The sequence below is a fragment of the Amycolatopsis sp. NPDC051716 genome (assembly GCF_040681595.1).
Taxonomy (GTDB): Bacteria; Actinomycetota; Actinomycetes; order Mycobacteriales; family Pseudonocardiaceae; genus Amycolatopsis.
Genome location: NZ_JBFAZA010000006.1, coordinates 106,931 through 164,601, shown reverse-complemented (window position 1 = coordinate 164,601; position 57,671 = coordinate 106,931). Strand labels below are relative to the sequence as shown.

48 protein-coding genes (2 of these 48 running past the window's edge) are annotated in these 57,671 nt (G+C 71.6%); 26 read left to right on the top strand and 22 right to left on the bottom strand.

Annotated features, from left to right (window positions below):
* A protein-coding gene (locus AB0M30_RS10230; protein ID WP_364582214.1) for a VOC family protein crosses the window boundary here: on the top strand, nucleotides 1-523 show its 3' portion. The gene continues 209 nt to the left of window position 1, outside the view; only the last 523 of its 732 coding nucleotides appear in the window; the start codon falls outside the window, past its left edge; its stop codon occupies nucleotides 521-523.
* A gap of 211 nt (nucleotides 524-734) precedes the next feature.
* Nucleotides 735-1,796: a GNAT family N-acetyltransferase gene (locus AB0M30_RS10225; RefSeq protein WP_364582633.1), complete on the top strand. Its 1,062-nt coding sequence runs from the start codon at nucleotides 735-737 to the stop codon at nucleotides 1,794-1,796.
* A gap of 2 nt (nucleotides 1,797-1,798) precedes the next feature.
* Here the strand turns inward: AB0M30_RS10225 and def are convergent, their stop codons facing one another.
* From def to pdxA, 5 genes are all read right to left on the bottom strand, one after another.
* Nucleotides 1,799-2,299, bottom strand: a complete 501-nt coding sequence (def, locus tag AB0M30_RS10220; RefSeq protein ID WP_360184306.1) for a peptide deformylase — start codon at nucleotides 2,297-2,299, stop codon at nucleotides 1,799-1,801.
* A 788-nt stretch (nucleotides 2,300-3,087) separates the two neighbouring features.
* Complete coding sequence (locus AB0M30_RS10215) at nucleotides 3,088-7,758, bottom strand: DEAD/DEAH box helicase (RefSeq protein ID WP_364582211.1); 4,671 nt, start codon at nucleotides 7,756-7,758, stop codon at nucleotides 3,088-3,090.
* A complete protein-coding gene (locus AB0M30_RS10210; protein ID WP_364582209.1) occupies nucleotides 7,751-8,539 on the bottom strand; it encodes a DeoR/GlpR family DNA-binding transcription regulator in 789 nt (262 codons plus the stop codon). Before AB0M30_RS10210 ends, AB0M30_RS10215 begins: the two co-directional genes overlap by 8 nt.
* Entirely contained in the window at nucleotides 8,511-9,788 is a 1,278-nt protein-coding gene (locus AB0M30_RS10205; RefSeq protein WP_364582206.1) for an MFS transporter, read from the bottom strand. Before AB0M30_RS10205 ends, AB0M30_RS10210 begins: the two co-directional genes overlap by 29 nt.
* Nucleotides 9,785-10,813 (bottom strand): 4-hydroxythreonine-4-phosphate dehydrogenase PdxA, encoded by a 1,029-nt coding sequence (pdxA, locus tag AB0M30_RS10200; RefSeq protein ID WP_364582203.1) that lies wholly within the window; start codon nucleotides 10,811-10,813, stop codon nucleotides 9,785-9,787. Before pdxA ends, AB0M30_RS10205 begins: the two co-directional genes overlap by 4 nt.
* Nucleotides 10,814-11,111: 298 nt before the next feature.
* On the opposite strand from pdxA, the gene AB0M30_RS10195 reads away from it, so the two are divergent.
* From AB0M30_RS10195 to AB0M30_RS10175, 5 genes are all read left to right on the top strand, one after another.
* Entirely contained in the window at nucleotides 11,112-12,956 is a 1,845-nt protein-coding gene (locus AB0M30_RS10195; protein WP_364582201.1) for an Hsp70 family protein, read from the top strand.
* Nucleotides 12,957-13,001: 45 nt separating this feature from the next.
* The gene (locus tag AB0M30_RS10190) at nucleotides 13,002-13,196 is read left to right on the top strand and encodes a DUF3046 domain-containing protein (protein WP_364582198.1); all 195 of its coding nucleotides are present in this window, start codon (nucleotides 13,002-13,004) and stop codon (nucleotides 13,194-13,196) included.
* A 237-nt stretch (nucleotides 13,197-13,433) separates the two neighbouring features.
* Entirely contained in the window at nucleotides 13,434-14,477 is a 1,044-nt protein-coding gene (gene recA / locus AB0M30_RS10185; RefSeq protein ID WP_364582195.1) for a recombinase RecA, read from the top strand.
* Between the two features lie 253 nt (nucleotides 14,478-14,730).
* Nucleotides 14,731-15,258 carry a regulatory protein RecX gene (locus AB0M30_RS10180; protein ID WP_103339576.1) on the top strand — a complete coding sequence of 176 codons (528 nt, stop codon included), beginning with the start codon at nucleotides 14,731-14,733 and terminating at the stop codon, nucleotides 15,256-15,258.
* Nucleotides 15,258-15,473: a hypothetical protein gene (locus AB0M30_RS10175; RefSeq protein ID WP_364582193.1), complete on the top strand. Its 216-nt coding sequence runs from the start codon at nucleotides 15,258-15,260 to the stop codon at nucleotides 15,471-15,473. The genes AB0M30_RS10180 and AB0M30_RS10175 overlap by 1 nt, the downstream gene beginning before the upstream one ends.
* Before the next feature lie 12 nt (nucleotides 15,474-15,485).
* Here AB0M30_RS10175 and AB0M30_RS10170 read toward each other — a convergent pair whose 3' ends face one another.
* The 5 genes from AB0M30_RS10170 to edd all read right to left on the bottom strand — a co-directional run bounded on the left by AB0M30_RS10170 (nucleotide 15,486) and on the right by edd (nucleotide 21,426).
* Entirely contained in the window at nucleotides 15,486-16,739 is a 1,254-nt protein-coding gene (locus tag AB0M30_RS10170) for an MFS transporter (protein ID WP_364582190.1), read from the bottom strand.
* Nucleotides 16,740-16,759: 20 nt separating this feature from the next.
* On the bottom strand, nucleotides 16,760-17,563 hold the full coding sequence (locus tag AB0M30_RS10165) for a PEP/pyruvate-binding domain-containing protein (RefSeq protein ID WP_364582188.1): 804 nt from the start codon (nucleotides 17,561-17,563) through the stop codon (nucleotides 16,760-16,762).
* Nucleotides 17,476-18,726, bottom strand: coding sequence for a hypothetical protein (locus AB0M30_RS10160; protein ID WP_364582186.1), 1,251 nt, complete (start codon nucleotides 18,724-18,726; stop codon nucleotides 17,476-17,478). Before AB0M30_RS10160 ends, AB0M30_RS10165 begins: the two co-directional genes overlap by 88 nt.
* 214 nt (nucleotides 18,727-18,940) lie before the next feature.
* On the bottom strand, nucleotides 18,941-19,546 hold the full coding sequence (eda, locus tag AB0M30_RS10155; RefSeq protein ID WP_364582184.1) for a bifunctional 4-hydroxy-2-oxoglutarate aldolase/2-dehydro-3-deoxy-phosphogluconate aldolase: 606 nt from the start codon (nucleotides 19,544-19,546) through the stop codon (nucleotides 18,941-18,943).
* Nucleotides 19,543-21,426: a phosphogluconate dehydratase gene (gene edd / locus AB0M30_RS10150; RefSeq protein WP_364582181.1), complete on the bottom strand. Its 1,884-nt coding sequence runs from the start codon at nucleotides 21,424-21,426 to the stop codon at nucleotides 19,543-19,545. Before edd ends, eda begins: the two co-directional genes overlap by 4 nt.
* A gap of 247 nt (nucleotides 21,427-21,673) precedes the next feature.
* Between edd and AB0M30_RS10145 the strand changes: the two genes are divergently transcribed.
* The 6 genes from AB0M30_RS10145 to AB0M30_RS10120 all read left to right on the top strand — a co-directional run bounded on the left by AB0M30_RS10145 (nucleotide 21,674) and on the right by AB0M30_RS10120 (nucleotide 27,232).
* Nucleotides 21,674-21,961, top strand: a complete 288-nt coding sequence (locus AB0M30_RS10145; protein ID WP_196425237.1) for a hypothetical protein — start codon at nucleotides 21,674-21,676, stop codon at nucleotides 21,959-21,961.
* Nucleotides 21,958-22,782: a hypothetical protein gene (locus AB0M30_RS10140; protein WP_364582178.1), complete on the top strand. Its 825-nt coding sequence runs from the start codon at nucleotides 21,958-21,960 to the stop codon at nucleotides 22,780-22,782. The genes AB0M30_RS10145 and AB0M30_RS10140 overlap by 4 nt, the downstream gene beginning before the upstream one ends.
* A 66-nt stretch (nucleotides 22,783-22,848) precedes the next feature.
* Nucleotides 22,849-24,765, top strand: a complete 1,917-nt coding sequence (locus AB0M30_RS10135) for a fumarate reductase/succinate dehydrogenase flavoprotein subunit (protein ID WP_364582176.1) — start codon at nucleotides 22,849-22,851, stop codon at nucleotides 24,763-24,765.
* Nucleotides 24,762-25,514: a succinate dehydrogenase/fumarate reductase iron-sulfur subunit gene (locus tag AB0M30_RS10130; protein WP_360184347.1), complete on the top strand. Its 753-nt coding sequence runs from the start codon at nucleotides 24,762-24,764 to the stop codon at nucleotides 25,512-25,514. Before AB0M30_RS10135 ends, AB0M30_RS10130 begins: the two co-directional genes overlap by 4 nt.
* Nucleotides 25,515-25,595: 81 nt before the next feature.
* Nucleotides 25,596-26,120 (top strand): GNAT family N-acetyltransferase, encoded by a 525-nt coding sequence (locus AB0M30_RS10125; RefSeq protein ID WP_364582172.1) that lies wholly within the window; start codon nucleotides 25,596-25,598, stop codon nucleotides 26,118-26,120.
* Nucleotides 26,117-27,232, top strand: coding sequence for an amidohydrolase family protein (locus AB0M30_RS10120; protein ID WP_364582169.1), 1,116 nt, complete (start codon nucleotides 26,117-26,119; stop codon nucleotides 27,230-27,232). Before AB0M30_RS10125 ends, AB0M30_RS10120 begins: the two co-directional genes overlap by 4 nt.
* Here AB0M30_RS10120 and AB0M30_RS10115 read toward each other — a convergent pair.
* The gene (locus AB0M30_RS10115) at nucleotides 27,216-27,395 is read right to left on the bottom strand and encodes a DUF397 domain-containing protein (protein ID WP_364582167.1); all 180 of its coding nucleotides are present in this window, start codon (nucleotides 27,393-27,395) and stop codon (nucleotides 27,216-27,218) included. The two genes, AB0M30_RS10120 and AB0M30_RS10115, sit on opposite strands and share 17 nt — an antisense overlap.
* A gap of 6 nt (nucleotides 27,396-27,401) precedes the next feature.
* The gene (locus AB0M30_RS10110) at nucleotides 27,402-28,253 is read right to left on the bottom strand and encodes a helix-turn-helix transcriptional regulator (protein ID WP_364582165.1); all 852 of its coding nucleotides are present in this window, start codon (nucleotides 28,251-28,253) and stop codon (nucleotides 27,402-27,404) included.
* Nucleotides 28,254-28,462: 209 nt separating this feature from the next.
* Between AB0M30_RS10110 and AB0M30_RS10105 the strand changes: the two genes are divergently transcribed.
* Complete coding sequence (locus AB0M30_RS10105) at nucleotides 28,463-29,182, top strand: YoaK family protein (protein ID WP_364582163.1); 720 nt, start codon at nucleotides 28,463-28,465, stop codon at nucleotides 29,180-29,182.
* 160 nt (nucleotides 29,183-29,342) lie between these two features.
* Entirely contained in the window at nucleotides 29,343-29,642 is a 300-nt protein-coding gene (locus tag AB0M30_RS10100; protein ID WP_364582160.1) for a hypothetical protein, read from the top strand.
* Here the strand turns inward: AB0M30_RS10100 and AB0M30_RS10095 are convergent.
* The 5 genes from AB0M30_RS10095 to AB0M30_RS10075 form a co-directional block, all read right to left on the bottom strand.
* Entirely contained in the window at nucleotides 29,639-30,376 is a 738-nt protein-coding gene (locus AB0M30_RS10095) for an SDR family oxidoreductase (protein ID WP_364582158.1), read from the bottom strand. The two genes, AB0M30_RS10100 and AB0M30_RS10095, sit on opposite strands and share 4 nt — an antisense overlap.
* A 75-nt stretch (nucleotides 30,377-30,451) precedes the next feature.
* On the bottom strand, nucleotides 30,452-31,312 hold the full coding sequence (locus tag AB0M30_RS10090) for an amino acid ABC transporter permease (RefSeq protein WP_364582156.1): 861 nt from the start codon (nucleotides 31,310-31,312) through the stop codon (nucleotides 30,452-30,454).
* The gene (locus tag AB0M30_RS10085) at nucleotides 31,309-31,956 is read right to left on the bottom strand and encodes an amino acid ABC transporter permease (protein WP_364582153.1); all 648 of its coding nucleotides are present in this window, start codon (nucleotides 31,954-31,956) and stop codon (nucleotides 31,309-31,311) included. Before AB0M30_RS10085 ends, AB0M30_RS10090 begins: the two co-directional genes overlap by 4 nt.
* Before the next feature lie 86 nt (nucleotides 31,957-32,042).
* Complete coding sequence (locus AB0M30_RS10080) at nucleotides 32,043-32,969, bottom strand: glutamate ABC transporter substrate-binding protein (protein WP_364582150.1); 927 nt, start codon at nucleotides 32,967-32,969, stop codon at nucleotides 32,043-32,045.
* Nucleotides 32,970-33,024: 55 nt separating this feature from the next.
* Nucleotides 33,025-33,753 (bottom strand): amino acid ABC transporter ATP-binding protein, encoded by a 729-nt coding sequence (locus AB0M30_RS10075; RefSeq protein WP_199191382.1) that lies wholly within the window; start codon nucleotides 33,751-33,753, stop codon nucleotides 33,025-33,027.
* Nucleotides 33,754-34,030: 277 nt separating this feature from the next.
* On the opposite strand from AB0M30_RS10075, the gene AB0M30_RS10070 reads away from it, so the two are divergent.
* Nucleotides 34,031-34,705: a response regulator transcription factor gene (locus AB0M30_RS10070; protein ID WP_360184479.1), complete on the top strand. Its 675-nt coding sequence runs from the start codon at nucleotides 34,031-34,033 to the stop codon at nucleotides 34,703-34,705.
* Nucleotides 34,706-34,709: 4 nt separating this feature from the next.
* The gene (locus AB0M30_RS10065; protein WP_364582147.1) at nucleotides 34,710-36,107 is read left to right on the top strand and encodes a HAMP domain-containing sensor histidine kinase; all 1,398 of its coding nucleotides are present in this window, start codon (nucleotides 34,710-34,712) and stop codon (nucleotides 36,105-36,107) included.
* Here AB0M30_RS10065 and AB0M30_RS10060 read toward each other — a convergent pair.
* Entirely contained in the window at nucleotides 36,104-37,030 is a 927-nt protein-coding gene (locus tag AB0M30_RS10060) for a TAXI family TRAP transporter solute-binding subunit (RefSeq protein ID WP_364582145.1), read from the bottom strand. The genes AB0M30_RS10065 and AB0M30_RS10060 overlap by 4 nt on opposite strands.
* A 51-nt stretch (nucleotides 37,031-37,081) precedes the next feature.
* Nucleotides 37,082-37,435 carry a helix-turn-helix domain-containing protein gene (locus AB0M30_RS10055; protein WP_364582142.1) on the bottom strand — a complete coding sequence of 118 codons (354 nt, stop codon included), beginning with the start codon at nucleotides 37,433-37,435 and terminating at the stop codon, nucleotides 37,082-37,084.
* 92 nt (nucleotides 37,436-37,527) lie between these two features.
* Here AB0M30_RS10055 and AB0M30_RS10050 point away from each other — a divergent pair, with 92 nt between their 5' ends.
* Both AB0M30_RS10050 and AB0M30_RS10045 read left to right on the top strand, forming a co-directional pair.
* Nucleotides 37,528-38,022, top strand: a complete 495-nt coding sequence (locus AB0M30_RS10050; protein ID WP_364582140.1) for a hypothetical protein — start codon at nucleotides 37,528-37,530, stop codon at nucleotides 38,020-38,022.
* The gene (locus tag AB0M30_RS10045; protein WP_364582137.1) at nucleotides 38,019-39,080 is read left to right on the top strand and encodes an LLM class flavin-dependent oxidoreductase; all 1,062 of its coding nucleotides are present in this window, start codon (nucleotides 38,019-38,021) and stop codon (nucleotides 39,078-39,080) included. The genes AB0M30_RS10050 and AB0M30_RS10045 overlap by 4 nt, the downstream gene beginning before the upstream one ends.
* A 14-nt stretch (nucleotides 39,081-39,094) precedes the next feature.
* Here AB0M30_RS10045 and AB0M30_RS10040 read toward each other — a convergent pair whose 3' ends face one another.
* A complete protein-coding gene (locus tag AB0M30_RS10040; RefSeq protein WP_364582134.1) occupies nucleotides 39,095-41,047 on the bottom strand; it encodes a hypothetical protein in 1,953 nt (650 codons plus the stop codon).
* A 230-nt stretch (nucleotides 41,048-41,277) separates the two neighbouring features.
* On the opposite strand from AB0M30_RS10040, the gene AB0M30_RS10035 reads away from it, so the two are divergent.
* From AB0M30_RS10035 to AB0M30_RS10005, 7 genes are all read left to right on the top strand, one after another.
* Entirely contained in the window at nucleotides 41,278-42,378 is a 1,101-nt protein-coding gene (locus tag AB0M30_RS10035) for an ROK family protein (protein ID WP_364582132.1), read from the top strand.
* Nucleotides 42,379-42,543: 165 nt separating this feature from the next.
* Nucleotides 42,544-43,500 carry a sugar ABC transporter permease gene (locus AB0M30_RS10030; protein ID WP_364582129.1) on the top strand — a complete coding sequence of 319 codons (957 nt, stop codon included), beginning with the start codon at nucleotides 42,544-42,546 and terminating at the stop codon, nucleotides 43,498-43,500.
* A 25-nt stretch (nucleotides 43,501-43,525) separates the two neighbouring features.
* Nucleotides 43,526-44,365, top strand: coding sequence for a carbohydrate ABC transporter permease (locus tag AB0M30_RS10025; protein ID WP_364582127.1), 840 nt, complete (start codon nucleotides 43,526-43,528; stop codon nucleotides 44,363-44,365).
* Nucleotides 44,366-44,392: 27 nt separating this feature from the next.
* Nucleotides 44,393-45,706, top strand: a complete 1,314-nt coding sequence (locus tag AB0M30_RS10020) for an extracellular solute-binding protein (protein ID WP_364582125.1) — start codon at nucleotides 44,393-44,395, stop codon at nucleotides 45,704-45,706.
* Between the two features lie 7 nt (nucleotides 45,707-45,713).
* Nucleotides 45,714-49,871 carry a glycoside hydrolase family 38 C-terminal domain-containing protein gene (locus AB0M30_RS10015; RefSeq protein WP_364582122.1) on the top strand — a complete coding sequence of 1,386 codons (4,158 nt, stop codon included), beginning with the start codon at nucleotides 45,714-45,716 and terminating at the stop codon, nucleotides 49,869-49,871.
* Between the two features lie 144 nt (nucleotides 49,872-50,015).
* Nucleotides 50,016-51,863: a phosphatase PAP2 family protein gene (locus AB0M30_RS10010; protein ID WP_364582119.1), complete on the top strand. Its 1,848-nt coding sequence runs from the start codon at nucleotides 50,016-50,018 to the stop codon at nucleotides 51,861-51,863.
* A complete protein-coding gene (locus tag AB0M30_RS10005; protein WP_364582117.1) occupies nucleotides 51,860-53,185 on the top strand; it encodes a jacalin-like lectin in 1,326 nt (441 codons plus the stop codon). Before AB0M30_RS10010 ends, AB0M30_RS10005 begins: the two co-directional genes overlap by 4 nt.
* On the opposite strand, the gene AB0M30_RS10000 is transcribed toward AB0M30_RS10005, so the two are convergent.
* Nucleotides 53,170-53,886: a serine/threonine protein kinase gene (locus AB0M30_RS10000; RefSeq protein WP_364582115.1), complete on the bottom strand. Its 717-nt coding sequence runs from the start codon at nucleotides 53,884-53,886 to the stop codon at nucleotides 53,170-53,172. The genes AB0M30_RS10005 and AB0M30_RS10000 overlap by 16 nt on opposite strands.
* A 190-nt stretch (nucleotides 53,887-54,076) precedes the next feature.
* Nucleotides 54,077-57,671 carry the 3' portion of a family 43 glycosylhydrolase gene (locus tag AB0M30_RS09995; protein ID WP_364582113.1) on the bottom strand. The gene runs 455 nt beyond the window's last position, so 3,595 of the gene's 4,050 nt are visible here — the last part of the coding sequence; the start codon falls outside the window, past its right edge — the gene reads right to left on this strand; it ends in the stop codon at nucleotides 54,077-54,079.

The following is a 57,671-nucleotide window of genomic DNA, read 5'->3' as shown; positions in this document are numbered from 1 at the left end:
CCTGGCGAGCACGACACGGGCGCACCAGGCCGAGCTGGTGTCGCGCGCGCTGGACCTGGGCGGCCGCCGGGTCGACCTGGGACAGGGCGAGGTGCCGTGGGTGGTGCTCGCAGACCCGGAAGGCAACGAGTTCTGCGTCCTCGAACCCCGCGAGCGCTACGCGGACACCGGCGCGGTGGCGTCGATCCTGGTCGACGCGCACGACCCGGAGCTCCTGGCGGGCTTCTGGGCGCGGCTCACCGGCCGGCCGATCCAGGCCCGCGAAGGCGATGCCCTGGTGGGGCTGCGCGCGCCGTCCGGGCGGGGGCCGTGGCTGGAATTCCTGCGCAACGACGACGTCAAGCGGGTCAAGAACCGCGTGCACCTGGACATCGCGCCCCCGGCGGACGCCGGCCATGCCAAGGCGGTGGCGGAGGTCATCGCGGCCGGTGCGGCGCCGGCGGACCTGGGCGGTCCCGCGCTGCCGTGGCGGGTGCTGACCGACCCGGAAGGCAACGAGTTCTGCGTGCTGACCCCGCGCTGAGCTCGGCTCCTCGACCGGCCGGGCGCCGGATCGCCGGGGAGCGCACCTCGGCCGGCGGGACGCCCGGTCGCGTCGGCGACCGAGCCGCGGTCCGGCTGGGTGTTTCGGCCGCGTTGCCGGGGCGCGTCGAACGCTGATCTGCGCGAAACACCCACGTCCTGGAGCGGCAACAACCCCGGGGGACCGTGGAGGCATGGAGACTTCCCGAGCGTTGCCCCAGCCGGTCCGGACGGTCGCCGCCGAGGAGACGGCGGTGCCGTCGGCGTGGCGGGTGCGGATCCGGATGCACGACCACCCGGGCACCCTCGCCCGCATCGCCATCCGGCTCGCCGACCTCGAGTGCAACATCCTCGGCCTGTCCGTGCTGCCGGTGCCGGGCGGCGTGCTCGACGAGATCGTGCTGCGCCCCGCGACCGGCCTGCCCCGGCGGCACCTGGTCGACGCCATCCGCGCCGAGGGCTGCGAATGCACGGCGATCATCGACGCCGACGTCCACGAGCTGGTCGACCCGTCGGCGTCAACGCTGCTCACGGCCCGCCGCGCGGTCGACGACCCGGCCCGCCTCGCCGACGTGCTGAAGGACATCCTGGCCGCGGACGTCGTCACGCTCGTCCCTGCCGCCGAGGCGAACCCGGCGCGCACGGAGAGCGGGCACCGGGCCGTGTTCGCGCTGGCCGGCGGCAGCGCGCTGGTGGCGCGCCGCCAGTGGGCGCCGTTCGTGCAGCTGGAGCTGACCCGCGCCGAAGCGCTGGTGACCCTGCTCGCGGCGGCGGCCCGGAACGCGGCCGGCCCGGTGGTCCTCGACCGCCCGGACGGCGCGGCGATCGTCCTGCGCAAGGGCGTCCCCGGCGACGCCGACGCGGTGGCCGAACTGCACCGCCGCTGCTCGATGGCCACGCTGTTCCGGCGCTACCACACCGGAGTGCGCACGGTCCCGCGCCGCCGCCTGCACCGGCTGCTGGTGCCTCCGCGCGGCACGAGCGTGCTCGCCGTCTTCGGCCGCGAGGTGATCGGCCTGGCCCAGCTCATCCCGATGAATTCGGGCGGCGCCGAGATCTCCCTCCTGGTGGAGGACGACTGGCAGCGCCAGGGAATCGGCACGGCCCTCCTGGCGCGGCTCGCGGTGCTGGCGGAGGCCCAGGGCATCACGGAGCTGTCCGCGGACTGCTTGACGGGCGACGACATCCTCCCCCGCACGGCGGCCAGAGCCGGCCTGCGCACCGAACGCAGCATCGACGACGGCGCCCGGCTGAGGATGTTCCTGCCGGCCTGAGCTCAGCGCTTCCAGAACCAGTCTTTGTCGCGCGCTTCGCGCAGGGCGGACTTCTTGCGCTCGGCGGTGAGCCGGTCGAGGTAGAGGATGCCGTCGAGGTGATCGGTCTCGTGCTGCAGGCATTGGGCCAGCACGTCTTCGCCTTCGACCTCGATGGGTTCGTTGTGGACGTCGACGCCGCGGACCTTCGCGTGCTTCGCCCGCTTGGTGGGGAACCACAGCTCCGGCACCGACAGGCAGCCTTCGTTGATCTCGTGCGTTTCCTCGGACAGTTCGACGATTTCGGGGTTGACGACATACCCGGCCAGCCCGGCGACGTCATAGCTGAAGACGCGAAGCCCCACCCCGATCTGCGGCGCGGCCAGCCCCGCGCGCCCGGCGGGCTTGACGGAGTCGACCAGGTCCCGCACGAGCGCCTCGAGCTTCTCGTCGAACACGGTGACCGGGTCGCAGACGGACTTGAGGATCGGGTCCCCGAAATAGCGCAGTTCGCGCATCGCCATGAGCAGAACATCCTTCGTGCGTGTCGGACTGGCAGCTTAGCCAGCGAGGAAGACGGTCGCGCCGCAATCACCGACCGGGCTCGCCCGGAGACGGCCGAAGAGGACGCGGCGGCGAATCGGCGCTGGTGGGCGGAGGACCGGATACCGGGTGGCCGACGCCGGGCTGCCGGGGCTGCCGGGTTGGAGTGCTTGCAGCGGATCGGTTCCGGTGGCGAGGCGGAGGTGCGGGGGACCGCCCGGCCCGGCGACCCGAGCCCGCGGCTGGCGACCTGCCTGCGGCTGCGACCCGCCCCCGGCTGGCGACTCGGTCCCCGACTGCGACCCGACTCTGCGGTCGGTGCCCGGTTCCTCTGCCGGCGACCGGGCCCGCGGCTGGCTATCCGAGCCCGCGGCCGGCGGCCGGGCGTGCGGTTGGCGAGCGACTCGCGGCCGGCGACCGAGCCCGCGGCCGGCGGCCGGGCGTGCGGTTGGCGAGCGACTCGCGGCCGGCCCCCGAGCCCGCGGCCGGCGGCCGAGCTTGCGGTTGGCGGCCCGACTGCGGCTGGCGATCCGACTCTGCGGCCGCCGACCTGGTTCTCCGGTCGGCGCCCGAGCCTGCGGCCGCGACCCGGCCCCGCGGTCGGCGACCCTGCCCGCGGTCGGTGACCCAGCCTCGACCGGCGACCCCGGCGGTCGTGGGCTGGCGGCCGCGACTGGGCCGGCCGGCGAGCACGCCCGGCCCGCGACCGGCGACCGGATCCCGGCCGGAAGTCTTCGTGGCTCCCGGCCCTGGCTTGCCCTGCTGGGGCTCAGGCCCGTAGCCGCAGGCCGGAGGGGGTGGCTCGGAAGCCAGCCTCCTGTAGTACCTCCGACAGTTCCGAGGTCAGTGCCTGCTCGCCGTCCGCGCGTTGGACCGACAACTGGCCCAGCCAGCCCTCGCGGACCGCTGCCGACAGGGCCTGGGCTGCCTCCGACAATGGCTGGCGCTCCTCCGTGAAACTCAGCAGGGATCGGCCCCCTCTCTCCACGTATAGGGCCGGAACCCCGTCGACCAGGACCGCCAGTGCGCCGGCCTTGCGGGCGGGGCGGTGCTTCGTGTCGCCCGTTGCCGCCGGCCAGGGGAGGGCCGCGCCGTAGGGCTGGGCCGGGTCCGCCGCGGCCAGGACCACCGGCCGGCCCGGTGCCGGGCGGCCCGGGCCCGACAGGGCGCGCAAGCGGTCGACCGCGCCCTTCGCCGCGAACTGGGCCGCGCCGAGGCCCTCCACCACGTAACCGCGGATCACCTGGCCCGTGTCCTCCATGCCGCGCAGGACCTTGTAGATCCCGGAGAACCCGCCCGTGACGCGCTCGGTGTCGAGCGCGCCGCGGGTCAGGACGCCGTGGCGCTCCAGGAACGCCTCCGTCCTCGCGTGCGCCCGGCGGGTCGCGTCGGTTTCGCGGGGCGGGGTCAGGGCCCACCGGCCCGCGACCGTCGGCGGTCCGGATCGCGAGGGCATCTGTGGCCGCCCCGCCCGCAGCCGTGCGTACCGGCCGCGGGGGGCCTGGCGCCGGGGCTTGTGGGCGCCGTGCCCGGCGACCTGGGCCCGCAACGGCCCCAGCGTGTCGCCCGTGACCAAGCCCGCCCAGACCAGATCCCACAGCGCCGCCACGACTTCGGCGTCGCTCGGGGCCTTGTCCACCAGGACCGTCGCGCGGTCCACCAGCTGGCGGAAGAACAGCGCGCCACCCTCCAAAGTGGACACGATGGCGTCGTGCAGCGGGCCGGTCGGGATGTCCTCGACGACTTCGGGCAGCAGCAGGTCGGCCACGTCGGTCGGGGCCAGGGCGATCCAGCCGTCACCGCCGGAGAGCGCGCCGCAGCCCGCCCACGTGACCTCGCCCGCGGTCGTCAGCTCGTCCAGCAGCGCGGGGGAGTAGCCCGGCAGCCGCCCGGGCAGGATCAGCGACTCCACCGCGCTCGCCGGCAACGGCGCCCCGGCGAGCTGCTCCACCACCGACAGCACGTCGTCCGCCGTCGGGGCAGCGCGGACACGGCCGCCGAACCCGTGCCACGCGGGCAGGAACCGGCCCAGCGCCGCCGGTTCGACCGGCTCGACTTCGGCTCGCAGCTTCGCCAGCGACGCCCGCCGCAGCCGGCGCAGCACGGCCGAATCGCAGTACTCGACCCCGACGCCGTGGGTTTCCGGATGGCCGACCGGGCTCAGCTCGCCGCGCACCAGGCGGCCTTCCCCGGTCATCCGGTCGAGCACGCCGGTGACGACCGCGGTGCCGAGCCCGAACCGCGCGGCCGCGTCCGCCGCGGCGAACGGCCCGCGGCCGCGGGCGTAGCGCGACAACAGGTCCCCGAGCGGGTCCGCCACCGGTTCGGTGAACGCCTCGGGCACACCCACTGGCAGCGCGGTGCCCAGCGCGTCACGCACCCGGCCGGCGTCCTCGATCGCCAGGAACCGTTCCGAGCCGCCGATCCGCACCCGGATCGCCCGCCGCGCCGCTTCCAGCTCGGTGAGCCACTCCGCGTGGATCCCGCGCTCGGCGGCCTCTTCGACGGTCAGGTCGCCGAGGAACCGCAGCAGGTCGGCGGCGTCCTCGGCCGAGCGCGCGTGGCGCTCGGGATCGAGCCGCTGCAGCGACCGTTCCACCTCGGCGACGGCTTCGGGATCCAGCAGCTCCCGGATCGCCTCGGTGCCCAGGAGCTCGGCCAGCAGCCCCGAATCCAGCGACAGCGCCGCCGCCCGCCGCTCGGCCAGCGGCGCGTCGGTCTCGTACAGGAACATCCCGATGTAGCCGAAGAGGAGGCTGCGCGCGAACGGCGACGCGGCCGGCGTTTCGACCTCCACCAGCCGGACCTTGCGGGCCCGGACGTCGGCCATCAGCTCGCGCAGGCCGCTGACGTCGTAGACGTCCTGCAGGACCTCCCGCATCGCCTCCAGCACGACCGGGAACCGCTCGTACTTCGCCGCGACCGACAGCAGCTGCGACGCGCGCTGCCGTTGCTGCCACAGCGGAGTCCGGCGCCGCGGGTCCCGGCGGGGCAGCAGCAACGACCGGGCCGCGCACTCCCGGAACCGCGCCGCGAACACGGCCGAGCCGCCGACCTCGGCGACGATCAGCTGCTCGACCTCCTCGGGATCGAGCAGCACGTCGTCCGCGCCGATGGTCACCTCGCCGCCTTCGGCGTCGAGGGCGTCCGGCAGCCGCAGGACGATGCCGTCGTCGGAGTGCGCGACCTGCGCATCCACCCCGCGGTTTTCCCGCAGCCGCGCGGCGATCGCGAGGGCCCACGGCGCGTTCACCTGCGCGCCGAACGGCGAGTGCACGACGATCCGCCAGTCGCCGAGCTCGTCGCGGTAGCGCTCCAGCAGGATCGTCCGGTCGTTCGGGACGTGCCGGGTGGCCGCCTTCTGCTCGGTCAGGTAGGCGAGGAGGTTGTCGCACGCCCGCTCGTCCAGCCCGGCCGCCTGGGCCCGCTCGCGCGCCTTCACATCGTCTGAAGTGGACAGTTCGCGGACGAACTTCCCCAGCGCCCGGCCGAGTTCCAGCGGGCGGCCCGGCGCGTCACCCTTCCAGAACGGCATCCGCGCCGGCTCGCCCGGCGCCGGCACCACGATGACGCGGTCGTGCGTGATGTCGGTGATCCGCCACGACGACGTGCCGAGCAGGATGGTGTCGCCGACGCGCGACTCGTACACCATCTCTTCGTCGAACTCGCCGACGCGCGAACCGGGTTTGTCGTCCGCGCCCGGGGTCATGACGGTGAACAGGCCGCGGTCGGGGATGGTGCCGCCCGACGTGACGGCCAGCCGCTGCGAGCCGGGCCGCCCGCGCAGCTCGCCACCGATGCGGTCCCAGGTGATCCGCGCCCGCAGCTCGCCGAACTCTTCGCTCGGGTAGCGGCCCGCGAGCATGTCGAGCACCGCGTGCAGGGCGTCGTCCGGCAGCGCGGCGAACGGGGCCGCCCGCCGGACCAGCGACGCGAGGGCCGGCACCGTCCACGGTTCCAGCGCCACCATGGCGACGACGTGCTGCGCCAGGACGTCCAGCGGGTTGCGCGGGTAGCGGACCGCCTCGATCGCCCCGCTCGCCATCCGCTCCGCGACCACAGCGCAGGAGACGAGGTCGCCGCGGAACTTCGGGAACATCACCCCGGACGAGACCGCGCCGACCTGGTGCCCCGCCCGGCCGACCCGCTGCAGCCCGGACGCCACCGTCGGCGGCGCTTCGATCTGCACCACGAGGTCGACCGCCCCCATGTCGATGCCCAGCTCCAGCGACGACGTCGCCACCACGCACGGCAGCTGCCCCGACTTGAGCGCCTCTTCGACGTGGGTGCGCTGCTCCCGTGACATCGATCCGTGGTGGGCCCGGGCGATCACCGGCGCCGCGCCGGTGCTCACGCCGGACTGCCCGACGGCTTCCGCCGGGAACGCGTCGGCCGGGGTGAGCTCGGTCTGCTCGACGGCCAGCTCGTTGAGCCGGGCGGTGAGCCGCTCGGTGAGCCGGCGCGAGTTGGCGAAGACGATGGTCGAGCGGTGCGCGCGGATCAGGCTCAGCACCCGCTCCTCGACCGCCGGCCAGATCGACGGCCGCTGCACGGGGTTGCCGGCCATCTCCTCCAGCGTGCCCAGGCCGCCCGGGGCGATCTCCCCGGGCGGGAACGCCTCGGTCAGCGACTCCAGTGACTCCAGCGCGTCGAGCGGGCTCGGCGCCGGCCCGCTGCGCGGCGCGTCGAGGTTGCCCATGTCCTCCACCGGGACCTCGACGCGGACCTCGATGGTCTTCGCCAGCTTCGGCTGGACCACGCGCACCGGACGGCCGCCGGCCAGGAACGCGCTCACCTCGTCGATCGGGCGGACCGTCGCCGACAGGCCGATCCGCTGCGCCGGCTTCGGCAGCAGCGCGTCCAGCCGCTCCAGCGAGAGCGCGAGGTGCGCGCCGCGCTTGCCGCCGGCGACCGCGTGCACCTCGTCGACGATCACGGTCTCGACGCCGCGCAGCGACTCCCGCGCCGACGACGTGAGGATGAGGAACAGCGACTCCGGTGTGGTCACCAGCACGTCCGGCGGGGTCTTGCCGAACGCGCGGCGCTCGGCCGCGGTGGTGTCGCCCGTGCGCATGCCCACTTCGATCCCGGGCACCGGCAGCCCGAGCCGGCGGCTGGCCTGCGAGATGCCGGCGAGCGGGGCCCGCAGGTTTCGCTGGACGTCGACCGCCAGGGCCTTCAGTGGCGAGACGTAGAGGATCCGGCAGCGTTTCGTCGCTTCCGCCGGTGGCGGCTCCACCGAGAGCCTGTCCAGTGCCCAGAGGAACGCGGACAGGGTCTTGCCGGACCCGGTGGGCGCGACGACGAGGGCGTGCTCGCCCGCGTGCGCGGCCCGCCAGGCCCCTTCCTGCGCCGCGGTGGGCGCGGCGAAGGCCCCGGCGAACCAGTCGCGGGTCGCGGGGGAGAAGAGGTCGAGAACGTCAGCTGCCACGTCATTCATGATGCGCGGCACCACCGACAATTTCGGGAGCGCCGGCCAGGATCACGCTCTGGGCGAACTGGGGGAACATCACGTCCACCCGCGGCTCGTCGGTGATCAGCCGGTACTCGCGGTCCAGCGGCGTCCAGTAGGAAAAAGGGGCCTGGTCCAGCTGGGAGTGGTCGGCCAGCACGTAGGCTTCCGCGCCCGCGTGGAGCATCGCGTGCTTGACCACCGACTGTTCCAGTGACGGGCAGCACAGCCCGCGCCCGGCCACGACGCCGTCGGCACCCAGAAACACCCGGTCGGGTGAAATGTGTCGCAGCTGCGCCAGCACGCTCTCGCCGAGGATCGCCTCGTCGGAGTGCCGCAGCCGGCCGCCGAGGACGATGAGGTCGATCCCGGAGAAGCCCGCGAGCTCGCGGATCGCCGTGACGCCGTTCGTCACCACCGTCAGCCCTTCGCGGTGGGCGAGGTGGCGGGCGAGCCTGCCGGTGGTCGTGCCCGCGTCGAGGAGCACCACCTCGCCGTCCCGGACGAGCGCGGCGGCCTCCCGGGCGATGGCGTCCTTGGCCGCCGCGTGCTCCCGGTCCTTCTCGAGGGGACTGCGCTCGGTGTCGAGTGCGCCGCCGTAGGTGCGGACGACGTGCCCGGCGCCGGCGAGCGAGGCGAGGTCGCGGCGGATCGTCGACTCGGAGACGCCGAACTCTTCGGCCAGTTCCGCGATGCCGCCGGAGCCGTCGCGGACGGCCTCCAGGAGCATCGCGCGCCGGTCACGGGTGCCTGGTCGCGGCTGAGGCATGCGCCGAGCCTTCCACAGTCACGGGTTTCAGCCCGAAGAACGCCAGCCCGGCGGCCACGGCGAGGAACGTGGCCAAGACGACGAACCCGGTGGTCGTGGTGCCGGTGACGTCGGTCAGCCAGCCGACCAGGTAGGGACCGGCGAAGCCGCCGAGGTTGCCCAGCGCGTTGATCAGCCCCATCGCCACGGCGACCACTTCGATGCCGAGGACCCGGCTGGGGATCGCCCAGAACGGCCCGTACGGCATGTAGACGCCGGTCGCCACCACGCAGAGCAGCCCCAGCTGCACGGCCGCCGGCCAGTGCCCGAGGTTGCCCAGCAGCAGCCCGCCGATCGCCACGAGCAGCGGCACCGTGACCGCGAGCCGCCGGTTGCCGGTGCGGTCGGACCAGTGTGCGCACGCGACCATCCCGGCCAGCGCCAGCACGTACGGCACGGCCGAGAGGAAGCCGACGGCGGTGGCCGAGCCGCCGGTCATCGTCTTCACCACCGACGGCAGCCACAGGGAGAAGCCGTAGAAGCCGGTGATCCAGAAGAAGTAGATGCCGACCAGCAGCAGCACCTGGCGGTTCGCCAGGGCCTGCCGGTAACCCTGCTTGGCGAACGCCGGCTTCGCGTCTTCTTCGGCCCGCAACGTGGTTTCGAGGTACTCGCGTTCCGCCGCGGAGATCCACCGCGCCCGCGCCGGCCGGTCGGCCACCGCGAACCACCAGACGACCGCCCACACCAGCGGCGGCAGTCCCTGCAGGACGAACACCCAGCGCCAGGACATGTGGTCGAGCATGAACCCGGACAGCGGCGACATGAGGATCGCCGAGATCGGCAGGCACGTCATCCACAGCGCGTTCGCCCGCGCGCGTTCCGCCTGCGGGAACCAGGACGCCAGCAGGATCAGCACCGCGGGCCAGACCCCGCCCTCGAACAGCCCGAGCAGCAGCCGGGCCAGGTGCAGCTGGGTTTCGTTCCGCACCAGCCCGCAGAGCACCGCCGCGAACGCCCAGGCGATCATCAGGATCAGCACGGTCTTGCGGGCACTCCACTTCGCCGCCAGCACCGCCGCGGGGATCTGCAGCACCAGGTAGCCGACGAAGAAGATGCCGCTCGCCAGCCCTTTCGCGCCGGCCGACAACGGGAAGTCGTCGCCGATGTAGGGCAGGATCACCGCGACGTTCGTGCGGTCGAGGTAGGCCAGCATGTACATGACCACCGCGACCGGGATGACGTACGCCCAGCGCTTGCGGGGGATCACCGGCGGGTCGGAGGGTAGATGACCGGCAGCTTCCGCGCGTACGGCGCCAGGGTGGCCGCGGCCTTGAACGCCGCCCGCATGGTGCCGTGCGACGCCCGGCCGGTGCCGGCGATGTCGAACGCCGTGCCGTGGTCGACCGACGTGCGCAGGATCGGCAGGCCGACCGTCACCGACACGGTGCCGTCGAAGTCGTAGGTCTTCGACGCGATGTGCCCCTGGTCGTGGTAGAGCGAGAGCACCCCGTCGAACCGGCCCTGGATCCCTTGGTGGAACACGGAATCCGCGGGGATCGGGCCGACCACGTCGAGCCCGGCCACCCGCGCGGCGGCGACCGCCGGGGCGATCGCGATGATCTCCTCGTCGCCGAACTTGCCGTTCTCCCCGCCGTGCGGGTTGAGCGCCGCCACGGCCAGTCTCGGTTTCTCCGTGCCGAACACTTCCAGCGCGGTGTACGCCTCCCGGATCGCGTGCTCGATGTTCTCCCGGGTGATCTGGCTGATCGCCTCGCGCAGCGAAAGGTGCCGGGTGGCGAAGAAGATCTTCAGCCCGGAGACCCAGAACATCGTGTTGAACCGGGTCGACCCGGTCAGCTCGCCGAGCATCTCGGTGTGCCCGAGGTGCTGCGAGCCCGCCGCCCAGATGGCTTCCTTGTTGATCGGCGCGGTCACCACCGCGTCGACCTCGCCGGCCAGCGCGAGCCGGGTGGCGACCTCGATCGCCCCCACCGCGGCGGCGCCCGCGGTCGCGTTCACCTCGCCCCACGGCAGGTCTTCGGTGACCACGCCGAGGTTGAGCACGTCGATCACGCCGGTGGTGAAGCGCGCGTCGGCGACCGTGGCGATCGGGTTGATCTCCAGGTGCAGGCCCAGGTGCCGGACCAGGCGTTCCAGCACGATCGCGTCGCCCACCGCCACCCCGTGCGCCATCTGCAGGGCTTCGGGCTCGGCGAGGGTCTTCAGGGTGATCTCCGGGCCGATGCCCACGGGGTCGCCGAGGGTGACGGCGAGGATGGGGAGGTCGTTCACGGGTGGTTCCTTCCGGTGGCCAGGAGGTGGTTCAGGTGTTCCGGGCAGGGCGCCTTTCGAACCGCCTGCATGGCGTGTGGTGGCGAGGCGTGCCGGGTACCCACGTTCACCGGCACCGGACCCTCCCTTTTGCGCGATCTGAGCAATCGAGTTGACCGAACTGTGCAACTATCGTGCACCTTGATCGGCGCCCACGTCAAGGAGCAGTGACTTTCCCGGGTCCGCACGCACGGTGACCGCGCGCATGGCAGCATCACGCGGGCGCCGTCCGGGCGTGTTTTTCGCGAAGGGGAGTGCTGTGCGGATCCTGTCCGTGGACCTCGGGACGTCCAACACCGTCGCCGTGCTTTCGGCGCACGGGAGGCCGCCCCGGGTCGTCGAGGTGGACGGTTCGGCCAACATGCCCTCGGCGGTGTTCGCCACCGAAGAAGGCACGATCATGGTCGGCCGCGACGCCGAGCGCCGCGCCCGGCTCGACCCGACCCGCTTCGAGCCGAACCCCAAGCGCCGCATCGACGAGCAGACCCTGCTGCTCGGCACCGACGTCGTCCCGGTCACCGACGCGCTGGCCGCCATCCTGCGCCGCGTGCTCGAGGAGACCGCCCGCCAGCTCGGCGGCGAGCAGCCCGACGAGGTCCGGCTGACCCACCCCGCGCAGTGGGGGCAGCCGCGCCGCACCGTGCTGATGGCCGCCGCCCGGCTCGCCGGGATGGGCCCGAACATCCTGCTGGTGCCCGAGCCGGTCGCCGCCGCGGCGCACTTCGCGTCGTTCCCCGGCAAGTCGCTCGCGCCCGGCCAGGCCCTCGCCGTCTACGACCTCGGCGCGGGCACCTTCGACGTCGCGGTCGTCGGCGCCACGCAGAACGGGTTCACCGTGCTCGCCGAGGACGGCCTGCCCGACCTCGGCGGCCTCGACGTCGACCAGGCGCTGATGGTGCACGTCGGACGCGAGGTCTCGCACTCCGACCCGCAGCGCTGGCAGCGCCTGCTGCGCCCGGAGTCCACCGCCGACCGGCGCACCCGGCGCGCGCTGCAGGAGGACGTCAAGGCGGCCAAGGAGGCGCTGTCGCGGCACCCGCAGACCGAGGTGCCGATGCCCGAGCCGTTCAAGGACGTCCTCGTCACGCGCGGCGAGCTGGAAGGCCTGGTCCGCCCGGCGATGCTGCGCAGCGTCGAGCTGCTGTCGCGGACGCTGCGGTCGTCCGGGCTGACCCCGGACCGGCTGGCCGGCATCTACCTCGTCGGCGGGTCGAGCCGGCTGCCGCTGGTCGGCGCGATGATCGCGGAGAAGCTCGGTGTCGTGCCCGCCAGCCTCGACCAGCCGGAGACCGCCGTCGCGCTCGGCGCGCAGCACGTGGCCCGCGACGGATTGTCCGTGCGCACCCAGAACGTCGAAGGGGCGGTGGCCGCGGGTGCGCCGCCGCGCCGCCCGCAGTACGCGCCGCCGCCTCCGCCGCAGTACCCGGGTTACGCGCCGTCGAACTTCCCGCCGAGCGGCCCGCAGCCGGTGCCGTCGAACTTCCCGGCGTACTCGGCCGCGCCCGACAAGGCCGAGCCGAAGCCCGGCGGGAAGAAGAAGCTGCTGATCGGGATCGCGGCCGCGGTCGTCGTGGCGCTCGCGGTGGGCCTGACGGTGTTCCTCACGTCGTCGTCCTCGGTGACGACCTACACGGCGGACCAGTGCAAGACGCCGGGGCAGGCGGACGACAAGGGCTTCACGGGGTGCCTGCGCCAGCTCGCCGGGAAGATCGCCGACACCGGGGACTGCAAGCCGGGCATGGGCAACGGCCCGGCGGCGCCGGCGCAGAGCCTGGGGGCCGCCTCGACCTGCTCCGCGCCGGGCCGGGCGGGCACGCAGGTGACCTACGTCCACGGCGACAGCGCCGACGCGCTCAAGCAGTACACCGAGGGCCTGCTCGCCTCGGCGGGCGGCGACCGCACCGAGGCCGACTGGGGCGGCAACGGGCTCAAGGGGCACTACGCGTCGGCCGCGGGGAAGACGTCGGCGGTGCTCGTGTTCACGGTCTCGGACCGGCCGCTGGCCGGGTTCATCTACCAGCTGAACACGAGTGACCAGGCGGCCGCGACCACGCCCGGCACGCTGGCCGACTACTTCGAGGCGAGCGTCCAGCCGGGCCGGTAGACGGCGCGAACGGGCCGTTCGCGCCCGCCGGTTAGAGTGGGTCCGATGCGGATCACGGTTTTCCGGCGGCTGATGGCCGACGAGTTCGGCCCCGGGCGGGCTCAGGTGCTGGCCAGCGACCACATCCTGAGCGGGCTCGGCGGCCGCACCGTCGACCAGGCGCTGACCGCCGGAATTCCGGCCAAGGAGGTCTGGCGCGAGGTCTGCAACGCCTTCGACGTCCCGGCCGAAAGGCGCTGACCTGCGCGGATGCGCCCGGTCCTGACCCGGGCGGGCGAAAACCCTACCGCAAGGGTGTGTCGCTGCCGACCTCGAACAGGTGTTCGTCTATCGTGTTGTCCACATCGGGTCCAGCGATCCACAGATTGGGCGCCGCGCCTGGAATTGTCGGTCCCCGCCGCTAGCGTCGGACCGGACAGCTGAAGAACCGACACAGAGAGCCCTCGACGGGGCTCAGACCAGCGAGGTGGACTTTCCATGCCTGCAGCACCCGACAAGGACAAGGCGCTCGAGCTCGCGCTCGCGCAGATCGACAAGCAGTACGGCAAGGGCTCGGTCATGCGCCTGGGCGAGGACACCCGGCCGCCCATCGCCGTGATCCCCACCGGCTCGATCGCCCTCGACGTCGCACTCGGCATCGGCGGCCTGCCCCGGGGCCGGGTCGTCGAGGTCTACGGGCCGGAATCCTCCGGTAAGACCACGGTCGCCCTGCACGCGGTGGCGAACGCGCAGCGCAACGGCGGCATCGCGGCGTTCATCGACGCGGAGCACGCGCTGGACCCGGACTACGCCCAGAAGCTCGGCGTCGACACCGACGCGCTGCTCGTCTCCCAGCCGGACACCGGTGAGCAGGCCCTGGAGATCGCGGACATGCTGGTCCGCTCCGGCGCGCTCGACATCCTGGTCATCGACTCCGTGGCCGCGCTCGTGCCCCGCGCCGAGATCGAGGGCGAGATGGGTGACTCGCACGTCGGCCTCCAGGCCCGGCTGATGAGCCAGGCGCTGCGCAAGATGACCGGTGCGATGAACAACTCCGGCACCACCGCGATCTTCATCAACCAGCTGCGCGAGAAGATCGGCGTCATGTTCGGCTCCCCGGAGACCACCACCGGTGGCAAGGCGCTGAAGTTCTACGCGTCGGTCCGCCTGGACGTGCGCCGCATCGAGACGATGAAGGACGGCGGCGAGGCGGTCGGCAACCGCACCCGCGTCAAGGTCGTCAAGAACAAGATGGCCCCGCCCTTCAAGCAGGCCGAGTTCGACATCCTGTACGGCCACGGCATCTCCCGCGAAGGTTCGCTCATCGACATGGGGGTCGACCAGGGCATCCTGCGCAAGTCCGGTGCCTGGTACACCTACGAGGGCGACCAGCTCGGCCAGGGCAAGGAGAACGCGCGGAAGTTCATGCGCGACAACCCGGACATCGCCAACGAGATCGAGAAGCGGATCAAGGAGAAGCTCGGCATCGGCCCGCAGCTCGACGCGGCAGCCGAGGCCGTCCCGGCGCCGGTCGACTTCTAAGAGCCGGGGGAGAGGGCTGCGGGATTGGGTGAGGTGTGCTCGCGGAGTGCGCTCGCCCTGATCCCTCCGCCGTGTTCTCCGGGGGTCGAACCCCCGGACCCCCGCCAGGGGGCGAGCCCCCTGGACCCCCGCCGTGGTTGCCTTGGGTGGTGACCCGGACCTTGGCGTGGGGGTGACGTGCGGGCTGGGGCTGTGTGATCGGGTAGTGGTGTCGTGAGAACGAGGAGTGATCCAGGTGGCTAGGGCGCCCAAGGTGCCGCCGGCCGAGCTGCCTCCGGAGGAGCGGTACAAGAAGGCCAAGGAGATCTGCTTCGATCTTCTGGCCGTGCGTGCGCGCACTCAGGAGGAGCTCCGGCAAGCGTTGCGCCGCAAGGGGTTCGACGAGGAGACCAGCGAGACCCTGCTCGGCAAGCTCGACCGGGCGGGGCTGGTCAACGACGCGGAGTTCGCCGAGCTGTGGGTGAAGTCCCGGCACACCACCCAGGGCCTGTCCCGCACCGCGCTGGTGGCCGAGCTGCGGCGCAAGGGCGTCGACGGCGAGGTCGCCGCGCAAGCGGCCGGCGAGGTCGACCGCGAGTCCGAAGAGCAGATGGCCAGGGAACTGGTCCGCAAGCGCCTCGGCTCGCTCGGCAACGTCGACGAACAGACCGCCCTGCGGCGGCTGCTCGGCTTCCTCGCGCGCAAGGGCTACCCGCAAGGCCTCGCCTACACCGTGATCAGGGAGGAACTCCGCGAGTACGGCGCGGAGTCCACCCTGCTCGACGACGCCGTCATCGACTGATGGCTGACGGCTGGCCCGTCGAGCACTTCTCGCGGAGCAACCCGGCGGGCCCGGGCCAGGGGGACGTGGCGGCTCTGCTGCGCCGGGTCGCCGACACCCTCGACGAACTCGGCGACGTCCAGGTGCAGGACGTCGTCTTCGGCAGCGAAGTCACCGGGGGCGAAGACGACCTGCACATGACGGTGTACTTCCACCGGGAGCCGCGCCGGCGGTAAGGGGTCCGGACGTCACGCCGACACCGTCTCCCGCCGGGCGGGGCGGCGGCGGTCCGAGCGGTGCTTGCGGACCGCCAGCAGCAGCACCGCGAGCAACCCCATCGCGACGCACGTCACCACGGCCGTCAGCACCAGGAACTCGTTCAGCTGCCCGGCCGCCAGGTACGCGCCCAGCGCCACCGCGACCAGCGCGCACACCGCCCGGTCCACAATGGACTCCATGGACAGGAGCGTGGCCCGGTAGCGGGAATCCGGGATGGAGTCGTTCAGTAGCTGCTTCTGGACCGGGAACGCGATCCCCGTCGCCACCGCGAACACGCACAACAACACCACCGCCGGGAACGTGCCGACGAACACGATCACCCCGAGGCACACCGCCATCACGATCGTCAGCGTGAACACCGAACCCACCGGGCCGATCGCCCGGCGGAGCCGGTGGGGGCGGGCCGCGCCCAGTGCCTCGAAGACCGTCATCGCGGCCAGGACCGCGCCGAACCAGTTCACCGAGAGCGCCTTCGACTCCAGGATCGGCTGGAACAGGTTCACCTGGCAGATCCGCACCAGCGTGAACATCGCGACGCCCTGCACCATCAGCAGCACCAGCCACCGGGACGAACGCAGCGCCGACAGCGCGCCGCCGACTCCCGCGAGCAGCGACGCCGTTTTGCCGGTCACGCGGCGGCCACCGGGGATCGGCGGGAGCTTGCACGCGAAGACGAGCGCGATGCCCGCGTTGATCGCCGTCAGCCAATACGGAGAGGGGAGGCTCCAGGACATCAGCAGCCCGATCACCGGCCAGAACACGATCTTGCCGACCAGGCTGTACGCGCGGCCGACGCCCTCCACACGGAGGTAGTGCTCCCCGGCGCCGGAAGCGTGCAGGTACTCGTACAGGTACGCACTCTGCGCGCCGGACACCAGCAAGCGGGCCAGGGCGATCAGGATGAAGTGCACGAGGAAACCCGCGTACGAACCCGAGAGCACCGGCACCAGGTTCGCCGCCACCAGCACGCCGGCGCCCGCCGCCAGCGAGGTGCGGTAGTCGAAGCGGTCGGCGATCATCCCCGTCGGGATCTCGAGCAGGCCGAACACGATGTAGTAGATGCTCTGGATGCCGAAGATCTCGCCGTCGGAGAGCCCGGCGAGCTTCTGGTACGAGTAGAAGATCGGCACCCACAGCAGCAGGCCGAAGAAGAACTGGAACCCGTAGGTCAGCCGGACGGCGCGCTGAACGGCGGGTTGCGCGGGCAGGCGAAGGCCCAGCATGATCGTGTCTCCCGGGAAGGTCAGGCCGAATAGGGGCGCAGCTGCACGAGGTGGAGGTGCTCGCCGTCGGCGAGCCACTCGACGTCCACCGGTGAGTCGAAGGTGTAGTCGGGTGAGAAGTGGCCCTGCAGCAGGCGGCCGGCGATCGCCAGCCGCTGCAGCTGGTCGTGCGCCCGCGAGTCGAGGTCCGCGGGCGCGTCGCCCAGGGACAGCGTGCGGCCGCCGCCCTCGACCGTCGAATACAGGTACTGCATCGGCAGGGCAGAACCGTCGACGACGTCCGTCACGCGAGGCGACACGTTGACGTACACCGTGCGGAAGTCCGCGCGGTTCATCGGGTTCGTCGTCACCAGCACCCCGCCGAAGTCCGCCCCGACCTGCTCCTGGATCACGACGCCCATGTAGCACTCGTCGAGGGAGATCCCGGCCTGCTGCCGCAGCCGGACGCTGCGCACCGACACCAGCGACGCCCAGACCTCCTTGACACTGGCGAAGATCCGCTCGGCCGTGGTGACGTGGTTGTGCGACTCGTAGATCCCGGCGGCCGAGAACCCGGCGAGGTCCTCGGCGTTCGACGAACTGCGCACGACGAACGCGCGCACGCCGGCCAGCTGCGAAACCAGCGCGGAGTCGATTTCGCCGGCGAGCGCCCCCGGCAGGCGCGCGGACCGGATCAGGCCCTGCAGCTCGACGCACAGCGGCTCGATCTCGCGGGCGTCCAGCTCCAAGGCCATCTTCAGCTTCCCGATGGCCTGCTGGATCCGCGGCGACGACTCCAGGAACCGCCGTTGCAGCGAGAACGGCAGGGCGATGCCGCGCGGCACGCGGACGTGCTCGTCGAGCAGCCGGCGGGCCGCGGCCGAAAGGTCGGCGTCGGCGGGAACGTCCAGCAGGCGGGCCAGGTAGGGGAGCAGGTTGTCCCGCGGCGGCCGCGCACCTGGTAGAAGCCGAGCAGCCGCTGCGACCCGTGGGCCAGCACGTGGTGCAGCTCGCCGAGGTTGGCCGCTTTGGTGCCGTAGCGGTGGCGGTCGGACGCACGCAGCCGGGCGAGGTTCACGATCGGGCTGTGCTCGGCCTCCGGCTGCTCCAGGGTGACGCGCTGGGCGTACCAGGCCGGCGGCGCCGCGTCGGCCGGCTCGTCGACCTCCCGCAGGGACAGCGCCTGGGCGTCCACTGTGTACTCGACCCACTTCCCGTCGAGCCCGCGGCGTTCGATCTCGGCCAGCGCGCCGAGCTGGACGGCGTTCGGGATCTGCCAGCCGGTGGCGAGGACGTTGGTGTGCGACAACGGCGTCGTGTGCCGCGTGTTGACGATCCCCGCCAGCCGGGGGATGTCGTCGGGCACGCGGTCCATCACGATGATGTCGGTCCAGTCCAGCGTGGCGGCCCGGTACTCGGCCTCGGTGCGGAACGCGCGCACCCGCCCGGTGGCCGTGCCCGGGTTCAGCGCCACGAACGGCGCCGTGGAGAACAGTTCGTGTGCGAAGACGCGCGGCAGCTCGCTCGCCGGGATCTCCCGGACGATCCGCTCCTGCAGCTGGTTGGCCGGCTTGAACAGCAGCGGCAGCGAGGGGTCGGTGTACCGCGCGACGAAGGCGTGGAACTCGCGGATCAGCTCGGCCGGCATGGTGTCGACCTCGACCGTCTCCAGCGAAAGCATCTGCGGGTGCAGCGCGAGAATGCCGAGGAGGAACCGGCGATCCGGCGCGTGGTAGAAGGCCTCGTTGTACGAGTCGATCTCGGCGCGCACGCGTTCTTCTCCGACGCCGAGGATCTCTTCGCCGATATAGATCGCATGAAAGGAATGCCGCGCGTGATTCAGAAAGTGGATCTTCGCCTGCTCGCGGTCGACCACGACCTTGACGAAGGAATAGCCGCCGAGAGTGCCGCCGAGCTGGTGAAGTGCGGACACCGAAAGGCGTTCGCCGACGAGTGCGGCAACGGTCTCGGGGGCAGGACTGGGCGCGACCACGCTGGTCAGGGACACGGATTCTCCTCGCTGGAATAGCGAAGAGGAACGATAACAGGCGGGTAAATAACCCACCAGCGCGGCGGATGGGCCATTCAGCGGGACGGCGCCGGTTTCCATGACCGGCGCCACACCCGCTCGGAGCACCGTTCCAGCGCGTGGGAACGGTGCTCCCGGAATGCGGACGCGCATTCCGCCGTTCGAGTGCGGCACCGACGCGGAGTGATCTCCGCTACAGCGCGGCCGCGTCCGCGGCCAGCTTCTCGATCGTCGCGACGTCGAGCGAGGCCGTCAGCCACGAACCGCCGATGCAGCCGACGTTCGGCAGCGCCAGGTACGACGGCGCCGAGGCCACGGTGATCCCGCCGGTCGGGCAGAACTTCAGCGACGGCAACGGACCCGCGATCGACTTCAGGTACGCGACGCCGCCGGACGCCTCCGCGGGGAAGAACTTCAGCGCCGACAGGCCGCGTTCGGCCAGCCGCATCGCCTCGGACACCGTGCTCGCGCCGGGCAGGAACGGCAGCCCGGACTCGAAGCACGCATCGACGACGGCGTCCGTGCAGCCCGGCGTCACGAGGAACTGCGCGCCCGCGTCGGCCGCCTGCTTCGCCTGGTCCGGCGAGACGACGGTGCCCGCGCCGATGACGATGTCCGGCACCTCGGCGGCGACGCGCTCGATCGCCGACAACGCCGCCGGGGTGCGCAGGGTCAGCTCGATGACCCCGATCCCGCCGGCGAGCAGGGCCCGGGCCGTGGGCACCGCGTCGTCGGCGTCGTCGATCACCACGACGGGCATCACGGGGGACAGCTCGAGCAGGTCCTGACCGGTGGTCACTGACCGACCTCCTGGGTTGCGAAAGCGGGCGTTCCGAAGTGCTCCGGCGTGAGGCCGCCGAACACGGATGCGCCCTGGTCGGCGGGGCCGACGGCACGGCGCAACGCGGCGAACAGCTCTCGGCCGGTGCCGGTCCAGGATGCTTCGGACGGCGGCGAGTCCACAAGCTCACGCCGGGCGAGTTCTTCGTCACCGACCAGCACGTCGAGTGAGCCCGCGGAAGCGTCGAGCCGGATGACGTCGCCGTCCGCGACGCGGGCGATCAGGCCGCCCGCGGCCGCTTCCGGCGTCACCTGGATGGCGGCCGGGATCTTGCCCGACGCACCCGACATCCGGCCGTCGGTGAGCAGCGCCACCGCGTGCCCGCGGTCCATCAGCACGCCCAGCGCCGGGGTCAGGGCGTGCAGCTCCGGCATGCCGTTGGCCCGCGGGCCCTGCTGCCGGATCACCACGACGACGTCGCGGTTCAGCTCGCCGGCCTCGAACGCGGCCGTGAAGCCCTCCTGCGTGGTGAACACCCGCGCCGGTGCCTGCACCACGCGGTGCTCGGGCGCCACGGCGGACACCTTGACCACCGCGCGGCCGAGGTTGCCCTCGACCATCCGCAGCCCGCCGTCCGCGGCGAAGGGGCGCCACGCCGGGCGCAGCACCTCTTCGTCGAGGCTGCGGGTGGGCACGTCCCGCCAGACCAGCTCGCCGTCGGACAGGATCGGCTCGGCGCGGTAGCGGTGCAGCCCGAACCCGGCCACCGTGTGGACGTCTTCGTGCAGCAGCCCCGCGTCGAGCAGCGTGCCGACGAGGAACTGGATGCCGCCGGCGGCGTGGAAGTGGTTGATGTCGGCGCTGCCGTTCGGGTAGACCCGCGCCAGCAGCGGCACGACGGCCGAGAGGTCGGAGAAGTCGTCCCAGGTCAGCTGGATGCCCGCGGCCGCGGCGATCGCGACCAGGTGCATCGTGTGGTTGGTCGAGCCGCCCGTGGCGAGCAGCGCGATGACGCCGTTGACGAACGCCTTCTCGTCGAGGATCCGCGCGACCGGCGTGTACTCCTCGCCGCGCGAAATGGCGACGATCCGCCGGCCGGCCTCCTCGGTCAGCGCGCGGCGCAACTGAGAACCCGGCTGGACGAAGCTGGCGCCGGGCAGGTGGAGGCCCATCACCTCGACGACCATCTGGTTGGAGTTGGCGGTGCCGTAGAAGGTGCAGGTGCCGGCCGAGTGGTACGACGCCGCTTCGGCGTCGAGGAGGTCTTCGCGGGTCGCGAGGCCCTCGGCGTACAGCTGCCGGACGCGGGCCTTCTCCTTGTTCGGCAGCCCGGAGTTCATCGGGCCGGCGGGGACCAGCAGCGCCGGGAGGTGCCCGAACGACAGCGCACCGATCAGCAGGCCGGGCACGATCTTGTCGCACACCCCGAGCAGCAGCGCGGCGTCGAACATGTCGTGCGACAGCGCGATCGCCGTCGACATCGCGATGACCTCGCGGCTGAACAGCGACAGCTCCATGCCCGCGCGGCCCTGCGTGATGCCGTCGCACATGGCCGGGACGCCGCCGGCGAACTGGGCGACGCCGCCGGCGGAGCGCACGGACTTCTTCAGCCACGCCGGGTACTCCTGCATCGGCTGGTGCGCCGACAGCATGTCGTTGTAGGACGACACGATCGCGACACCGGGAGCGCGCGCGGCCCGCAGCGCTTCCTTGTCGACGCCGTCCATCGCGGCGAAACCGTGGGCGAGGTTGCTGCACGCGAGGCCGCGGCGGACCGGGCCTTCGGCGTACGAGGCGGCCGTGCGGTCGAGGTAGGCCGTGCGCGTGGCGGCGCTGCGTGCGGCGACACGGGCGGTGACTTCGGCGATGACGGGGTGCAACGATGGGGTCGGGCTCATGTCCGGCTCCGGATCACTGGGGTGGGGTGGTCCGCGGGACGGCAGCGCTGACGCCTCAGGGTCGTGACCCTGGCCACACTACCTCGGGAAAACGCCGAATCAAAATCGATTCAGAAGATCGACCCGCGTGACCCCGATCACCTCCGGAACCGTTAGTGTGCTAGTTGTCACACTGCACGACGCGTGGCAGTGCCTTCGAAGGTTGCCTTCGCCGGTTCCCTGCCAGCCCCACCACACGGGAGGCATGATGTCCACCTCCGAGATCGCCGAGCTGCGGCGAACCATCGGCCAGCTCCGGCAGTGCGTCGGCGCACTGCGCTCTCGCTACGGCGACGCGTCGGCCGTGCGCCGGCTCGCCAACGACGTCGAGCGCCTCGACATCGACACCGCGGACCTCGACGGCACGCCCCTCGCGGTGCCCGCGCAGGCGAAGGCCGCGGAGCGCGTCCCCGTCCCCGACACCCCCTACGACCCGGCGCTCTGGCACGGCGCCGATGACGAAGGCGTCGGCGGCTACAAGCGCGACCAGCGGTGAGCGCTCCCGCTGACAACGGCGTCGGCACCGGCGTCCGGGCCCCGAAGCGAGCACGGATCGCCGAGCGCACCCTCCGCACGGACCGGTGGTGGCTCCAGCCGCTGCTGACCGTGCTCGGACTGTCGGCGTTCATCATCTACGCGACGGTCCGGTCGTTCGTGCGCACCGCGTACTGGGTGCCCGACTACCACTACCTGACGCCGTTCTACTCGCCCTGCCTGTCCACCTCCTGCGTCGAGGGCTCGAGCCACTTCGGCCACTGGTTCGGCGACCTGCCCGGGTTCATCCCGCTCGGCTTCGTCGTGCTGCCGTTCCTGCTCGGGTTCCGCCTGACCTGCTACTACTACCGCAAGGCGTACTACCGGTCGGTGTGGTTCTCCCCGCCCGCCTGCGCCGTCGCGGAACCGCACGCCAAGTACACCGGCGAGACGCGGCTGCCGCTGATCATCCAGAACGTCCACCGCTACTTCTTCTACGTCGCGCTGGTCGTTTCGCTGATCAACACCTACGACGCGATCACGGCGTTCCACGGCAAGACCGGTGGGTTCGGTTTCGGGCTGGGCAACCTCGTCCTGCTCGCCAACGTGATCCTGCTCTGGGCCTACACGCTTTCCTGCCACTCGTGCCGGCACGTGACCGGTGGCCGGCTGAAGCACTTCTCCAAGCACCCGGTGCGCTACTGGATCTGGACGAAGGTCTCGAAGCTGAACACCCGCCACATGACGCTGGCCTGGACGACGCTCGGCACGCTGGTGCTGACCGACTTCTACGTCATGCTCGTGGCCAGCGGCGCGATCGCGGACCTGAGGTTCGTGAACTAGCTTTTTCCCACTCCCGACAGTGTCCTCCCGACGACGACGTCCCCAGCTCCGAGGTGGAATTCTTTTATGACCGAGGTCGAACGGCACAGCTACGACGTGGTGGTGATCGGTGCCGGTGGCGCCGGTCTGCGCGCCGTGATCGAAGCCCGCGAACGCGGCTTCCGCGTCGCGGTCGTGTGCAAGTCCCTGTTCGGCAAGGCGCACACGGTGATGGCCGAGGGCGGCTGCGCGGCCTCGATGGGCAACGCGAACTCGAACGACAACTGGCAGGTGCACTTCCGCGACACCATGCGCGGCGGGAAGTTCCTCAACAACTGGCGGATGGCCGAGCTGCACGCCAAGGAGGCACCGGACCGCGTCTGGGAGCTGGAGACCTACGGCGCGCTGTTCGACCGCACCGCCGACGGCCGGATCAGCCAGCGCAACTTCGGCGGGCACACGTACCCGCGGCTGGCGCACGTCGGTGACCGCACCGGGCTCGAGCTCATCCGCACGATGCAGCAGAAGATCGTCTCGCTGCAGCAGGAGGACTTCGCCGAGACCGGGGACTACGAAGCGAAGATCAAGGTCTTCGCCGAGTGCACGGTCACCGAGCTGCTCACCACCGAGGGGAAGATCGCCGGCGCGTTTGGCTACTGGCGCGAGAGCGGGCGGTTCATCCTCTTCGAGGCGCCCGCGGTCGTGCTCGCCACCGGCGGCATCGGCAAGTCGTTCAAGGTGACGTCGAACTCGTGGGAGTACACCGGTGACGGCCACGCGCTGGCCCTGCGAGCCGGCGCGAAGCTGATCAACATGGAGTTCGTCCAGTTCCACCCGACCGGGATGGTCTGGCCGCCGAGCGTCAAGGGCATCCTCGTCACCGAGGGCGTGCGCGGTGACGGCGGCGTGCTCAAGAACTCCGACGGCAAGCGGTTCATGTTCGAGTACGTGCCCGACGTGTTCAAGGGCCAGTACGCGGAAAGCGAAGAAGAAGCCGACCGCTGGTACGCCGACGCGGACAACAACCGGCGCACGCCGGACCTGCTGCCCCGCGACGAGGTGGCCCGCGCGATCAACTCCGAGGTCAAGGAGGGCCGCGGCTCCCCGCACGGCGGCGTCTTCCTCGACATCGCCAGCCGGCTGCCGGCCGAGGAGATCCGCAAGCGGCTGCCGTCGATGTACCACCAGTTCAAGGAGCTGGCGGACGTCGACATCACCGCGGAGCCGATGGAGGTCGGCCCGACCTGCCACTACGTCATGGGTGGCATCGAGGTCGACCCGGACACGGCCGCGGCGAGCGTGCCCGGCCTGTTCGCGGCCGGCGAGTGCTCGGGCGGCATGCACGGCTCCAACCGGCTCGGCGGCAACTCGCTGTCCGACCTGCTGGTGTTCGGCCGCCGCGCCGGGCTCGGCGCGGCCGAGTACGTGCACGGCCTCGACGGCAGGCCCGCCGTCGACGAGTCCGATGTGGACGCCGCGGCGAAGATGGCGCTCGCGCCGTTCGACCCGCCCGCGGGTGCCTCGGCGGAGAACCCGTACACCCTGCACACCGAGCTGCAGCAGTCGATGAACGACCTGGTCGGCATCATCCGCAAGGCGGGCGAGATCGAGCAGGCGCTGGTGAAGCTGGCCGAGCTGCGGCAGCGGATCCTGCGCGTCACCGTCGAAGGGCACCGGCAGTTCAACCCCGGCTGGCACCTGGCGATCGACCTGCGCAACATGCTGATGGTCAGCGAGTGCGTCGCCAAGGCGGCGCTGACGCGGACCGAAAGCCGCGGCGGGCACACGCGGGACGACTACCCGGGCCTCGACGCCGAGTGGCGAAACAAGCTCCTCGTGTGCTCGGCTTCCCCGGGCGAAAACCCGGTGGTGCCGGACATCGGCGTCGAGGTGAAGGAGCAGGTGCCGCTGCGGCAGGACCTGCTGGAGCTGTTCGAGTTCGGCGAACTCGGGAAGTACTACACCGACGGCGAGCTCGAGGCGCACCCTGGGAGCAAGGCATGACCTACAAGGCGAGTTTCCGCGTCTGGCGCGGCGACGACACCGGCGGCGAGCTGCAGGACTTCACCGTGGAGGTGAACGAGGGCGAGGTCGTCCTCGACATCATCCACCGGCTGCAGGCCACCCAGGCGTCGGACCTCGCCGTGCGGTGGAACTGCAAGGCGGGCAAGTGCGGCTCGTGCTCGGCGGAGATCAACGGCCGCCCGCGCCTGCTGTGCATGACGCGGATGTCGACGTTCACCGAGGACGAGGTGATCACGGTGACGCCGATGCGGACGTTCCCGGTGATCCGCGACCTCGTCACCGACGTGTCGTTCAACTACACGAAGGCGCGCGAGATCCCGTCGTTCACCCCGCCGGCGGACCTGAAACCGGGCGAGTACCGGATGCAGCAGGTGGACGTCGAGCGTTCGCAGGAGTTCCGCAAGTGCATCGAGTGCTTCCTGTGCCAGAACACCTGCCACGTGGTGCGTGACCACGAGGAGAACAAGGAAGCCTTCGCCGGGCCGCGGTACCTGATGCGCATCGCCGAGCTGGAGATGCACCCGCTGGACGTCGCGGACCGCCGGGACGCGGCCCAGGACGAGCACGGCCTCGGGTACTGCAACATCACGAAGTGCTGTTCCGAGGTGTGCCCGGAGGGCATCCACATCACGGACAACGCGCTGATCCCGATGAAGGAGCGCGTCGCGGACCGCAAGTACGACCCGATCGTGTGGCTGGGCAACAAGCTCTTCCGCCGGGACAAGTAGGGCTTTCTCCTCGACGCTCGCGAACCGCGCCTCAGGCCGGTTCGCGAGCGTCTTCTCGTCCGCGCGTGCCAAGGTGGGGGCATGGAGATCGAACTGCTGCCGCCGTCCGCCGCAGCCGCGGTGGTCGAGCGGGTGACCGGGTTGGTCAACCAGGTCTACGCCGAGTCCGAGAAGGGGCTCTGGCAGGGGAGCACCGACCGGACGTCCGTCGACGAGATCACCGGATACGTGACGGCCGGGGAGATCGCCGTGGCCTTGGTGGGCGGGGATGTCGCCGGGTCGGTGCGGATCCAGCGGCTCGACGAGGCGACCGGGGAGTTCGGCATGCTCGCCGCCGACCCGGCGCGGCGGGGGCTCGGCGTCGGGCGGGAGCTCGTGCGGTTCGCCGAGCGGGCGAGCCGGGAAGCCGGGTGCCGGGAGATGCAGCTCGAACTGCTCGTGCCGCGGGACTGGACGCATCCGTCGAAGCAGTTCCTGGCCGACTGGTACGGCCGGCTCGGCTACCGCGTGACGCACCGCGCCGACCTCGCCGAGGACTACCCGCACCTCGCGCCGTCGCTGGCCACGCCGTGCGACTTCCTGATCTATCGCAAGGACCTGCGGTGACGGTGCTCGCCGGGGCGCTCGTCTTCGATCCCGAAACCGGGGAGAGCGCCCGTGCGGACGTGCGGCTGGACGGCTCGCGCATCGCCGAGGTGGGGCTGGGCCTCGACGGCGAGCGCGTCGACTGCTCGGGCGGCCTGCTGATCCCCGGGCTCATCGACTGTCACGTGCACGTGGCTTTTCCCCGGCCCGAGCCGGTGCCGCGCAGTGCGCGGATCCTCGAAGCCGTGCCCGTGCTGCGCGGGTTGCTGGCGCGCGGGATCACCACCGTCCGGGACGCCTGGGGCGCCGATGCCGGGTTCAAGCACGCCCTGCGCGAAGGGTGGATCGCCGGGCCGGACCTGCTGGTCAGCCTGCGGCAGCTGTCGCCGACCGGCGGGCTCGGCGACAGCTGGGAGCCGCCCGCGGGCGCCGTCGACCACTACGGTGACCCGTCGCTGCCCGACCCGCTGTTCGACGGGCCGGACGCCGCCCGCGCGGCGGTTCGCCGGATGGTGCGCGCCGGCGCCGACTGGATCAAGGTCGGCGCCAGCGGGGCCATGCGGGCGGTGCGCGACGGTGTCGACGTCCGCCCGACCGACGACGAGCTCGCGGCACTGGTCGACGAGGCCCGCCGCGCCGGCCGGGACGTCCTCGCCCACGCGCACACGTCCGCCGCGGTCGTCTCGGCCGCCCGCGCGGGGGCGCGCAGCATCGAGCACGGCACCTTCCTCGACGACGACGCCGTGGCCGCCCTCGGGAACGCCTGGTACGTGCCGACGCTCTCGCCGATCAGCGACAGCGAGTTCGCCGAGACGCACCGCCGCTCGCTTCGGCTCGCGGTGGAAGCCGGTGTCCGCGTCGCCGCCGGTTCCGACCTCGCCCCGCGTCCCCATGTCGATTTGACGACCGAGCTGCGGCTGCTGGCCGCGGTGCTCGGCGAGGCGGCCGCGCTGAAGGCGGCCACCTCCGAGGCGGCTCGGCTGCTCCGGCTCGACGACGACCGCGGCCGGGTCGAGCCGGGGCTGCGCGCCGACCTGGTGCTGCTGGACGGCACGGATCTCGACGTGGCTGACCTGCCCGGGCGGACCCGGGCGGTCTGGCACGACGGGAAACGCGTCAGCGCAGAGAGCTGAGCAGGGCGTTCCACGCGGGGTGGGGGACCGTCAGGTGCCCGGCCGCGGGCGCCTTCGAGTCGCGGACCGCGGTGACCTGCGAAGTCAAGGCCACCTCCACGCACGTCTGGTGTTCCTGGCCTTCGCTGTGGCTGCTCTTGAACCAAGTCCGCTCGCGGGCCACCCTCGATCACTCCCTCCGGCGTTCGTACTCGTCCGAGAACCGGACGAGCCACTCCCGTGATTGTCCCTCGGAGAGAGCCACTTGTTCCAGCCGTGTGACGAGAAGGTAGAAGGCCTCCACGGCGATGCGGTCGTCCACGAACAATCCCGCGGTGTAGGTCTCTTCGTAGACCACCGGGGCGTGTTCGGGGAACTCCATGACCGTGAAGGTCGTGCTCAGCACGCGGAACGTGGGATCCGACTCCGGCACCACCCGGATGACGCAGTGCGGCAGGTTCGTGGTGAGCACGAGGTTCTGCAGCTGCTCGTGCATGAGCGCCGGATTCCCCACGACCGAGCGCAAAGCGCGCTCGTGCACGAAGAAGGTGCAGACCGGCGGGGCGGGGCGTTGCAGCAGCTGCTGCCGGTCCACCCGGGCCCGCGTGAGCATGCCGAGCCGGTCGGAGGTGTAGCGCCCGGTGAGTTCGAAACAGGTGTGGACGTACTCCTCCGTCTGCAGCATCCCGGGGATGGCGGCCGGGCTGTAGTAGATGATCGATCGCGCGAGGTTTTCCTGGATGATGAGGGACTTCATCGGGTCGACGAGCTTGTCGAAGTAGGGCCGCACCCAGTAGAGGTCGCCGGGCGGCTTGGTCAGTTCGAGGAGCCGCGCGCGTTCCGCGGCCGTGGTGCCGCAGTGGGCCAGGTAGATCGCCGCGTCGATCGGCGAGATGCTCCGGCCGTTCTCCCAGGCGGACACCTTCGACGCCGACCAGTCCGCGCGGCGGGCCAGCTCGCGCAGGGTCAGCCGTTTCAGCTCGCGCTGGCTCTTGAGTTCGCAGGCCATTTCCCGCGTGCGCACCGTGCTCTTTTCGGTCATGCCACGGACGGTAGAGGGAACCTCCGACAAAACGCCGCTCGCCGCGCGCGGATTCACCGCAAGGAGGTCGCTGTTCCGCCTGTGTGACAACGGAAGCAGCGCGCGAAGCGCTGTGAAGCCGCTTCGCGGGCGAAGCTGCTTCGCGCTTTCTTAAGCGATATACGAAATACTTATTTGGAATCTGCGGGCGGCCGGTGTTGAATGCAGTCATGGCTGAACCGAAACCACGGGACCTGGCCGTCCTGCTGCTGACGCTGACCGTCGTCACCGGCGTGGTCGACGCCGTCAGCTTCCTCGGACTGGGGCGGGTCTTCGTCGCCAACATGACCGGGAACGTCGTGTTCCTCGGCTTCGCGGCGGCGGGGGAGACGACGTTGTCGGTGCTCGCGTCGCTGACCGCCGTGCTCGCGTTCCTGGCCGGCGCGCTCGCCGGCGGGCGGCTGGCCCGGCGCGAAGACGACTACGACGCCCTGCGGCAGGCGACCGCGGCGCAGGCGGCGCTGATCGCGGTGGCCGTCGTGCTGTCGGCGACCCTGGGCAGTGCCACGCGGCTGGGCAGCGAACTGCTGATCGTCGTGCTCGGGCTGGCGATGGGCCTGCAGAACGCGGCCGTCCGCCGCATCGGCGCACCCGACCTGACGACGACGGTGCTGACGATGACGCTGACCGGGTTCGCGGCGGATTCGAAGGCGGCCGGCGGGCCGGGCTCGCACCCGCTGCGGAAGGTCGCCGCCGTGGGGGCGATGCTCGTGGGGGCCTTCGCGGGCGGGCTGCTGCAGCTGCACGTCGCGATGTGGGCCGCGCTGGCGGTGGCGCTCGCGCTGGTCCTGGGCGTGCTCACCGTGCTGCACCGCACGCGGCGGAACGGCGCCAAGGGGGATTCTCTGTCCACAAAGGATGTATCGGGAACCGAGGGAGAGCCGGGATGAGCGCCGGATTCGTGCGGCTGTACCGGCGGGACTGGTCACCCGGGCAGGTGCGCCGCCGGGTGGACTCGCTGGAGGCGGCCGGGATGGTGCTGGGCCAGGTCCGCACCGGCGGATCACGTCGCTCAGCGGCGAGTGGGAGACCTGCGGCGAGCAGATCGAAATGGACGCCGACGTCATCTGCACGCTGACGCGGCTCGGCGACGTGGTCGTCGAGTACTACAGCCTCGACGGCTTCGGCGGCCCGGTGTACCGGAAGGGACAGGACACGGTGATCCGCCCCCTGCCGGCCGAGTTCCGGGCGACCGGGCCGTCCGCGATCGGGCTGGTCGCCGACCGCTGGGGGCCATCGCAGGAGACCGACCTCGACGACATCGTGACCGGCGGCCCGACTCCGGCGAGGGGATCCTCGCGCTGGCCTCGTGACGGGCTGACTCATGGCAAAGCCAAGCGCCCCTGCTAACCGAGCGCTCGGCCGCCGTCGACCAGGAGGCGCTGGCCGGTGATGAAGCCCGCCTCCTCCGAGGCGAAGAAGCTCACCGCCGCGGCCACCTCCTCGGGGGTGCCCAGCCGTCCCACCGGGACCGATGCCCGGTACTCCTCGCGCTCGGCTCCCGGCACCTCCGCGTGCCGCTCCACCGGGATGAACCCGGGCGCCACCGTGTTGACCGTGATGCCGTCCGGGGCCAGTTCGCGTGCCCACGCCCGGGCCAGGCCGATCTGGGCGCTCTTCGCCGTCGCGTACGCCGAGCGGCCGGGTGGCGGGCGGTCCGCCACCTCCGAGTCGATGTGCACGATGCGGCCGTGGCGGCGGGCGCGCATCCCCGGCAGCACCGCGTGGCCCAGCAGCACCGGCGACCGCACGAAGAAGTCCAGCTGGGCCAGGTGATCCGGCCAGCCGGCCGACGACACCGGTGCCTCCGGCTGCGGGCCGGTCGCGTTGAGCACCAGCACCCCGATCGGGCCCAGCAACGCCGTGACGGCGTCGACCAGGTCGCCGGCCTGGCGGCGGTCGGTCACGTCCGCGGCGAACGCCGCCGCGCGGCCGCCCTCGGCGAGGATGGCCTCCGCGGCGGTCTTGAGGTCGGCCGTGTCGTGCCGGCCGTTGACCGCGACGGCGAACCCGTCGCGGGCCAGCCGGCGCGCGATCACCCGGCCGAGACCCCGGGAACTGCCGGTCACCAGTGCGACACCCATGCCGCCGACGCTAGGGGACACCCCGGGACACGACAAGGCCCCCGGGACACGTCCCGGGGGCCTCGAACGGGTGACTCAGGCCGAAGCGGCCACGAGGTTGTCGGTCGCCGCGGGCGGGGCCGCCACGACCTTCTTGTTGCGGCGGTTGCGCCGCTCCAGGTACGTCGCCAGCGCCGTCAGCAGCAGGCACATCACCACGTAGATGGCGGTCGCCACGATCGTCGACGGCACGATCGGCCGCCCGAACGTGCCCTGTGAACCGATGTAGCGGGCGTAGTACAGCAGCTCCTGGTAGGTGATGATGAAGCCGAGCGCGGTGTCCTTCAGCAGCACGACGAGCTGGCTGATGATCGTCGGCAGCATCGCCCGGACCGCCTGCGGCAGCAGGACCAGGAACATCACCTGGGTCTTGCGCATGCCCAGCGCGTACGCGGCTTCGCTCTGGCCCTTCGGCAGCGACTGGATGCCCGCGCGGAAGACCTCCGCGAGCACCGAGCCGTTGTACAGCGTCAGGCCGAGGACCACACCGAGGAACGGGCTCGTCGGCACGCCGACGGTCGGCAGGCCGAAGTAGAACACGAACATCAGGATCAGCGCGGGGATGGCGCGGAAGAACTCCACGACGAACCCGGCGATCCCCCGGATCCACGCGTGGTCGGACAGCCGGCCGGCCGCGAAGATCGCGCCGAAGATCAGCGCCAGCACGGCCGCGGCGGCGAACGCCTGGAGCGTCGACAGCACCGCGTTGGCCAGGTCGCGCTGCACCTGCGCGTACTGCAGCCACTCCCACTTGCGGGCGGTGAACTGGCCGCTGTCGTAGAAGCGCCACCCGATGTAGCCGAGGAACGCGAGCACCACGAGCGTGCCGACCACCGCGTAGGTGCGGTAGCGCAGCCGGGCCTTCGGACCGGGGACGTCGAACAGCACGTTACTCATCGGGCCACGCTCCAGCGCTTCTCCAGGCTGCGTTGGACGAACGACAGCACGGCGACCAGGATGATGAAGCCGAGGGCCACCCACAGGAGGCCGACCAGCTGGCTCTCACCGCGTTCGGAGAGGTACGCGCGGATCGCGCCGGCCTCGGCGACGGAGAAACCGGCGGCGATGGTGGTGTTCTTCAGCAGCGCGATCAGGGTGCTGATCAGCGGCGGGACGACCGACCGCAGCGCCTGCGGGAGCACGACCTGGCCGAGGATCTGGGTGAACGTCAGCCCCAGCGCGCGGCCCGCCTCGGCCTGGCCGACCGGCACGGTGTTGATGCCCGAGCGCACGACCTCGCAGATGAACGCCGAGGTGTACACGGTCAGGGCGACCACCGCGGCCGGGAAGTAGTCGAGCTTGACGATGTCGAGCAGCGGGTACGCGAACACGAAGAACGCGAACACCAGGGTGAGCGGCGTGTTCCGGGCGATCGTCACGTACGCCGTGCCGACGGCGCGGAAGACGGGGACCGGGCTCACCCGCAGCATCGCCAGGATCGTGCCCCAGACCAGCGCGCCGACGGCCGAGAGCAGGAACAGCTCGATCGTGGTGAGGAAGAACGGACCGAACAGGTCCAGGTTGTTGAGCAGGACGTCCATGGAGCCTTCCCCGCGTCCGTGGTCAAGGGGTGGATGGAGAAGGCCGGTGGACCGGGAAGCCCGATCCACCGGCCGTCACGCGTGCGTCAGTACTTCTCGAGGGTCGGCTTCTTGGCGGCCGAGCCCGACTTGCCGAGGGTGGCGTCGTAGATCTTCTGCCAGGTGCCGTCGTCCAGCGCCTTCTGCAGGATCTCGTTGACCTTGTCGCGAAGGACCTTGTCGTCCTTGTTCAGGCCGATGCCGTACTTCTCCGTGGAGAACGTCTGGCCGACGACCTTCAGGCTGTCCGGCTCCTGGGCCGCGTAGCCCTTGAGGATCGCGTCGTCGGTGGTGACCGCGTCGACGTCCTTCGACTGCAGCTTCTCGACGCACTGCGAGTACTTCTGGAACTCGACGATGTTGCCCGGCTCGGTCAGGTTCTCCGAGCGGATCTTCTGGATCGGGGTCGAGCCGGTGACCGAGCAGACCTTCTTGCCCTTGAGGGCGTCCTTGCCGGTGATCGAGCTGTCGTCCTTGCGCACCAGCAGGTCCTGGCCGGCGAGGAAGTACGGGCCGGCGAAGGAGACGAGCGCCTTGCGCTTGTCGGTGATCGAGTACGTGCCGACGTAGTAGTTCACGTCGCCGTTCGCGATCGTCTGCTCACGCGCGCCCGAGTCGACCGTGCGGAAGGTGATCTTCTCCGGGTCGAAGCCGAGGCCGGCCGAGACGAGCTTCGCGATCTCGATGTCGAAGCCGCCGAACTTGCCGGTCGTCGGGTCCTTCATGCCGAGGCCCGGCTGGTCGTCCTTGGCGCCGACGGTCAGCGCGCCGGCCGACTTCATCTTGGCGAACACCGGGGAGCCGGCCAGGTCGACGCCGGTCGCGACCGGGTAGCTCAGCGCCGCGGGGGCGTTCGTGCCGCTCTGGTCGCCCGAACCCGGCGTCGCCGGCGTGCCTTCCTTGCCGCAGGCGGTCAGCGTGGTCAGCGCCAGCCCACCGGCGAGCAGTCCCACCGCGAGGGTGCGGATCCTCATGTGAATCTCTCCTGTGTGTCGATCACCCGGGCGCCGACGGCGCCGCGGACCGTGCTCAGTGGGTAAGGATCTTGCCGAGGAAGTCCTTCGCGCGCTCGCTCTTGGGCGCGGTGAAGAACGATTCCGGCGTCGTGTCCTCGACGATCTCGCCGTCGGCCATGAAAATCACCCGATCGGCTGCCCGCCGGGCGAAGCCCATCTCGTGGGTGACGACGAGCATCGTCATGCCGTCCTTGGCCAGCCCCGTCATGACGTCGAGGACCTCCTGGACCATCTCCGGGTCCAGCGCCGAGGTCGGCTCGTCGAACAGCATGACCTTGGGCCGCATCGCCAGCGCCCGCGCGATGGCGACGCGCTGCTGCTGGCCACCCGAAAGCTGCGCCGGGTACTTGTCGGCCTGGTTGGCGATGCCGACCCGCTCCAGCAGCTCCATCGCCGTCTTGCGCGCTTCGGCCTGCGAGGTCTTGCGGACCTTCACCGGCGCGAGCATGACGTTCTCGACGATGGTCTTGTGCGCGAACAGGTTGAACGACTGGAACACCATGCCGACGTCGGCCCGCAGCGCGGCCAGGGCCTTGCCCTCGGCGGGCAGCGGGACGCCGTCGACGGCGATCTCGCCCGAGTTGATCGGCTCCAGCCGGTTGATCGCCCGGCACAGGGTCGACTTGCCCGAGCCCGACGGGCCGAGCACCACGACGACCTGGCCGCGAGGCACCTCGAGCGTGATTTCCCTGAGCACGTGCAGGTCGCCGAAGTACTTGTTCACGGCGGACGCCTTGATCATCGGCGCCGCCACCTCCGCGGTCATCTGGCCTCCCGGGTCGTTCGTGCAAATCGGGCATGGGTCACCACGCGATGGCGAGAACCTACCGTTGCTGCACCGGCTGGCAAGGCCGCTTGAGCAATACTTAGGGTTTCAAGTGAGTATCGATGTCCATTTTGGCGGGTGTCCACCGGAGTCACGGGGAGTGACCGTCCGGGTGGCCGGTGCGGGACCCGCCCGGACGTCCTAGAGTTCGCCCTACCGGCCGGTGGAGCAGGTCACCATGGGAGGCGGACGGGTGCGGGTGCTGCTGGTGGAGGACGACGACCGGGTCGCGGGTGCGCTCATCCCGGCGCTGACCCGCCGTGGCCTGGCGATCGCCCGGCTGGCCACCGGCGCCGGGGTGCTCGACCGGGTGCACGAGGTCGACGTCATCCTGCTCGACCTCGGCCTGCCGGACATCGACGGCGTGACGCTGTGCCGCCAGATCCGCGCGGTCAGCGACGTCGCGATCATCGTCGTCTCGGCGCGCGGCGAGGTCGACGACCGGATCCAGGGCCTGCGCGCGGGCGCCGACGACTACCTGGTCAAACCCTACGACGTCGAGGAGCTGCTCGCCCGGGTCGAGGCCGTGCGCCGCCGCCGCGGGGAGCACGGCGCCGCCGAGCCGGTGGTCATCCGGGTCGGGGACGTCACCGTCGACGTCTCGCGGCACGAGGTGCTGGTCGACGGCAAGGCGGTCGCGCTGTCCCGCAAGGAGTTCCAGGTGCTCGCGCTGGTGGCGGGCGCGCGCGGCGCGGTCTGCTCGCGCGAGCACGTGCTCACCGAGGTGTGGGGTCACCGCGGTCCCGCGGAGAGCCGTTCGCTGGACGTCCACGTCGCGACGCTGCGGACGAAGCTGGGCCGCCCGGCGCTCATCGAAACGGTCCGCGGGGTCGGGTACCGGCTCGGCGGCCAGGTCGCCCGGAGCTGAGGGCGTGCGCGTCCGGCTGCAGGGCATCGTGCTGACGCTGGTGGCGTTGCTGGTGTTCGGCCTGGGCATCCCGCTGGCCAGGAGCATCGCCGCCGGCGCGCAGCAGGACCTGTTCCTCGACCGGCTGACCGACACCGCCCGGTTCGCGTCGCTGGCCCAGCGGCCCCTGCTCGACAACAAGCCGGGGCTGATCAACCCCGACCTGGTCCGCTACAACGACGTGTACGGCGTCCAGGTGGCGGTCGTCGACCAGGACGGCAAGCTGTTCGCCTCGTCCCTGGGGCCGGACGCGGCGCGCATCGACCTCAAGTCCGAGCGGATCGGCGGGCCGATCAGCGAGGCGCTCGCGGGCCGCCGGTCGCAGCCGGCGGGCGTGCTGATGCCGTGGGATTCGACGCCGCTGGTGCTCGCCGAGCCGGTGCTGGCCGACGGCGAGGTGCACGGCGCGGTGCTCACCGTGTCCGAGACCGGCACCGAGCGGGCGGACGTGCTGTGGTGGTGGCTGCTGCTCGCCGCGGGCGGGATCCTCGCCTTCACGCTGGCGCTGGCCGTGGCGATCCCGGTGGTCCGCTGGATCCTGCGGCCGGTGCACCGGCTCGACGACGCGACCGGGGCGCTGGTGGCGTCGGTGGTGAGCGGCCGGGAGGCCGAGCCGGTGGGGGAGAGCGGCGGGCCGCCGGAGCTGCGGCAGCTCGGCCGGTCCTTCGACCGGATGGCGTCGAGCGTGTGGGGCGCGCTGGCGGCGCAGCGCGCGTTCGTCGCCGACGCGTCCCACCAGCTGCGCAACCCGCTGACGGCGTTGAAGATCCGCCTCGGCAACCTCGAAGGCCACGTCGTCGACGAGCCCGCGGCCGCGGACCTGGAGGCCGCGAGGGTCGACGCGAGCCGGCTGCACCAGATCCTGGACGGGCTGCTGACGATGGCCCGCGCCGAGGCGTCGACCGGCGAGCTGGACCCGGTGGTCCTGGACGAGGCCGTGGCGGACCGCGTCGCGGACTGGTCGGTGGTGGGCGAGGCCCGGGACGTCCGGCTGGTGGTGGCGACCTCCGGTGACGGTGCGCGGGTGTGCATGCCACCGCGGGGCGCGGAGACGATCTTGGACGCGCTGCTGGACAACGCGCTGAAGTTCACCGCGGCGGGCACGGAGATCCGGATCGCGGTGGTGCGGGAAGAGGACCGGGTGCGGTTGTCGGTGCGCGACCACGGGCCGGGGTTGCAGCCGGAGGAGCTCGATCGCGCGCTGGACCGGTTCTGGCGCAGCCCGGCGCACCAGAACGTGCCCGGGTCCGGGCTGGGACTGGCGATCGTGAGCGAGATCGTCGCGCACTCCGACGGGGAGCTGGAGCTGGACCTGCCCGAGGGCGGCGGGCTGCGGATCTCGATGGTGTTCCCGGTCGCCTAGGTTTTCTGCGCCCGGTAATACCGCAACGCGCCCGGGTGCAACGGGATCGGCTGGGTCTCGATGCCCGGGTGGACGTCGATCGACAGGGCCGCCGGGTTCGCGCTCGCCAGCTGGGGGCGGGCGTCGAACAGGCCGCGGACCAGGGCCTCCGCCACCTCGTCGGGCATGGACTTCGGGACCACGAGGAAGTTCGGCACCACCAGCGTCGTCACCGGGAGGAGCTGGCCGTACGTGCTCGCCGGGATCGTCGCGGTGCTGTAGACCGGGCTGAGCGCCTGCACCTTCGGCATCACGTCGGCGAGGTCGAGCAGGCGCAGCCGGCTTCGGTTGTCCGGGTCCGCCAGTTTCGGCGTGGGCAGGCCGCCGGACCAGAAGAACGCGTCCACTTCGTGATTCAGCAGCGCGGAGACGGACTCGTCGAGGCCGCGGGGGGTCGTGCTGACCGAGTCCCGCAGCCCGACCGCGATGAGCAGCGACTTGGCGATGAACTCGACGCCGGACTGCGGTGAGCCGATCGCGATCCGGTGGCCGCTCAGCTGGGACACCGACCGGATGTCCGAGTCGGCCCGGACGACGATGTGCAGGTAGTCGTCGTGAACCCGGGCGAGCGCGGCGAAACCGGGATGGGCCTGGTAGCGGTCCGCGGCGACATCGGCCGCGACGAACGCGACGTCGGCCTGGCCGGCGAGCACCTTCACGACGTTGTCGGGCGAGCCCTGGGTCTGCAGCACCTGCGGCCGGTCGATGCCCAGATCGGCCTGCCAGGCGGAGGCGAGCGGCTGGGCGAGCTTGTAGTAGACGCCGCTGGAGTTGCCCGCGGCGATCCGCAGCTTGAGGTTCCCGAAGCCGGCGGTGCAGGCGGTGAGCACGAGCAGGAGGGCGGCCGCGATCGCGAGTCCGCGCATTCGCCGGCTGCTGGTCACGGCCTGATCGTGCCAGACTCCGCGGCTTCCGGTCAGCTCAGCCGCCGATGCTCAGCCGAGTTCTCCCGCCTGGTGCGCCGCCCAGTCGGCGCTCCACGCCTTGACCGCGTCCAGCACCGGCCCCAGCCGCGAGCCGATGCCCGTGAGCGCGTACCGGACCTCGACCGGCCGGGCGACCGTGACCACCCGCTCCACGACGCCGGCCAGCTCGAGTTCCTTGAGCCGCTGGGAAAGCATCGCGTCGGTGATCCGGGGGATGCGTTCGCGCAGCTCGGTGAACCGCAACGCGCCCGAGCGCAGCTGGTCCAGGATCACGCCGGTCCACCGGCGGCCGATCAGCTCGATGGCCGTGTGGAAGTCGGGGCGCTCGTTCGCGGGCGCCGGCTCTTCGGGTTTCGCCTCCATGTCGCCGATCACCGTAGCCCGCTCTGGCTTTCGTTGCCTACTATGTTTTCCATAGGGTACTTTGAAATGTGAAGCGACCAGGGAGGAACCCCATGACATCCGATCCGACCGGAACCGGCGCCCCCGTCCCGCACGAGCGCCTGCGCGAGCTGGACTTCTTCGTGGGCGGCTGGGACGCGCCCGGTGTCTTCCACGAAACCCCGTTCGGCCCGCGCAAGCCGATCCGGATGCGGATCGACGGCGCCCGGGAGCAGCGCGGCTTCTGGATCACGCTGGGCACGGCCGAACTGCCGACCCCGGAGAACCCGGCCCCGCTGAGTGCCCGATACATGTGGGGCTACGACCCGGCCGCCGGCGAATTCGTAGCCGACTGGTACGACAGCAACGGCGGGCGCGCGGTCCAGCGCTCCGCGGGCTGGGTGGGCGAGGAGTTGCGGTTCCTGGGAACCATCACGATGAACGGCGCCACCGTGCCCCTGCGCGACACGTTCACGCGCCGGGGCCCCGACGCGTACCACCACGTGGGCGAAATCCACCTCGGCGAGGGCTGGCTCCCGGTCGACGAAGAAGAAGCGGTCCGAGTGTGAGCCGGCCGGTCGACATCGGGGTCGCGTCGCTGGCCGACGTCCAGCCGGTCACCGTGGACGGCACCCGCCGCACGCACTCGGGCCGGGTCGAACAGATCGTGTCGCTCGCCGTGCTGGCCGACGAGCTCGGGCTGGATCACTTCGGGCTGGGCGAGCACCACAACCCCGGCTTCGCGGTGTCTTCCCCGGCTGTCGTGCTGGCCGCGATCGCGTCGAGGACGAGCCGGGTGCGGCTGACCAGTTCCGTCACCACCCTGAGCGCCCTCGATCCGGTCCGGGTCTACCAGGACTTCGCCACGCTCGACGTGCTGAGCGCGGGCCGCGCCGAGATCACCGCGGGCCGCAGCGCCTACCCCGAACCGTTCCGGCTCTTCGGCGTGCCCCTCCGCGACTACGACGACGCGTTCGAGGAGAAACTCGGGCTGCTGCTGAAGATCCGGGCACGACCGGCCGTCACCTGGGCGGGCCGGTTCCGTCCTCCGCTCGATGACGCGACGATCCTGCCGAGGGCCGTGCAGGAACCCTTGCCGGTGTGGCTGGGCGTCGGGGGCACCCCGGCCAGTGCGGCCCGCGCCGGAAGACTGGGCCTGCCGATGATCCTCGGATACATCGGCGGGACACCCGCGCACCTGCGCCGGCTGGCGGACGTCTACCGCGAGGCCGGCGAGCGGTCCGGGCACGCGGACGACCTGCGGCTGGGCGTCGCGCTGCACTACTTCGGCGCGCCGAGCACGCGGCAGGCGACAGCGGCCTATCCCCACTACCGGGACTTCCTGCGCCCCAAGCACCCGGGTGGCGGTGGCTTCCTGATCACGTCCGAGCAGTTCGAGCTGGGGATGCGGGCCGGGCGGCACCTGATGATCGGGACCGCCGAGCACGTCTCGGCCAAACTCGCGGAGCTGCACGACGTGCTGCGGTTCGACCGGGTGCAGGCTTTGGTCGACTGGGGCGGGTTGCCGGCCGAGGCGGTGGCCGACTCGCTGCACCGGCTGGGCGAGGATATCGCACCGGCACTACGCCGGCACGTCGGCGAACGCACGACCGCGCCGGCCGGGTGACCGGCTCGGTGCCGTCATGGCCGCGCCGTCACCCGGAGGGCCGGCTCCCCGTCCGCGTCGCCCGCGGGATCGCCGACGACGACCGAGAAGCCCGGCGCGTCGATCACCAGGCCGTCCGCCGATTCCCGCACCCCGGCAGTGAAGGGGACGTCACCGTGCGGGCCGTACCGCACCGCGAAGACGGCTGAGCCCGGCGGGGAATCCGGCAGCGGGCCCGCGAGGACGTGGTTCGTGTCGGTCACCCGGTGCCAGCCCGCGTCCGGGTTTCCGTAGCCGCGGGGGTCGTCGGCCAGGGAGAACGCCAGCTGCTCCTGGGTCAGCCCGATCGTCTCCGGGCTGTTGAAGCTCGTCCGGCCCGCCGGGGGATTGACCACCCGCAGCGACGCCCCCGACGTGATGGCCAGGCTGCCCGCGTGCAGCGTGCCGCCGGTGTGCAGCACCGCACCGGGCTCGCTCAGGTCGAACGGCTCTCCGCCCGGCGAAGTCACCGTGACGATCTTGCGTTGGCCCGCTTCGGTTTCCTCCACATAAGGCAGTCCGGCCAGGAACTCGCACCCGGCCGCCGGGACCACCGCGAACAGCGTCACCCGCCGCTCCTCCGCCACCCACACCTGCTGGACGCTCACCAGCACCTGCTCCCGCGTCACCACCGCCTTCGTCACCAGCCGGGCCACGACATCGCCGTCGCGGGCGTCGCGGACGCGCAACGGGCCGAGCGGGCGGGTGAGCAGCGTGCACCCCAGCAGCGGGCCGATGCCGTGCTGGCCCGCCACGACGGACTCGATCACCGCCGCCCGTCCCGCGTCGATCAGGTACGGCGTGTGACTGCCCGTGAACGACACCGACGCGGTGCGGTGGCGCAGCGAATACGACGTCGTGACCGGGAAAGCCGGCGTCCGGTGCCAGGTGCTGCCGTCCTGGTACAGCCACACCGTCGTGAACGCGAAATGCCCGCTCGGCGCGCCGGTCCGGGCCAGCGGGTAGTAGCTGACGCGGCGGTCGCCCAGGTAACGGCCGAGATCCCTCTCCAGGTGCGCGCTGAAGTAGCGGAGGCCGAGCAGGCCTTCGGCGCCGCAGTGCTGCTCGCTGTAGCGGGGGCCGCCGTAGTCGAAACCGCGGGCCGACAGGCGGCAGTCGAGGTGGCGGGCCAGCTCCGCGCCGTCGTCGAGGAACAGCCGGTCGGCCGTGACCCGATGGGCCTGGGCCAGGAAGGACAGCGAGATCGGCAGGTAGTTCTGGTCGTGGCCGGCACCGTGCTCGGCCGGCAGCGCGAAACCGCGATCGATCACCCGCGAGGGCCGGATCACGTCGGTGTAGAGCCGCATGGCCGCCGTCGTGACGCGGTTGCCTTCGCGGTTTCGGGAAACCCGGTCGAGGTGGCGGCCGAGCATCAGGCCCGCGACGATCGCGCCGAGGGCCTGGTTGCCCGTCTGCTGGGGGTTGAACATGCTCGCTTCGGTCAGCCACCGCCAGTACCCGAGCGCCAGCTCGGTCACCGCGGCGTACTGGTCGCCGGTGAGCAGGCCTTCGCCGAGCTCGAGGACGTTGACCGCGTGCAGCATCGCCCACACCGTGCTCGGCCAGTCGCCGAAGGGGTGTTCGCCGTCGCCGGGCATGTACCGGGCGTACGGCAGGCCGCTGTGGCGGACGCGCAGGAACGGCTCGCCCGGGTTGTCGCGCCGGAACACCCGGTGCGCCAGGAAGAAGTCCAGGCCCCGGCCTACCGCGTCGGTGAGTGCCGGGTCATCGGACACGCCGCGCCGCCACGCCAGGCAGAGGAGGGAGAGCACGCCGAGGCCCATGTCCCCGACGTCGTCGTCGGCCGCGGGGTCCTCGAAGTTGCCGCACGCCTGCTGCGCGGCGAGCGCGGCGTCGACGGCGGCAGCGAGGACGGCGTCGAGGTGGGCGGGATCGTCGGGCAGGTCGTGCGAGCTCGCGTGCTGGCTCGGCAGCAGGATCGAATCCATCCGCTTCGCAGTCTCCCTGCCGTCCTGGGCGCAGGACTGGTCGAAGTGGTCAGGAAAGCGCTTTCCTGGACGACTTGCCCATCGCAGTCCGGAAAACGGGGGATGCGGCTGGGACCCGCACTTGGTTAAGTAGTAAACAAACGAACCCGTACGTTGTCAACGGGCCGGATCGCGGCGGCGTGGGCAACGCGGCGCATTCGACAGTTTCACTTCGGCGAAAGCAGGTGCAGATGGCGAAATCGGGCATCGGCGACCGGGCCGGCGAGGTCTTCGCCGCGCTGGCGGCCGCCGGCCAGGCCACCCGGCCGCAGCTCGCGGTGGCCTGCGGGCTGTCGAAGCCCACGGTCTCCCTGGTGATGGCGGAGCTGGAAGCCGCCGGGCTCGCCGAACGCAGCGGCAGCTGGTCCGGCGTCACCGGGCGGACCGCGGCGGTCTACCGGCTCGGTCCCCGGGCCGGGTACGTGCTGGCGGTGGACCGCGGCTCGACGCAGGTCGCGCTGCGGGCGACCACGCTCGCCGGGGAGCTGCTCGACGAAGACCAGACCACCCGGCCCGCGTCCGCGGAGGCCATGGTGAAAGCCGTGCTCCGCCGCGGAAGCGGGCGCGGTCCGCTTCGGGCCGTGGTGGTCGCGGTGTCCGATGTGGTCTCCCCGCCCGGCCGTGGTGAGCCGGCCACGATGGCGCGGGTCCGGGACGTCGTGGCCTCCCTCGGGCTGCCGGAGGGCGCGGCCGTGCACACCGAGAACAACGTCAACTGCGCGGCGATCGCCGAACTCGCCGAGGGGGCGGGCAAGGACCACGACAGCTTCGTGTTCCTGCAGGTCGGCGTGGCTATTGGAGCGGGGGTGGTGCTCGGGCGGCGGCTCGTCCGCGGGGCCAGCGGCGCGGCGGGGGAGGTCGCCCGCCTGGCCTATCCGTGGGCGGACGACCGGCCGCCGGTCCGGGACGCGCTGGAAGCGCGGCTCGGTTCGCGGGAGCTGTTGCGCCGCGCCCGGGAACGCCGCCCGGACCTGGCGCCGAAGACGGCGGCCGCGTTGTTCGCGCTGGCCGAGAAGGGGGACGCCGTCGCGCTCGAGATCGTCGCGGAACACGCCGAAGCCGTCGGGAACCTGGCCGCGTCGATCTGCGCGGTCGTCGACCCCGGCCTGGTCGTCCTGGGCGGCGGGGTGGGGCGGAACAAGCTGCTCCGGCCCGGCGTCGCCGCCACCGTCGAGCGGCTGAGCTGGCCGGCCGAAGTCGTGGTGAGCGAGCTGGGTGCCCGCGTGACCGTGCTCGGGGCCGCGCACCTGGCCAGGGAGAAGGGCATCCAAGCGGTGCTGGAGGAAGGGTGAACGAGTCGTTGACAGCGGTGGAGTGCCCTGCCTAGAGTGCCGAGAAAGCGCTTCCAGCTCCCTGGGACGGAACCACTGGAACCGCGTGCGTCGGAAGAAGTGCCACGGCAGCCGCCCGGTTTTCGGGAGCGCTGCCGGTCCACGCTGGAGTCCCGGGAGCAGCCGATGTCAGCCGAAGCCGCAACGTACCCTGTCGAAGCCGGGAGCCCACCGGCGGCGAAGCCCGCGCCCGCCCGGCGTCGCCGCAAGCGGCACAAGGACAACCTGGCCGCGTACCTGTTCCTGTCGCCGTGGTTCCTCGGGATCTTCGGGTTCGTCGTGCTGCCGATGGCCTACTCGCTGTACCTGTCGCTGACGAAGTTCGACCTGCTGAGCTCGCCGCAGTGGGTGGGCTTCGACAACTACCTGGCGATGTGGCAGGACGAGAAGTTCCTGCACTCGGTCAAGGTGACGCTCACCTACGTCGTCGCTTCGGTGCCGCTGAAGCTCGCGGTCGCGCTCGTCGTCGCCGCGGTGCTGAACCGGGGCCTGCGCGCGCTGGGGTTCTACCGCTCGGTCTTCTACCTGCCGTCGCTGCTCGGCGCGAGCGTCGCGGTGTCGGTGATGTGGCGCCAGATCTTTTCGCAGCAGGGCCTGCTGAACCAGATCCTCGCGATCTTCGGCATCCACGGTGCGGACTGGATCGGGGACCCGCGGTTCGCGCTGTGGACCCTGGTCCTGCTGTCGGGCTGGCAGTTCGGCACCCCGATGCTGATCTTCCTCGCCGGGCTCAAGCAGATCCCGAAGGACCTGTACGAAGCCGCGGAGCTGGACGGCGCCGGCCGGATCCGGATGTTCTTCCGGATCACCGTGCCGATGCTCTCCCCGGTGATCTTCTTCAACCTGGTCCTGGAGACGATCAACGCGTTCCAGACCTTCACCCCGGCCTACGTCGTCAGCGGCGGGCTGGGCGGGCCGATCGACTCGACCATGCTCTACACGCTTTACCTCTACCGCAAGGGGTTCTCGAGCCTGCAGATGGGCTACGCGTCGGCGATGGCGTGGGTCCTGTTCGTGGTGATCGGCCTCTTCACCGCGCTCTACTTCGCGTCTTCACGGCGCTGGGTCACCTACGCGGACTGAACTCCCCACGGCCGAAAGGACCGAGATGGCCATCAAGCCTGCGAAGACCCATTGGCGCGCGCACGGGGTGCTGCTCGCCGGGGTCCTCGTGATGATCTACCCGCTGGTGTGGCTGGTCGGGGCCTCGTTCAAGCCGGAGAACCAGATCTTCAGCACGCTCGACCCCATCCCGTGGCACTTCACCCTCGGGAACTACCTGAGCGGCTGGACGGCGACGGGCACGTCGTTCACCGTCTACCTCGCGAACTCCGCGACCATCGCGGTCTGCGTGGTGATCGGCAACATCGCCTCCTGTTCGCTGGCCGCCTACGCGTTCGCCCGGCTCGATTTCGCGTTCCGCAAGATCTGGTTCGGGTTGATGCTCGGCACGCTGATGCTGCCGTTCCAGGCCACGATGATCCCGCAGTACACGATCTTCTACAAACTCAACTGGATCAACACGTTCCTGCCGCTGGTGGTCCCGCAGCTGCTCGCGTGCGACGCGTTCTTCATCTTCCTCATGGTCCAGTTCATCCGGGGCATTCCCCGCGAACTGGACGAAGCGGCGGCCATCGACGGCGCCGGGCACGCCCGCGTCTTCTTCTCGGTGATCCTCCCGCTCCTGCGCCCGGCCCTGCTGACCACCGGCGTCCTGACGTTCATCTGGACGTTCAACGACTTCCTGCGCCAGCTGGTCTACCTGTCCGACAAGTCCCGGTACACGGTCCCGCTGGGCCTCAACTCCTTCATCGACCGGGCGAGCGGCTCCAGCTACGGCGGCATGCTCGCGATGTCGGTGGTCACCCTGGTGCCCACCGTCGCGGTGTTCCTGATCTGCCAGAAGCGCCTGGTCGACGGCGTCGCCAACTCCGGCATCAAAGGCTGAACCCCAACAGCAGAAAGTGAGACCGCCATGGCACAGCACCTGTCCAGGAGGGGATTCCTCGGGATCGCCGGGGCGGGGGTGGCCTCGGCCGCGCTCGCCGGCTGCGGTTTCGCGCCGCCGAGCAGCAGCGGGTCCGGCGGCGGGAACAACGCCCTGACCTTCCGCTGGTGGGGCGGCAACGCCCGCAACGACGCCTACCAGAAGGCGGTGAAGCTCTTCACCGACAAGACCGGGATCGCCGTCACCACCCAGTACTCCGGCTACGACGGGTACTTCGACAAGCTCAACACCGAGTTCGCCGGCGGCAACCCGCCCGACATCTTCCAGATGGACACCGCGCTCGTCAGCACCTACGCCGGCCGGAACGTGCTCACCGACCTGGGCACCTACGTCCCCGCCACGATCGGGCTGGACACCCTCTACGCGCCGTTGCGCACGGCGGGCACCGTCAAGGGCAAGACCTACGGCGTCGCTTCCGGCTCCGGCAACGCCCCGGTGCTCTACGACAAGACGGTCCTGGACCAGCTCAAGATCACCGCGCCGACGAGCGACTGGACGTGGCAGGACTTCGGCACCATCGCCACCGAGATCTCGAAGGCGTGGGGCCCGGACAAGTACGGCGCGCTGGACGCGTCGAAGGACGACTCGGGCGCGCTGCAGCCGTGGCTGCGCCAGCGCGGCAAGGACCTCTACACCGCCGACCAGACCCTCGGGTTCGGCCCCGAGGACCTGACCGAGTGGTTCACCTTCTGGGACGGCCTGCGCAAGGCCGGCGCGGTCTGCCCGCCGACGCTGCTGAGCAACACCGACGCGGCGACCGGCACCCACCCGTTCATCACCGGGCAGATCGCGATGACCACCGGCTGGGGACTCGCCCAGATGCAGCCGCTGACCCAGCACGAGCTGAAGCTGGTCGTCGTGCCCCGCGAGAACGGCAAGACGGGCCAGGCGCTGTCCGGCGGCGTCCTGCTGTGCATCCCGGTGAAGAGCAAGAACGCCGACGGTGCGGCGAAGCTGATCAACTTCTTCCTCAACGACGACGACGCGATCAAGACGATGAAGCTGCAGCGCGGGCTGCCGCCGTCGGACAAGGCGAAGAACCTCCTCGCGCCGACCGCCACGGCGCCCGAGAAGGCGGACATGGAGTTCGGCGAGTACGTGGCCGCGCAGGTCGCCAAGGACGGCCTGCCGACCGCGCCCACCGCGCCGCCGGGCTACGGCGACGTCAAGACGGCGCTCGATTCGGCGGCCAAGCAGGTCGCGTTCGGCAAGATGTCGATCGCCGCGGGCGTGACGCAGTTCTTCAGCGACGCCAAGAACGCACTCGCCAACGCGAAGTAGGAGAACTGTGCGCATCACCGCCGTGCGGGGCACCGATCTGTTCGTCGGCTCCGCGGCCGCGGCCCGCCAGGTGGTCCGGGTGACCCTGAGCGGGCCGCGGGCGCCGGTGCGGATCCGGGTCGAGGGCAAGCGCGTGTCCACGCCGGACCCGGTCACCGCCGACGTCCACCCGGACGGCGTCACCGTCGAGGTCGGGGTGGTCTTCCAGGCGCCCGAAGGCTCGTCGCATCGGGTCACCGTGGTGGCGGAGTCGGCCGGGCAGCGGGTCACGGCGGAGGCGGACCTCGTCGTCGCCGAGACCGGCTGGACGATGTGGATGGTGTCGCACTTCCACTACGACCCGGTGTGGTGGAACACCCAGGCGGGGTTCACCGACACCTGGCTCGACCTGCCGCTGGCGCAGGAGAAACGGATGAACTTCCAGCGGTCGGCGTTCGACCTCGTCCGCGCGCACCTGGAGGCGGCCCGCGACGACGAGGACTACCGGTTCGTGCTGGCCGAGGTCGACTACCTCAAACCACACTGGGACACCTTCCCCGGCGACCGCCAGGACCTGCGGCGGTTCCTCCGCGACGGCCGGATCGAGCTGGTGGGCGGCAACTACAACGAGGCCAACACGAACCTGACCCACCCGGAATCGACGATCCGCAACGCCGTCTACGGCGTCGGCTACCAGCGGGACGTCCTCGGCGGCGACCCGCGCTCGGCGTGGATGCTCGACGTGTTCGGCCACGACCCGGCCTACCCGGGGCTGATGGCCGACGCCGGCCTGGAGTCGAGCGCCTGGGCGCGTGGGCCGTGGCACCACGTCGGGGCGAAGCGGCACACCGGCGACATCGGCCGGATGCAGTTCCCGTCGGAGTTCGAATGGATCTCGCCGAGCGGGCGGGGCCTGCTGACCGCCTACATGGCCGACCACTACGTCGCGGGCTGGGGCATCGAGCGCCAGGACACCCTCGAAGAGGCGATGGAAGAGGCCTACCGGCAGTTCAGCACGCTGCGGCAGGTGGCCGCCACGCGCAACGTGCTGCTGCCGGTCGGGCACGACCACAACATCCCGTCGCGGTTCTGCACCGAGATCCACCGCGCCTGGAACGCCCGGTACGCCTGGCCGCGGTTCGTCGTCGGCCTGCCCCGGGACTTCTTCGCCGCGGTCCGCGCGGACGCGGCGGCGCGGGGCACGCCGATCAGCGTGCAGACCCGGGACATGAACCCGGTCTACACCGGCAAGGACGTCTCCTACATCGACACCAAGCAGGCCCAGCGCGCGGCGGAGGTGGCGGTGCTCGACGGGGAGCGGGCGGCGACCCTCGCCGCCCTGCTCGGCGCGCCCTACCCCCACGAAGCCCTCGACAAGGCCTGGCGGCAGCTGGTCTACGGCGCCCACCACGACGCGATCACCGGCACCGAGTCCGACCAGGTCTACCTCGACCTGCTCACCGGCTGGCGCGAAGCGGCCGACCGCGGCGGCGAAGTCCTCGAAAGCGCGATCGCCGAGCTCGCCCAGCACGCCGACACGACCGGGGACGGCGTGGCCGTCTTCGTGCTCAACACGCTGTCCTGGGCCCGGGACGCGGTGACGTCGGTGACCGTGACTCCGGGAACAACGGGCGTGCGGGTGGTCGATCCGGACGGCCGCCCGGTCCCCGCCGTCACCGACGCGGTCGTGCGCCACCCCGACGGCTCCCCGGAAGAAATCACGCTGACCTTCCTCGCTTCCGCGGTGCCCGCACTCGGCTACCGGGTCTACCGGGTCATCGACGCGGCCACCGTCCCGCCCGGGTGGACCGCCCGGCCGGGGCCGCTCACGATCGAGAATGACATCTACGCCGTCGAAGCCGATCCGGCGCGCGGCGGTGCGCTCAAGCGCGTCCAGGACCGGCGGACCGGCCGCGAACTGCTGCGGGACGGCGGGCTCGCCGCCGGGCTGGTGGTGCAGGACGAGCACGCCGAGCACCCGGTGTGGGGCGAGGGGCCGTGGCACCTGCTGCCGAAGGGCCCCGGGCACGGCCCCGGCGCGGCGGAAGTCGTCGTCGAGACCAGCCCGCTGGGGGAGCGGCTCGTCGCGACCACGACCCTGGACGACCTGCGGATCACCCAGCGCACGACGTTGTGGCGCGGAGTGTCCCGAGTGGACGTCCGCACCGAGGTCGACGGCTCGCTGGGGCAGGACCGGCTCCTGCGGGCCCGGTTCGACTTCGCCGTCCCCGGTGCGCTGCCGGTCGCCGAGGTCGGGTTCGCCGCGATCGGCCGCTCGGCCGGCTTTCCCGACGTCGACGCGGCCGAGCACCTCTGGACCCTGGACACCCCGGCCCACACCTGGGCCGGGCTGTCGGCGACCGCCCGCGTCACGCTCACCCGCGACGACGGCACCCGGGCCGCGCACGCCATCGGCGTCGCCGAAGTGGTCGAGCCCCTCACACCCGGGCTCGAGGTCCGGGCGCTGGTCGCGGCGCTGGCCGCGAAGGGCGTCACGGCGACCTGCACCCGCCCCGGCGGTCCGCGCTACGGCGCCCTCGACGTCGACTCGAACCTGCCCGACGTCCGGATCGTCGTCGGCGCGGACAACCCGTTCGCCGCCGAAGTCCTCGCCTCCGCCGAGCCCGGGTACCGGGACGCCCTGGCCCGCCACGGCCGGGTGTTCGTCCCGGCGACCCGGACCCGGCGTGAAGCCTGGGTGCCCGACGCCGATCTGCGGGGTCCGCGGGACCTGCCGGTGGTGATCATCGACGACGTCAAGGCCGCCGTCGCCGAGCTGCGCGCCGAAGCCACCCTCGACGTGCGGCTCCCCGGCGGGCTGCCCGGCACCGCCGAGCCCGCCGACGACTACTCCGTCGCGGTCGTCAACCACGGCACGCCCGGGTTCGTCGTGGACCCGGAAGGCACGCTGCACCTGTCGCTGATGCGCTCGTGCAGCGGCTGGCCCAGTGGGGTGTGGATCGACGGCGAACGCCGGACCGCGCCGGACGGCTCGAGTTTCGCCTGGCAGCACTGGACGCACACGTTCGGCTTCTCGATCGTCGCCGGCGAAGGGGACTGGCGGGACGCCGGTTTCCCGCGCGGTGCCCAGGAAGCCGCGCACCCGCTCCACGCCCGTCAGGTACCCGCCACCGAAGGCACGTTGCCACCCACCCTGAGCCTGATCGCGGTCGAGCCGGCCGAAGTCGTGCTGACGGCGGCGAAACCGGCGGGCAACCCGCTCGCCTCGGGCTCGGTGATCGGCCCGTCGGACGCGATCACCTTGCGCGTGTACGAATCGACCGGGTCCTCGGCCACGGCGTCCATCGCGCTGCACGGTGGGATCCGGTCGGCCTGGCGCACCGATCTCCTCGAGGAGAAGGGCGAACCGGTCGACGTCGACGACGGCCGCGCCCGCGTCGAACTCGGGGCCGCGGACGTGGCGACCCTCCGGCTGGAACCCGCCGCCCGCCTTGAATCCGGCCGGGAACCCGCCACCGAACCCGTGCAGCCGGTGCACACCCGGTACTGGCTGCACAACGAAGGCCCGGCGCCGGCCGGCAACCTGCCGGTGAGCGTGCACGTGACGCCCACCCGGGCGAAGCTCGAGGACGGGCGAGCCCGGCTGGACGTCACGGTGAGCTGCAGCGGCCGCCGGGCCCGCGGCCGCGTCGCACTGCAACTGCCCCCGGGGTGGCATACCGAACAGGTCCCGGACTACGACCTCGAGCCGGGGGAGTACGCGAAAACGACGGTCGAGGTGCGGGGACCGGAGACACCCGGCCGGTACCTGATCGCCGCCCGGATTTCCGACGACGCCGGGCAAATCCTCGAAGACACGGCAGAAATCCTGGCCGGGCCACCGCCGTCGCGCGACGACCTCGTCGACGTCGGACTCCCGCCCGGGCCGATCACCCTGGGACCGGGTGGGCGTGCCGAGCTGCCGGTGTCGTTGACGAACTTGGCCGAAAGCGAGATCCGGGGCGGGATCACCGCGATCAGCCCGTTCGGCAGCTGGGCGGACGAGGTGACGATCGGCCCGCGGGCCCAGCCGTTCCGGCTCGCCGCCGGCGAGAAAGCGACGGTGCCGATCACCGTCCGCGCGGGACACACCGCCCGGCCGGGCGCGCACTGGTGGGTGCTCGTCCGCGTGACCGCACACGGGCGGCTCGTCTACAGTCCCGCCGTCGAAGTCCGGATCGAGTGAATTCGTCGAATTCGTGACACCCCCGAAAAAGATCAGGTTACTGCCCGGCGAATTACTCCGGACGCTCCTTGACCGGGGCCCGGCCGGACGCTGATCATTCCAGCGATTCCCGTGCGCTTTCCGGCGCCTTCTCAGGAGAACGACTTGATCCCTGCGCCCTTGGACCGGCGGACCTTCCTGCGCTGGTCCGCGCTCGTCCCCGCCGTCGCCGCCGTGCCCACCGTGCTGGGCGTGCCCGCGTGGGCGGAGGAAACGACGGCCTTCGTCGACACCTACCGCACGAACGTCCCGGCGAACCACACCCCGGAGACCAACGCCGCGGTCCGGATCCTGAGCGGGATGCAGCGGCTCTGGCGCACCGGGTCCACTTGGGACAGTGGCGTCGTGCTCGACGCGGCGGTGCTGCGCGCGAACGTCCGGCACTGCGTCGCCGTCACCCGCCACCGGACCGACGCCGAAGCCAAGCGCGCCTTCGTCTACGACCGCCAGCACCAGTCCTACGCCGCCATCGGCGGCCTCGGCCCCTTGGCCGACCTCTACCGCAGCGGCGCCAAGGCCGTCACGAGCATCACTTCCGCGCCCGACGGCACGCCGCCGGCCAAGATCGACGACGCCGTCCCGGCGAACGCCCCGGCGGGCTCGGCGCTCGGCGCCGGTGCGCACGACTCGGAGCTCGGCCTGGTGGCCACGCTCGTGGACACCGTCCGCGGGAACTTCGCCTCGGGCAACCCGAGCAAGGCCGCCTACCAGTACCCGCGGCCGTGGCGGCTGACCGCGGACAGCCGGGTCGAGGACACCGGCCGGACCGACGCCCTCGGGTTCCCGGTCTACCGGTCCGACGTCGTCGTCGCACCGCAGCTGCTGCGGCAGCGCAGCACGACCCCGGCCGACGACGGCGGCTTCCCCAGCGGCCACACCAACGCGTTCCACCTGGCCTGCCTCGCCCTGGCCTACGCGGTCCCGGAGCGGTTCCAGGAGCTGGTGGCGCGGGCCTACGACCTGGCCGACACGCGGATCGTCGCCGGGATGCACTCGCCGGTCGACGTGATCGGCGGCCGGACCCTGGCCACCGCGCTCACCGCGGCGACGCTGGCCGACCCGGAGAACGCGGCGCTCAAGGCGGCGGCGCGCGAGCAGGCGCTGAAGTACTTCACCGCGAAGACCGGCACGACCGCGGACACGCTGTTCGCCCGGGCGCACACCGGCGCCGACGAATACGGCGACCGCCGCGCGAACGCCGAGATGGTCGCGCGGCGGGCGACCTACGGGCTGCCGGACCGGCCTGCGCGCGCCGCGATGCGGGTGCCGAAGGGCGCCGAGGTGCTCCTCGAGACGCGGCTGCCGTACCTCGACGCGGCGCAGCGGCGGGAAGTCCTGCGCACGACGGCGTTCCCGGCCGGGCACCCGCTGCTCGACGGGCCCGAGCTCTGGGGACGGCTGAACCTCTTCGCCGCGGCCGACGGCTACGGCGCGTTCGACGCCGGCGTCCGCGTCACGATGGACGCCACGCGCGGCGGGTTCGGTGCCGAGGACAGCTGGCGCAACGACATCGGCGGTGCCGGCGGGCTCGTCAAGGCGGGCACCGGCACGCTGACCCTCGCCGGGGCCAACAGTTACCGCGGCGGCACCCGCGTCGAAGCGGGCACGCTGGTCGCCGCGACGCCGGGCGCGCTGGGCACCGGCGACGTCGAACTCGCCGGTGGTGCGCTGCGCGCGGCCGGCCTCCGGATCGGCGGCTACCACCAGACCGGCGGCACGCTGTCCGTCACCGCGGGCCCGGCGCTGCTCGTGCGCGGCGAGGTCACGCTGGAGCGCGGCGTCCTGGAGCTCCGGATCGACGGCTCCTGCCCGTGGCACGAGGTCGACGTGCTGTGCGCCGGGCGGCTGCGCGGCCGGTTCTCCGCCATCCGTGCCGACCGCCCGGGGTACCGGGTGGTCCCGCGTTACACGTCCACCGGTTTGTCCGTCCGAATCCTGCGGGAGTTCTCGTGAAGAAACGCCTGGCCGTGCTGGCGCTCGCCGCCGCGGTGTCCACAGTGGTCAGTCCGGCGGCCGCGCACGCCGCCACCGACGGCGGCACCTTCTCGGTGCTGGCCTACAACGTCGCCGGCCTGCCCGAATCGATCTCCAGCGCGCCGACACCGCGTGATCCCGCGACGACCGCGATCGGGCAGCGGATCGCGCCCTACGACATCGTGCACGTCGAGGAGGACTTCAACTACCACGCCAAGCTCTACGCCGCGGACAACCACCCGTACCGCACGCCCACCAGCGGCGGCGCAGGCATCGGCAGCGGGCTGAACAGCCTGTCCACGCTGCCCTACGACACCGACGACTTCGAGCGCGCCCGCTGGACGTCCTGCCAGCTCGACTCCGGGGACTGCCTGACCCCGAAGGGCTTCACCTTCATGCGGGTGCGGCTGGCCGAGGGCGTGTACGTCGACTTCTACAACGCGCACACCAACGCCGGGACGAACGACGGCGACGAGGCTTCGCGCGCGTCGAACCTGGCGCAGCTGACCGCGTTCATCAAGTCGCACTCGGCGGGCAACGCGGTCGTCGTCATGGGTGACACCAACACCCGCTACACCCGCGCGGCCGACACGATCGCGCAGTTCGGGGCGGACAACGGCCTCACCGACGCGTGGGTGAAGCTGGTGCGCGGCGGGGTCGCCCCCGCGCCCGGCAGCCCGGCGCTGCTGTGCGAACCGGTGGTCACCAACGACTGCGAGGTCGTCGACAAGGTGCTCTACCGCAGCAGCAAGCTCGTGTCGCTCGACGCGACCTTCTACAACAACGAGCACGCGAAGTTCCTCGACGCCGACGGCAAGATGCTGTCCGACCACGACCCGATCACCGTCCGGTTCAACTGGACGCGCAACCCGGCGTTGCAGCTGTCGGAGCAGTACGGCGGCCCGCACGGCGACTACTTCACCGACGTCGCCGCGGTGCCCGTGGGCGCCCGGGTGCGGACGCTCTCGCTGCGCAGCGGCTCCCGCGTCGATCAGGTCGGGGTGACCCTGGAGAACGGCACCACCCTGACCCACGGCGGCCCGGGCGGGACGGCGGCGTCGCTCACCCTCGGCACCGGCGAGTACGTCACGACGGCGACCCTGTGCCAGGGCAAGTACAGCAACACCTCCCGGATCTTCTCGGCCCGGTTCACCACCAGCCTCGGCCGCGTCCTCGCCGGCGGCTCGACCACCGGCGACTGCGTCACCCGCACGGCCCCGGACGGCTGGCAGATCGCCGGCTTCCACGGCCGCACCGGCGACGAGGTCGACAAGGTCGGCTTCGTCTACACGCAGCGGTAGTCGCCCGCGAGCGTCCGCCTGGCCCCGCCGTCCCGCGAGCCCGGACGGCGGGGCAAGGAGCTGGTGAACAGTTCTTCGGCCTCCGCCATCGTGGGCCGGGCCGCCGGGTTGGGGTGCAACAGCCGGAGCACGGCCTCGGCGACCGGGTGTTGCGCCGGCGTGTGCTCGGCGCCGGGCCGTCCCTGCAGCGCGGCGTAAAGGGTCGCGCCCAGGGAGTACACCTCCGCCGGGAAGTCGGGGAAGCCCCCGTCGAGCACCTCGGGGGCGTGGTAGGCGCGCGAACCGGTCGCCCCGGCCACGAGCCCGGCGTGTCCCTCGGCGGAGATGACGACGTGGTCCGGGTCGACGGCGGCGTGCAGGACGCCTTCGTCGTGCGCGGCCGCCAGCACCGCGGCCAGCCGGGCCCCGAACCGGGCGACGAGGGCGGGGGCCAGCGTCCCGTGCTCGTCGAGCAGCTCGGTCAGCGTCCGCGCCCCCGGGTATTCGAGCACCAGGTAGGTGGTGCTGTCCTCGTCGACGACGTCACAGATGGCCGCCCGCGGCGCGGGGATGGCGGGCGCCGCGGGCGGCTCGTCGAACAGCGGCTTGACGGCGACGATCCGGTCCAGCCGTTCGTCCTGGGCGTGCCAGACCACCGTGCTCGGCCCGGCCGGGCCGAGCAGGCGGTACCGGTCACCGATCAGTGTCCCTTCGCGCGCCACGTCGCCGTCCCTCCGTTGTCCACCGTTCTACTGGGGGATACGGCCGGAAAGCGAATCCGGTTCGCTTGATCGACTCGATTTCCCCCGGCAGGGTGGGCAGGCCCCAAGCGCCCCACCCAGCCCCCCCCACCACCGTCCGTAGTGACAATCGTGCTTCGGGGTGGTGGGTCACGACGAGTGCACCAGCCGCCTACTTGAGCGGCCGGACACTCCCCAGCGTCGGGACCACCTTGGCGATCGTCCCGTCCGCACCGAACCGCAGCCGGTCGATGGTCACTTCCCGGTGCGTTCCGTCACCACCCGGGATCGCGAACCGGTGATATGCGATGTACCAGTCGTCCGTACCGGGCCCCTGGACGATGCTGTGGTGACCGGTGCCGAGGATGCCGAGCGACGGGTCCTTCTCCAGGATCACGCCCCGGTTCACCAGCCCGGCGCCCAGCGGGCTCGTCGCCGTCGCGTAGCCGACGCGGTAGTTCTCGCTGCCCGTGTCGTCGATGGACCAGGTCAGGTGGTACGTGCCCGCCCGCTTGGTCATGAACAGCCCCTCGCGGAAGCCGTCGAGGCCGGTCAAGCGAGTGATCTTCGCCGGGTCGTAGGACACCAGGTCGGCGTTCAGCGGCACGACGTAGGCTTCGCCGTTGCCCCAGTACAGGTAGGTCTGCCCGTCGTCGTCGGTGAACACCGCCGGGTCGATCGCCTGGCCGCCGCCCGGGTTCGCCGCGATCAGCGGCTTGCCCAGCGCGTCGGTGAACGGGCCGGTGGGGGAGTCCGACACCGCGACGCCGATCTTGGCGTCCGCGCAGAAGTAGAAGTAGTACTTCCCGTTCTTCCGCGTGATGGTCGGCGCCCACGCCCGGCTGTCCGCCCAGGACACGTCCGGGCCGAGGTCGAGGATCTTCGGGTGCCGCGTCCAGGTGACGAGGTCCTTGCTCGACCACGCGTCGAACGTCGTGCCGGACCAGCCGGGGAAGCCGTCGGTCGTGGCGTAGAGGTAATACGTGTCGCCGAAGCGGACGATGTTCGGGTCCGCGTTGTAGCCGGGCAGGACCGGGCTGTTCATCACCACCGCGCTGACCGTCCACGTCCGCCTCTGCCAGCCGGCGCCGACGACCGAGTAGCCCACCGGGCCGGTGAAGTCCTGCCGCGAACCGTTGTGGGGGAACACCTGCGTACCGCCGGCCACCTGCAGCACCGGCGCGAGGCGGCGCACGTCCGTGCCCGGCTTCACCGGCAGGACGATCGTGCCCTTCGCGCTGTCGATGATCGCGGGCACCTTGAGGGAATCGAGGGTGACCCCGCCGACGGCCGTCTCGTTGCCCGGCGCGCCGAGCACCTCCTGGCCCGTCAGGCCGCGGTTCCATACGGTGAACCGGCGCATCTTGCCCTGGAAGTACTTGTCGGCACCGTAGGCCGAGCGCCCGAGGTAGTTCGACGTCGTGATGCCCGCGCCGAGGTCGCCGGGTTTCGCCGTGACACCGTCCACATGGGCCACTTCGACGCCGTTGTCGTAGAGCCGAGCGGTTCCGTTCGCCAGCGTGTACGTCAGCGTGTGCCAGGCGCCGCGGGTCAGTCCCCGCTTGCTGTCGGCGTTCTGCTCGGTCGACCAGTTGCCGGACGCGATCGCCGCCCGGTAGGTGTCGCCGGAGGCGAAGAGGTAGCCGTCACCGACGTTGTTCGTGCTGTTGCCCAGGTTCCAGAGGAAGTACGGCGTCTGCTGGCCGGGGTCGACCCACACCTGCGCCGACACCGTGATCCCGCTCAGGCCGCTCATGAGGTTGTTCGGCAGGGCCACGTAACCGTCCTTGCCCGCGAAGGCGAGCCCGTCCGCCGAGCGCGTGACGCCGCCGTGCATCGAGGCGTCCCGCCCGTTCCCGGAGACGTCGGCGACCGTGTCACCCGAGCCCGCCGCCGTGAGGTCGTAGTCGGCGACGACACCCTTCTTGTCGGTGGTCATCGGCGGCGGTCCCTGGCGCAGCTTGGCGAGTTCGGCCTTCGTCACCGGCAGCACCGTGCCGTGGCGCGGGCTCTTCGGGAGCTGGTACTCGGCCGGGATCGTCCAGTTCGGCTTCGCCAGGGAGTCCGTGACGAACGGGACGTACCCGCGCCGGGGCGTCTCGTCCATGAAGGCGTAGATCTTGTTGCTGTCGTTGGCCTTGAACACCGTCGGGCCCTCGACCCAGTCGGTGCCGAGCTTCGTGCGGATGCAGTCGCTGACCAGTTCCCAGTTGCGCGGCTTCGTCGTCGGGAGGTCCACCGCGCGCAGGTTCTTCGACCGCTCGAGCACGATGTCGCGCTCGCAGGAGCCGATGACCTTGCCGTCGGTGGTCAGCCGGTAGTAGTAGTCGCCGTCCTTGATGACGGTGGAGTCGATGACGCCTTCGCCCGGGTCGTTCCAGACCTGGGGCTTGCTGAACGTCCGGAAGTCGCGGGTGGTCGCGTACATCATCCGCGGGTACGTCGGGCCGGTGTGGTCGACGTCCGTGGGGGCGTAGGGGCTGGTGGCCCAGTAGACGACGTACGCGCCGATCGTGGGGTCGTAGGTCGCCTCGGGCGCCCACGTCATGCCGGCCGTGTCGTCGGAGACCCGGACGTGCCGCTGGTTCGACCAGGTCACCAGGTCGGTCGACTCCCAGATCTCCAGGTACTGGCTGCCGTGGCGCTGCGCCTGGTCCCAGCCGCGGCCGTCGTTGATCTGCAGGTCGGTGGCGACGATGTAGAACCGGTCGCCCTCCGGGCTGCGGACGATGAACGGGTCGCGCACGCCGGTTTCGCCGTAGTTCGAGCGCAGGACGGGCTTGCCGCCGTTGAGCTCGTCCCAGTGCAGCGGGTCGTTCCCGCGGCTGGCCGCGAAGTGGATCTGCTCGGTGTCCTGCGTCGCCTCACCGGTGAAGTAGGCGAACATGTACCCCTCGAGCGCTTCCTTCTTGGGCAACGGCACGACGGTGAGGGTGAAGGACCGTTCCGCCGTCGCGTGGCCCTTCGTCGCGCGGACCGTGAGGCGGGCCTTGGCCGGCCGCGATCCGGCCGCGGGCCGGGTCACCTCGCCGGTGGCGGTGACGACCCGGGGGTCCAGGCTGCACCAGGTCAGCGTGACGTCGCCGGCGCCCTTGACCGGCAGGGTGATGTTGCCGCGGATCGCGTCCTGATCCGGGATGACGATGTCCTTGAGCGCGTTGTCGACCTTCTGCCGGTCGGTGATGTCCGGCAGCACGGTGACGGTGAAGGAGCGGCTCGCGCTCTGGCCGGCGTAGGAGACGGCCGCCGTCAAGGTCACCTTCGCGTTGCCGGCGCCGGGCGCGGGTCGCGTCACCACGCCGGTCGCGGACACCACCGCCGGGTTGCTCGACGTCCAGGCGATCGCCGAGCCGCCGGCGCCCGTCTTCGGGAGCGTGAGGTTGCCGGTGACGGCGGAGGTGTCGCCGAGGTCGAGGGCGGCCGCGTCGGCCGTCGCGCGCCCGGCGGCGGTGCGCTCGCCGAGGGCGCGGGCTTCGTCGGCCGTCACCGCGCGGTCGTAGACGCGGAAGTCGCGGACGTTCCCCTTGAGGTACTTGTCGCCGTCGTAGACCGACCGGCCGAGGTAGTCGGCGGTGGTGGTGCCGCCGCCGATCGAGCCGGGCGTGATCGTGACGCCGGTGTTGCGGGCGACCTCGATCCCGTCCTCGTACAGGACCGCGGTCCCGCCACCGAGGGCGTAGGTGACCGTGCGCCAGCTGCCGCGCGAAAGGTTGCGTCCCGCACTCGCGTTCTGTTCGGTGGACCAGTTGCCGGAGGCGATCGAGCCG

Excerpts from the sequence above, each read along its gene's own strand:
- AB0M30_RS10210 (WP_364582209.1), bottom strand. The coding sequence starts at position 8,539 with ATGCCTCAGCCGCGACCAGGCACCCGTGACCGGCGCGCGATGCTCCTG.
- AB0M30_RS10100 (WP_364582160.1), top strand. The coding sequence starts at position 29,343 with ATGGACGCCGACGTCATCTGCACGCTGACGCGGCTCGGCGACGTGGTC.
- AB0M30_RS10025 (WP_364582127.1), top strand. The coding sequence starts at position 43,526 with ATGGCCATCAAGCCTGCGAAGACCCATTGGCGCGCGCACGGGGTGCTG.
- AB0M30_RS10040 (WP_364582134.1), bottom strand. The coding sequence starts at position 41,047 with ATGGATTCGATCCTGCTGCCGAGCCAGCACGCGAGCTCGCACGACCTG.
- AB0M30_RS10075 (WP_199191382.1), bottom strand. The coding sequence starts at position 33,753 with ATGATCAAGGCGTCCGCCGTGAACAAGTACTTCGGCGACCTGCACGTG.
- AB0M30_RS10020 (WP_364582125.1), top strand. The coding sequence starts at position 44,393 with ATGGCACAGCACCTGTCCAGGAGGGGATTCCTCGGGATCGCCGGGGCG.
- AB0M30_RS10215 (WP_364582211.1), bottom strand. The coding sequence starts at position 7,758 with ATGAATGACGTGGCAGCTGACGTTCTCGACCTCTTCTCCCCCGCGACC.
- AB0M30_RS10030 (WP_364582129.1), top strand. The coding sequence starts at position 42,544 with ATGTCAGCCGAAGCCGCAACGTACCCTGTCGAAGCCGGGAGCCCACCG.
- AB0M30_RS10125 (WP_364582172.1), top strand. The coding sequence starts at position 25,596 with ATGGAGATCGAACTGCTGCCGCCGTCCGCCGCAGCCGCGGTGGTCGAG.
- def (WP_360184306.1), bottom strand. The coding sequence starts at position 2,299 with ATGGCGATGCGCGAACTGCGCTATTTCGGGGACCCGATCCTCAAGTCC.
- AB0M30_RS10095 (WP_364582158.1), bottom strand. The coding sequence starts at position 30,376 with ATGGGTGTCGCACTGGTGACCGGCAGTTCCCGGGGTCTCGGCCGGGTG.
- AB0M30_RS10130 (WP_360184347.1), top strand. The coding sequence starts at position 24,762 with ATGACCTACAAGGCGAGTTTCCGCGTCTGGCGCGGCGACGACACCGGC.
- AB0M30_RS10080 (WP_364582150.1), bottom strand. The coding sequence starts at position 32,969 with ATGAGGATCCGCACCCTCGCGGTGGGACTGCTCGCCGGTGGGCTGGCG.
- edd (WP_364582181.1), bottom strand. The coding sequence starts at position 21,426 with ATGAGCCCGACCCCATCGTTGCACCCCGTCATCGCCGAAGTCACCGCC.
- AB0M30_RS10175 (WP_364582193.1), top strand. The coding sequence starts at position 15,258 with ATGGCTGACGGCTGGCCCGTCGAGCACTTCTCGCGGAGCAACCCGGCG.
- AB0M30_RS10110 (WP_364582165.1), bottom strand. The coding sequence starts at position 28,253 with ATGACCGAAAAGAGCACGGTGCGCACGCGGGAAATGGCCTGCGAACTC.
- AB0M30_RS10035 (WP_364582132.1), top strand. The coding sequence starts at position 41,278 with ATGGCGAAATCGGGCATCGGCGACCGGGCCGGCGAGGTCTTCGCCGCG.
- AB0M30_RS10190 (WP_364582198.1), top strand. The coding sequence starts at position 13,002 with ATGCGGATCACGGTTTTCCGGCGGCTGATGGCCGACGAGTTCGGCCCC.
- AB0M30_RS10085 (WP_364582153.1), bottom strand. The coding sequence starts at position 31,956 with ATGGACGTCCTGCTCAACAACCTGGACCTGTTCGGTCCGTTCTTCCTC.
- AB0M30_RS10050 (WP_364582140.1), top strand. The coding sequence starts at position 37,528 with ATGACATCCGATCCGACCGGAACCGGCGCCCCCGTCCCGCACGAGCGC.
- AB0M30_RS10135 (WP_364582176.1), top strand. The coding sequence starts at position 22,849 with ATGACCGAGGTCGAACGGCACAGCTACGACGTGGTGGTGATCGGTGCC.
- AB0M30_RS10055 (WP_364582142.1), bottom strand. The coding sequence starts at position 37,435 with ATGGAGGCGAAACCCGAAGAGCCGGCGCCCGCGAACGAGCGCCCCGAC.
- recA (WP_364582195.1), top strand. The coding sequence starts at position 13,434 with ATGCCTGCAGCACCCGACAAGGACAAGGCGCTCGAGCTCGCGCTCGCG.
- AB0M30_RS10105 (WP_364582163.1), top strand. The coding sequence starts at position 28,463 with ATGGCTGAACCGAAACCACGGGACCTGGCCGTCCTGCTGCTGACGCTG.
- AB0M30_RS10090 (WP_364582156.1), bottom strand. The coding sequence starts at position 31,312 with ATGAGTAACGTGCTGTTCGACGTCCCCGGTCCGAAGGCCCGGCTGCGC.
- AB0M30_RS10145 (WP_196425237.1), top strand. The coding sequence starts at position 21,674 with ATGTCCACCTCCGAGATCGCCGAGCTGCGGCGAACCATCGGCCAGCTC.
- AB0M30_RS10170 (WP_364582190.1), bottom strand. The coding sequence starts at position 16,739 with ATGCTGGGCCTTCGCCTGCCCGCGCAACCCGCCGTTCAGCGCGCCGTC.